At 63.1% G+C, this 42209-nt stretch carries 34 protein-coding genes, 3 tRNA genes and 1 riboswitch (1 of these 38 cut by a window edge); of the genes, 28 read left to right on the top strand and 9 right to left on the bottom strand.

Annotated elements, in window-relative coordinates; genetic code table 11:
* Positions 1 to 602, top strand: the 3' portion of a protein-coding gene (locus tag IGS61_RS14975; protein ID WP_230540283.1) for a tetratricopeptide repeat protein. Its footprint begins 904 nt before the window's first position; the window shows 602 of its 1506 coding nt (coding positions 905–1506); its start codon lies beyond the left edge, outside the window; it ends in the stop codon at positions 600 to 602.
* A gap of 8 nt (positions 603 to 610) precedes the next feature.
* Here the strand turns inward: IGS61_RS14975 and dapF are convergent, their stop codons facing one another.
* Genes dapF through IGS61_RS14990 form a run of 3 tightly spaced genes read right to left on the bottom strand, consistent with a single transcriptional unit; the run spans position 611 to position 3227 of the window.
* A complete protein-coding gene (dapF, locus tag IGS61_RS14980) occupies positions 611 to 1474 on the bottom strand; it encodes a diaminopimelate epimerase (protein ID WP_230540284.1) in 864 nt (287 codons plus the stop codon).
* An 11-nt stretch (positions 1475 to 1485) separates the two neighbouring features.
* A complete protein-coding gene (locus IGS61_RS14985; RefSeq protein WP_230540285.1) occupies positions 1486 to 2361 on the bottom strand; it encodes an LpxL/LpxP family acyltransferase in 876 nt (291 codons plus the stop codon).
* Positions 2358 to 3227, bottom strand: a complete 870-nt coding sequence (locus IGS61_RS14990) for a lysophospholipid acyltransferase family protein (RefSeq protein ID WP_230540286.1) — start codon at positions 3225 to 3227, stop codon at positions 2358 to 2360. Before IGS61_RS14990 ends, IGS61_RS14985 begins: the two co-directional genes overlap by 4 nt.
* Before the next feature lie 188 nt (positions 3228 to 3415).
* On the opposite strand from IGS61_RS14990, the gene metK reads away from it, so the two are divergent.
* The 4 genes from metK to metF all read left to right on the top strand — a co-directional run bounded on the left by metK (position 3416) and on the right by metF (position 7592).
* Complete coding sequence (metK, locus tag IGS61_RS14995; protein WP_099408029.1) at positions 3416 to 4582, top strand: methionine adenosyltransferase; 1167 nt, start codon at positions 3416 to 3418, stop codon at positions 4580 to 4582.
* A gap of 122 nt (positions 4583 to 4704) precedes the next feature.
* A riboswitch (S-adenosyl-L-homocysteine riboswitch) is annotated at positions 4705 to 4773 on the top strand.
* Between the two features lie 24 nt (positions 4774 to 4797).
* Positions 4798 to 6222, top strand: coding sequence for an adenosylhomocysteinase (gene ahcY / locus IGS61_RS15000; RefSeq protein ID WP_070258574.1), 1425 nt, complete (start codon positions 4798 to 4800; stop codon positions 6220 to 6222).
* A 196-nt stretch (positions 6223 to 6418) separates the two neighbouring features.
* Entirely contained in the window at positions 6419 to 6775 is a 357-nt protein-coding gene (locus IGS61_RS15005; RefSeq protein ID WP_034783534.1) for a phage holin family protein, read from the top strand.
* Positions 6762 to 7592, top strand: a complete 831-nt coding sequence (metF, locus tag IGS61_RS15010; protein WP_230540287.1) for a methylenetetrahydrofolate reductase [NAD(P)H] — start codon at positions 6762 to 6764, stop codon at positions 7590 to 7592. Before IGS61_RS15005 ends, metF begins: the two co-directional genes overlap by 14 nt.
* Before the next feature lie 14 nt (positions 7593 to 7606).
* On the opposite strand, the gene IGS61_RS15015 is transcribed toward metF, so the two are convergent.
* Positions 7607 to 8134, bottom strand: a complete 528-nt coding sequence (locus tag IGS61_RS15015; RefSeq protein WP_230540288.1) for a 5-formyltetrahydrofolate cyclo-ligase — start codon at positions 8132 to 8134, stop codon at positions 7607 to 7609.
* Between the two features lie 132 nt (positions 8135 to 8266).
* Here IGS61_RS15015 and IGS61_RS15020 point away from each other — a divergent pair, with 132 nt between their 5' ends.
* The 4 genes from IGS61_RS15020 to IGS61_RS15035 all read left to right on the top strand — a co-directional run bounded on the left by IGS61_RS15020 (position 8267) and on the right by IGS61_RS15035 (position 12869).
* A complete protein-coding gene (locus IGS61_RS15020) occupies positions 8267 to 10222 on the top strand; it encodes a lytic transglycosylase domain-containing protein (RefSeq protein ID WP_230540289.1) in 1956 nt (651 codons plus the stop codon).
* 22 nt (positions 10223 to 10244) lie between these two features.
* Positions 10245 to 10961: a glutathione S-transferase family protein gene (locus IGS61_RS15025; RefSeq protein ID WP_230540290.1), complete on the top strand. Its 717-nt coding sequence runs from the start codon at positions 10245 to 10247 to the stop codon at positions 10959 to 10961.
* Positions 10962 to 10973: 12 nt separating this feature from the next.
* Positions 10974 to 12071 carry a multifunctional CCA tRNA nucleotidyl transferase/2'3'-cyclic phosphodiesterase/2'nucleotidase/phosphatase gene (locus IGS61_RS15030; RefSeq protein WP_230540291.1) on the top strand — a complete coding sequence of 366 codons (1098 nt, stop codon included), beginning with the start codon at positions 10974 to 10976 and terminating at the stop codon, positions 12069 to 12071.
* A gap of 87 nt (positions 12072 to 12158) precedes the next feature.
* A complete protein-coding gene (locus IGS61_RS15035; RefSeq protein ID WP_230540292.1) occupies positions 12159 to 12869 on the top strand; it encodes a GNAT family N-acetyltransferase in 711 nt (236 codons plus the stop codon).
* On the opposite strand, the gene IGS61_RS15040 is transcribed toward IGS61_RS15035, so the two are convergent.
* A complete protein-coding gene (locus IGS61_RS15040) occupies positions 12870 to 13394 on the bottom strand; it encodes an Lrp/AsnC family transcriptional regulator (RefSeq protein ID WP_034753092.1) in 525 nt (174 codons plus the stop codon).
* A gap of 125 nt (positions 13395 to 13519) precedes the next feature.
* Between IGS61_RS15040 and hppD the strand changes: the two genes are divergently transcribed.
* The 11 genes from hppD to kefC all read left to right on the top strand — a co-directional run bounded on the left by hppD (position 13520) and on the right by kefC (position 30908).
* Complete coding sequence (gene hppD / locus IGS61_RS15045; RefSeq protein ID WP_230540293.1) at positions 13520 to 14647, top strand: 4-hydroxyphenylpyruvate dioxygenase; 1128 nt, start codon at positions 13520 to 13522, stop codon at positions 14645 to 14647.
* A gap of 195 nt (positions 14648 to 14842) precedes the next feature.
* On the top strand, positions 14843 to 18436 hold the full coding sequence (locus tag IGS61_RS15050; protein ID WP_230540294.1) for an indolepyruvate ferredoxin oxidoreductase family protein: 3594 nt from the start codon (positions 14843 to 14845) through the stop codon (positions 18434 to 18436).
* Positions 18437 to 18560: 124 nt separating this feature from the next.
* Positions 18561 to 20060: a S41 family peptidase gene (locus IGS61_RS15055; RefSeq protein ID WP_230540295.1), complete on the top strand. Its 1500-nt coding sequence runs from the start codon at positions 18561 to 18563 to the stop codon at positions 20058 to 20060.
* A gap of 163 nt (positions 20061 to 20223) precedes the next feature.
* A complete protein-coding gene (locus IGS61_RS15060) occupies positions 20224 to 22944 on the top strand; it encodes a TonB-dependent receptor plug domain-containing protein (protein WP_230540296.1) in 2721 nt (906 codons plus the stop codon).
* A gap of 127 nt (positions 22945 to 23071) precedes the next feature.
* Positions 23072 to 24892: a M14 family metallopeptidase gene (locus IGS61_RS15065; RefSeq protein ID WP_230540297.1), complete on the top strand. Its 1821-nt coding sequence runs from the start codon at positions 23072 to 23074 to the stop codon at positions 24890 to 24892.
* Between the two features lie 61 nt (positions 24893 to 24953).
* A complete protein-coding gene (locus IGS61_RS15070; RefSeq protein WP_230540298.1) occupies positions 24954 to 26096 on the top strand; it encodes an ankyrin repeat domain-containing protein in 1143 nt (380 codons plus the stop codon).
* Positions 26097 to 26207: 111 nt separating this feature from the next.
* Complete coding sequence (locus IGS61_RS15075; RefSeq protein ID WP_230540299.1) at positions 26208 to 27359, top strand: MGDG synthase family glycosyltransferase; 1152 nt, start codon at positions 26208 to 26210, stop codon at positions 27357 to 27359.
* 8 nt (positions 27360 to 27367) lie between these two features.
* A complete protein-coding gene (locus IGS61_RS15080; protein ID WP_230540300.1) occupies positions 27368 to 27838 on the top strand; it encodes a hypothetical protein in 471 nt (156 codons plus the stop codon).
* Positions 27835 to 28419, top strand: coding sequence for a dual specificity protein phosphatase family protein (locus tag IGS61_RS15085; RefSeq protein WP_230540301.1), 585 nt, complete (start codon positions 27835 to 27837; stop codon positions 28417 to 28419). Before IGS61_RS15080 ends, IGS61_RS15085 begins: the two co-directional genes overlap by 4 nt.
* Complete coding sequence (locus IGS61_RS15090) at positions 28416 to 29000, top strand: SRPBCC family protein (protein WP_230540302.1); 585 nt, start codon at positions 28416 to 28418, stop codon at positions 28998 to 29000. Before IGS61_RS15085 ends, IGS61_RS15090 begins: the two co-directional genes overlap by 4 nt.
* Before the next feature lie 84 nt (positions 29001 to 29084).
* Positions 29085 to 30908, top strand: a complete 1824-nt coding sequence (gene kefC, locus IGS61_RS15095; RefSeq protein WP_230540303.1) for a glutathione-regulated potassium-efflux system protein KefC — start codon at positions 29085 to 29087, stop codon at positions 30906 to 30908.
* A gap of 19 nt (positions 30909 to 30927) precedes the next feature.
* Here the strand turns inward: kefC and pepF are convergent, their stop codons facing one another.
* From pepF to IGS61_RS15115, 4 genes are all read right to left on the bottom strand, one after another.
* Positions 30928 to 32805, bottom strand: coding sequence for an oligoendopeptidase F (gene pepF / locus IGS61_RS15100; protein ID WP_230540304.1), 1878 nt, complete (start codon positions 32803 to 32805; stop codon positions 30928 to 30930).
* Positions 32806 to 32985: 180 nt separating this feature from the next.
* Positions 32986 to 33948, bottom strand: coding sequence for a tRNA 2-thiocytidine(32) synthetase TtcA (gene ttcA, locus IGS61_RS15105; RefSeq protein ID WP_230540305.1), 963 nt, complete (start codon positions 33946 to 33948; stop codon positions 32986 to 32988).
* A gap of 5 nt (positions 33949 to 33953) precedes the next feature.
* Positions 33954 to 34352, bottom strand: a complete 399-nt coding sequence (locus tag IGS61_RS15110; protein WP_230540306.1) for a dihydroneopterin aldolase — start codon at positions 34350 to 34352, stop codon at positions 33954 to 33956.
* Between the two features lie 53 nt (positions 34353 to 34405).
* Positions 34406 to 35194, bottom strand: a complete 789-nt coding sequence (locus IGS61_RS15115) for an SDR family oxidoreductase (protein WP_230540307.1) — start codon at positions 35192 to 35194, stop codon at positions 34406 to 34408.
* Positions 35195 to 35268: 74 nt separating this feature from the next.
* Between IGS61_RS15115 and IGS61_RS15120 the strand changes: the two genes are divergently transcribed.
* The 8 genes from IGS61_RS15120 to IGS61_RS15155 all read left to right on the top strand — a co-directional run.
* Entirely contained in the window at positions 35269 to 36420 is a 1152-nt protein-coding gene (locus IGS61_RS15120; protein WP_230540308.1) for a class I SAM-dependent methyltransferase, read from the top strand.
* Positions 36421 to 36569: 149 nt separating this feature from the next.
* The gene (locus IGS61_RS15125; protein ID WP_230540309.1) at positions 36570 to 37661 is read left to right on the top strand and encodes a J domain-containing protein; all 1092 of its coding nucleotides are present in this window, start codon (positions 36570 to 36572) and stop codon (positions 37659 to 37661) included.
* A gap of 63 nt (positions 37662 to 37724) precedes the next feature.
* Complete coding sequence (locus IGS61_RS15130; protein WP_230540310.1) at positions 37725 to 39320, top strand: DUF3369 domain-containing protein; 1596 nt, start codon at positions 37725 to 37727, stop codon at positions 39318 to 39320.
* 133 nt (positions 39321 to 39453) lie between these two features.
* A complete protein-coding gene (locus IGS61_RS15135; protein ID WP_230540311.1) occupies positions 39454 to 41100 on the top strand; it encodes a tetratricopeptide repeat-containing response regulator in 1647 nt (548 codons plus the stop codon).
* A 232-nt stretch (positions 41101 to 41332) separates the two neighbouring features.
* Positions 41333 to 41417: transfer RNA gene (locus IGS61_RS15140), tRNA-Tyr, on the top strand.
* A 60-nt stretch (positions 41418 to 41477) separates the two neighbouring features.
* A tRNA-Gly gene (locus tag IGS61_RS15145) sits at positions 41478 to 41551 on the top strand.
* Positions 41552 to 41594: 43 nt separating this feature from the next.
* Positions 41595 to 41669, top strand: a tRNA-Thr gene (locus IGS61_RS15150).
* Between the two features lie 88 nt (positions 41670 to 41757).
* A partial coding sequence (locus tag IGS61_RS15155; RefSeq protein WP_230540312.1) for a GTP-binding protein occupies positions 41758 to 42209 on the top strand: 452 nt, incomplete at its 3' end.

Consider the following 42209-nt stretch of genomic DNA (forward strand, 5'->3'; position numbering starts at 1 on the left):
GTAATGTGGTCGAAGCCCATTCCTGCCTGGAGCGTGCCGCCGACCTGGGGCATGGCCCGGCCCAGCTCGAGTGCGGCATGCATGCCTGGCGTAATCGCCGCGACGGCGTCAACAACGATGTGCGCGCCGCGTACTGGCTGCTGCAGGCGCAGGCGCAGGGCAGCCGTGAAGCGGAGGCGGCGCTGGCGCGCATTGCGCCGCGCGGTGAAGCGGGCGACTGGGGCCAGTGCGCCGCCGTGCAGGCCGATGGGCACTTGCGGCAATGGAGCCAGAGCCACCCCCTGCTGGCGGCGCGGCTGGCGCTGGCGCGCTGCTTTCACCTGTCGCGTGCCGAGGCGCTGCTGCTCGATCTCCATGCGGCCGACCAGGGGCATTGTCTGTTGATCGATATCAGCGCCACGCATGGGCGCGGCAAGCGGCGCCTGGTGTTGATCCGCACGGCGCAGGAGCGCCAGCTGCTCGATCAGGTGGTGCGCCTGTTCGAGCGCGTCGATTGCGGCGTGACGGGGCCGGAAGGCAATTACCGGCAGCGTTTGTACCGCCTGAAGTGCTACCTGGCGGAAATTGATGTCGCGCAGGAACAGCAGTTCCTGGCCGCCTGACTCATTCCTTACAGCTCGATCGTGCCTTCGAACACGGTCACTGCCGGGCCCGTCATCAGGACGGGATGGCCGGGGCCTTGCCAGGCGATCGACAGTTCACCGCCGCGCGCGCTGATGCGCACGGGGGAATCGAGCACGCCGCGCAGGATGCCGGCCACGGCGGCGGCGCAGGCGCCCGTGCCGCAAGCGAGCGTTTCGCCCGCGCCCCGTTCAAACACGCGCAGTTTCACGTGCTGGCGGTTGACGACCTGCATGTAGCCGGCGTTGACGCGGCGGGGAAAGCGCGGGTGGTGCTCGATGCGCGGGCCCGTCACTTCCAGGTCTTGCGCATCGACATCGTCGACCACTTGCACGGCATGCGGGTTGCCCATCGAAACGACGGACACCAGCACGGGGGCGTTGTCGCCCGGCAACGCCAGATCCAGCGGCCACAGGGTGTCAGTTCCCTGTGCCACGCCAGCCAAGCCGCTGGCGTCGAACGGCACCAGCGCAGGTTCGAGCACGGGCGCGCCCATGTCGACGGTGATGCTGCCATCGAGCTCCAGGCGCGGAGAAATGACACCGGCCATGGTTTCCACGCGGATGCTGGCCTTGCTTGACAAGCCTTTTTCGCTGACGAACTTGACGAAGGCGCGCGCGCCGTTGCCGCACTGTTCCACTTCGCCGCCGTCATTGTTATAGATGCGGTAGCGGAAGTCGCAGCCGGGCAGGCGCGGTTTTTCCACCACGAGGATCTGGTCGGCGCCGATGCCGAAACGGCGGTCGGCCAGGCGCTGCCACTGGGCCGGCGTGAAGTCGACATCCTGATTGATGGCGTCGATGACGATGAAATCGTTGCCCGCGCCATGCATTTTGGTAAATTGAAGTTTCATGGTCTGCCGTATCACTTGTGCTGGTTGTAGAACGATGCTTCGCCTTCCGGACGCGTCTTGAAGCGTTTATGCGTCCAGAAATACTCGGCTGGCGCTTCGCGCACGCGCTCTTCGATGAATTCGTTCATGCGGCGCGTTGCGGCCGTGATGTCGTCGCCCGGATAATCGTCCCACGCCGGGTAATAGGTCACCTTCCAGCCCTGGTAATTGGGCAAAAAGGTGGCGATGACGGGAATCACCTGCGCCTTGGCGGCCAGCGCCAGGCGCGCCGTGGCCGTCAGGGTGGCGGCGGGCACGCCGAAGAAGGGCACGAATTCCGCATCCTTCTCGCCGAAATCCATGTCCGGCAGCATAAAGTAGGGCAAGCCGTCGCGCAGGGCGCGCAGAATCGTCTTGATGCCGTCCTGGCGCGTAAACAGCTTGGGCGGCTTGAAGCGCGAGCGGCCGTTGCGCAGGGCCTGGTCGAAGGCGGCGTTCTTTTGCTGCACGTACATTGACGAGGCGGAAATTTCCATGGCCGTGGCGGCGCCGGCCACGTCGAGGCAGACGAAGTGCGGGCACAGCAAAATGGTCGGCTTGGCGGCGATCTGCTGGCCCGGGAAGGCGGGCACCTTTTTGATCAGGCGGTTCAGGCGCGCTTCCGGTGCCCACCACAGGATGCTGCGTTCCCACACGCTGCGCGAATACGCCTGGAAATGCTGGCGCGCCAGCGCCACGCGTTGTTTTTCCGTCAGTTCCGGCATGCACAGGCGCAGATTCGTCAGGGCGATCTTGCGCCGCGTGGGCATGGCGATGAACAGTACGCTGCCGACGGCCACGCCGAAGCGGCCGAGGATGGGCAGGGGCAGCCAGTGCAGCAGCCACATGAAGGCGATCAGCAGTCTCATGCCTGCTCCTTGGCGGCTTCGGGTGTCGCTGGCGTGGGCGGCGGCGCACCGCGCGGCACCTTGTAGCGATTGTAGCTCCACAGGTATTGCGCGGGGCTGCGCGCGATCAATTGTTCCATGGCCGCATTGATGGTGCGCGCCTGCTCGGCCGAGGTGCTGTCGAGCGACTCCGTGAACGGCACGAAATGCACGACGTAGCCGCGTCCGCCCGGCAGGCGTTCCGCGTAGGTGATGATGACTTCGGCGCCGCCCATCTGCGCCAGTTTGGCGGGCAGGGTCATGGTGTAGGCGGGGCGGCCGAAGAAATCGGCCCACACGCCTTCGCCCTCCTGCGGCACCTGGTCGGGCAGCAGGCCGATCGGTTGTCCCTTTTTCAGGCATTTGGCAAAGATGCGCACGCCCGACATATTGGCCGGCGCCAGCATCAGGTTTTCGCGCGCGCGCGCGCCTTCGATCAGCGGTTTTAATGCGGCGCGCTTGGGCGGGCGGTACATCACGGTAAGCGGCGTGCGCAGGGCGATTTGCTGGGCGACGATTTCAAAGCAGCCCAGGTGCGGTGTGAGGAAGACAATGCCGCGGCCGTGCTGCAGCGCTTTTTCCACCAGTTCCCAGTTTTCTACCGTGGCATGGCGCGCCACGCGCTCGGCCGGCGCGCACCAGATGAAGGGCAGTTCCAGCACGCTCTTGCCCGCTTCGGCCACGGCCGTGTGCAAGTGTTGCGAAAACCCCGCACCTTGCATGTTCTCGCGCATGCGGCGGCGATAGGACGGGGAAATGGCGTAAATCACCCAGCCGAGCGCAGCGCCAAGGCCATGTAGAACGGGCAGGGGAAAAATGGACAAGAAGCGGAAAATTGGGACTAACATGTGTAAGCTGTTTCCAGGAATGGCGTGTTGCCGTGCCAAAATTTTTTAAGAAGCGTAAAATACCACGTATGCAGTAACCGCTGAGTTAATAGACAACTTGCGATGCGGAATATAAATATCGCTAAAGCGTCGCAGGCAAAATCCTCTTTACTGCGACAGAACATTCACATAGTAAACAGGAGCTTGCAATGTCAAACGACTATCTCTTCACTTCCGAATCCGTCTCGGAAGGCCATCCCGACAAGGTTGCCGATCAAATTTCAGACGCCATCCTTGACGCCATCCTGGCCCAGGATCCAGCCGCCCGCGTGGCTGCCGAAACCCTGTGCAACACGGGTCTGGTCGTGCTGGCGGGCGAGATTACCACTCACGCCAATGTGGATTATATTCAAGTTGCGCGCGAAACCATCAAACGCATCGGCTACGACAACACGGAATACGGCATCGACTACAAGGGTTGCGCCGTGCTGGTGGCCTACGACAAGCAGTCGCCGGACATCGCGCAAGGCGTCGATGAAGGTGCGGGGATTGACCTGGATCAAGGCGCTGGCGATCAGGGCCTGATGTTCGGCTACGCCTGCGATGAAACGGCCGAGCTGATGCCTGCCGCCATCCACTACGCGCACCGCCTGGTCGAGCGCCAGTCGCAACTGCGCAAGGATGGCCGTTTGCCATGGCTGCGTCCGGATGCGAAATCGCAAGTGACGCTGCGCTACGTCGATGGCCGTCCCGTCGGCGTGCACACGGTCGTGCTGTCGACCCAGCATGCGCCGGAAATCTCGCACAAGCAGATCGAAGAAGCCGTTATCGAGGAAATCATCAAGCCGATTCTGCCGCGCGAATGGCTGACGGAGACCAAGTTCCTTGTCAACCCGACGGGCCGCTTCGTCATCGGCGGTCCGCAAGGCGATTGCGGCTTGACCGGGCGCAAGATCATTGTCGACACCTACGGTGGCGCAGCGCCGCACGGCGGCGGCGCGTTCTCGGGCAAGGACCCGTCGAAAGTCGACCGTTCGGCAGCCTACGCGGCCCGCTACGTGGCGAAAAACATCGTCGCCGCCGGCCTGGCGCGCCAATGCCAGGTGCAGGTCAGCTACGCCATCGGCGTGGCCAAGCCGATCAACATCACCGTCTACACGGAAGGCACGGGCGTGATTCCCGATGCGGAAATCGCCAAGCTGGTGCTGGCGCACTTTGATTTGCGTCCAAAAGGCATCGTGCAAATGCTCGACCTGCTGCGCCCGATCTACCAGAAGAGCGCCGCCTACGGCCATTTCGGCCGCGAAGAGCCGGAATTCACGTGGGAACGCACGGACAAGGTCGCCCTGCTGCGCGACGCCGCCGGCCTGAAATAATCGAGCCCGCTTGCTGAATGAGCGCCCCGGCCGCCAGGTTGCGGGCGCTTTTTTTATATGTTGTTAGTTGGCAATGCATGCCGAACAGGCTGGCGCGGCGGCCTTGACAATGATAAAATCCCGTGTCCGAGGAGCGTTGCGACGAAGAAATTCGCCAGGCTCGGAATATCCTGCAACCGCGCTCACGTACCTTTTTCAACTGAAAGGAGGGCGTGATGAACGCCGTACTCAAATCGCAACACGACTACACCATCGCCGATATCACTCTGGCCGCATGGGGCGACAAAGAAATCAAGATTGCTGAAACGGAAATGCCTGGCCTGATGGCCATCCGCGAAGAATTCGCGGCAGCGCAGCCTTTGAAGGGCGCGCGCATCACCGGTTCCATCCACATGACCATCCAGACCGCCGTGCTGATCCAGACCCTGGAAGCACTGGGCGCGCAAGTGCGTTGGGCATCGTGCAACATTTACTCCACGCAAGATCACGCCGCCGCCGCCATCGCTGCCGCCGGCACGCCCGTGTTCGCCGTCAAGGGCGAGTCGCTGGACGACTACTGGGAATACACGCACCGCATCTTCGAATGGCCGAACGTGGACGGCAAGGCTGTCTACTCGAACATGATCCTCGACGATGGCGGCGATGCTACCCTGCTGCTGCACCTGGGCGTGCGCGCGGAAACCGACCTGTCGGTGCTGGCGAACCCCGGTTCGGAAGAAGAAATCTGCCTGTTCAACTCGATCAAGAAGCACTTGCTGGCCGACCCGACCTGGTACTCGAAGCGTTTGCCGGAAATCCTGGGCGTCACGGAAGAAACGACGACCGGCGTGCACCGCCTGTATCAGATGCACAAGGAAGGCAAGCTGGCTTTCCCTGCGATCAACGTCAACGATTCCGTCACGAAATCGAAATTCGACAACCTGTACGGCTGCCGCGAATCCCTGGTCGATGGCATCAAGCGCGCCACCGACGTGATGATCGCCGGTAAAGTAGCCGTCATCGCCGGTTACGGTGACGTGGGCAAGGGTTCTGCCCAAGCCATGCGCGCCCTGTCGGCGCAAGTGTGGGTGACGGAAGTCGACCCGATCTGCGCACTGCAGGCGGCGATGGAGGGCTACCGTGTCGTGACCATGGATTACGCCTGCGAACACGGCGACATCTTTGTTACCTGCACCGGCAACTACCATATCCTCACGCACGACCACCTGACGCGCATGAAAGACCAGGCCATCGTCTGCAACATTGGTCACTTTGACAATGAAATCGACGTTGCTTCGTTGAAACAATACGAGTGGGAAAACATCAAGCCGCAAGTCGACCACATCATCTTCCCGTCGGGCCGCCGCATCATCCTGCTGGCCGAAGGCCGTCTGGTCAACCTCGGTTGCGGCACGGGCCACCCGTCGTACGTGATGAGCTCGTCGTTTGCCAACCAGACGATCGCCCAGATCGAGCTGTACGCGAACACGGCCAACTACCCGGTCGGCGTGTACACCCTGCCAAAACACCTGGATGAAAAAGTCGCTCGCCTGCAACTCAAAAAGTTGAATGCGCAACTGACGGAACTGACGCAAGAGCAAGCCGACTACATCGGCGTGCGCACGGAAGGTCCATACAAGCCAGAGCACTACCGCTATTAATTTGGCTGGTTGCTCCGCGAGCCTACTGCGCGACGCGGGGCGCGGCCGGCGATGCTCGCTGTACATAAAGTACAGCTGCGCTTCTCGGCCACGCCGCACGTCTGCTCGCTACGGCTCCCGAAGCAACGATACTTCGCGGACTACATTGAAAGCCGGCTGCGGCCGGCTTGCCCCTCTTTTTTGACAGGCTAGAGAAATGCGCTTGCTACTGATTTGGTTTATCAATGCGGCAGCCCTGTTTGCCGTCCCATACCTGATGCACTCGGTGACGATGAGCAGCGGCTGGACCGCGCTGCTGGCCGCTGCCGTGCTGGGGCTGGTCAATGCGCTGATCCGTCCTTTGCTGATCCTCTTGACCCTGCCCGTGACGTTCCTGTCGCTGGGCCTGTTCATTTTGATCATCAACGGTTTCCTGTTCTGGCTGGTGGCGCAGGTGATCGATGGTTTCCATGTCGCCAGTTTCTGGTCTGCCGTGGGCGGTGCCATTCTGTACAGCATCATTTCCTGGGCCCTGTCGACCTTACTTTTGAGTAACGACGATGGAAAAGCATAACTTCAGTATTGAGTTTTTCCCGCCGAAAACCCCGGAAGGGGCGGAAAAGCTGCGCGCCACGCGTGTCAAGTTGTCAGAATTGCATCCGAAGTATTTCTCGGTGACGTTTGGCGCGGGCGGCACGACGCAGCAGGGCACGCTGGACACCGTGCGCGAGATCCTGGCGGCCGGCGAACAAGCCGCGCCCCATTTATCTTGCGTGGGCGGCTCGCGCGAATCGATCCGCGCCGTGCTGGGTGAGTTCAAGGCGGCCGGCGTGAACCGCATCGTGGCCTTGCGCGGCGACTTGCCGAGCGGCTATGGCGCCTCGGGCGAGTTCCGCTACGCTAACGAGCTGGTGGAATTCATCCGCGCCGAGACGGGCGACCATTTTCATATCGAAGTGGCCGCCTATCCGGAAGTGCATCCGCAAGCCCGTTCGCCGCAGGATGACTTGAACGCGTTCGCGCGCAAGGTGCAGGCCGGCGCCAATGCCGCCATCACCCAGTACTTCTACAATGCCGACGCGTATTTCCAGTTTGTCGAGCAGACGCAGAAGATGGGCATCGACGTGCCTATCGTGGCCGGTATCATGCCGATCACGAACTACACGCAGCTGATGCGCTTTTCGGACATGTGCGGCGCGGAAATTCCACGCTGGGTGCGTCTGAAACTGGCCAGCTTCGGCGACGACAGCGCGTCCATCAAGGCGTTTGGCCTGGACGTGGTGACGGGCTTGTGCGAACGCCTGCTGGAAGGCGGCGCGCCAGGCTTGCATTTCTATAGCATGAACCAGGCGGCGCCCACGACGGCACTGTGGCAGCGCCTGGTGAAATAAACCGTCCTGACTTGTCAGAACAGATCGCCCTCGGTCACGATGTGATCGAGGGCGATGTCGTATGTGCCACTGGCAAATGATGCCTTCAGGCAGCCGTATGCCACGCCCACGGTCACTGGCCGCGGTGCGTGTTCCAGGGTGCGGTCGTAATAGCCGCCGCCATAGCCGAGGCGAAAGCGTTCCTGGTTAAAACCCAGGCAGGGCACGAGCAGGGCTGCCGGCGCCGGACGCAGGCGCAATTGCGCCGGCACGGCCACGCCCATGCCATCCTTGACCATGGGCTCGCCCGGCGTCCAGTCGGAAAATGCCAGCGGCGCATGTTTTTCCAGCACCACGGGCAAGCTCAATTGCACGCCGCGCGCGGCCAGCTGCGCATAGGCATCGTGCAAGTCCGGCTCGCCGTGCAGGGGCCAGTACACGCCCAGTTCCTTGACATTTTCTTGCGCGCACCAGTCCAGCAGGCGCTGCGCGATGGCCGCATCCCACCCGGCGCGCGTGGCGTCGGGCAGGGCGCGCCGGGCCGCCAGCAAGGCTTTGCGCAAGCCGGCTTTCTCCTGTGGCGCAATGGGTGGCCGTGTAGCCGGATCGCATGTTATTCTAGGGTCGCTATTCATATCACCATCAAGATTGAGAGTCGTACATTGATTTCCCCACTGAAATGGATTGCCGGTACGATGCTGTGTGCCGCATCGGCCTTGTCTCCCCTGGCCGCCCTGGCCCAGGTGTCCGCCACCGTCTCCCCTGCCGCCGCGCTGGCGTCCGACACGCGCAGCGAGGACGATGCCTTCCTGCTGCTGCGCGACGCCGCGCGCAAGGATGACGCCGAAAAAGCCGACTTTTATGCGGGACGGCTGACGAATTACCAGATTCCCTCGTATGTTGACTATTATCGGCTGAAACCGCGCATCAAACTGCTGACCGAGGCGCAATTTCGCGATTACCTGAACCGCTACAAGGGCAGCGCCATCGCCGACCGCTTCCGCAACGACTGGCTGCTGGAACTGGGCCGCAAGCGCGACTGGGTCGTGTTCGATGAACAATATCCGCAATTCGCCCTCGATGACGACACCCAGCTCAAGTGCTACGCGCTGATGTCGCGCGCCGCCAAGGGCCAGAACGTGGCGGCCGAGGCGCGCAAGCTGCTCGTCTCGCCGCCCGGCTATGGCGAAGCGTGCGGCAGCCTGATCGCCGCATTGGCGCAAAACGGCCAGTTCGACACGAACGACCTGTGGGCGCAGATCCGCCTGGCGGGCCAGACCAACGCCACGGGCCCGGCGCGCCGCATCGCGCTGCTGCTGGGCACCTCCGACGCGAAGATGGCGCAAGCGATCGACTTGCCGGCCTTGGTGCTGGCCAAGGGCGCGGGCGCCAGCCGTGCCGACCATGAAATGTACCTGGTGGCCGTGGGCCGCATGGCGAAAAGCACCTTGAAACTGGGCGTGGTGGCCCTGCAAAAGGCGAGTGCGCAGCTGACGCCGCAGGAACAGGCCATCGGCTGGGCAAGCCTGGCCTTGCAGGCGTCGTATGGGCTGGCGCCGGAAGCATTTGAATATTGGCAAAAAACCAATGGTGCACCGTTGACCCAGGAGCAGATGCAGTGGAAGGCGCGTATCGCCTTGCGTGAAGGCAACTGGCCCGAGGTGAAGGCCGCCATCCAGGCCATGCCGGCCTCCCTGCGCGCCGACCCTACCTGGGTCTACTGGCTGGCGCGCGCGCAGCAGGCGGAAACGCCGGGACGCCCGAACGCGCAGGCCGACGCCCTGTACCGCACGATTTCCGAGCAATCGAATTTCTACGGCTTGCTGGCCAATGAAGAGCTGGGCAACCATCTGGTCTTGCCGCCGCCGGGCCAGCCCGTCACGCCGGCGGAAATTGCCGCCATGGCCGCCAATCCGGGGCTGCAGCGGGCCTTGAAATTCTTCAACATGCGCCTGCGCTTCGAAGGCACGCGCGAGTGGAACTGGGAATTGCGTTCAATGACGGACAGGCAACATCTGGCGGCCGCGGAATTTGCGCGCCAGAACAATGTGCTCGACCGCATGGTCAACACGTCCGACCGCACGCGCCTGGAAGTGGACTATACGCAGCGCTATCCGACGCCGCACGACGACGTCATGCATCCGGCCACGCAAACCCTGGGTCTCGATAAAGCCTGGGTGTACGGCTTGATCCGCCAGGAATCGCGCTTCATCATGGATGCGCAGTCGCACGTGGGCGCGTCCGGTTTGATGCAGGTCATGCCATCGACGGCCCGTTATGTCGCCAAGAAGATCGGTTTGACTGATTTCGTCACGGAAACCTTGAGCGACGTGCGCACCAATGTCTTGCTGGGCACGAATTACCTGAACATGGTGCTTGGCGGCCTCGACGGTTCGCAAGTGCTGGCCAGCGCCGCCTACAACGCGGGGCCGGGGCGCTTGCGCATCTGGCGCGCCACCATGACGCGGCCGCTGGAAGGCGCCATCTTCGCCGAGATCATTCCGTACACGGAAACGCGCGGCTACGTGAAAAACGTGATGGCCAACGCCACGTATTACGCGGCCCTGTTCGAGAAGAGCCCGCAATCGCTGAAAGCGCGCCTGGGCACCGTGGGGCCGAAAAACAGCGCCATCGCGGCCGATTTGCCATAACTTAATGAATTGATACCCGACCATGCAAACGACCATCCTTGACCCCAGCCTGACGCAAGCCCTGGCCGCCGCCCGCGAGCCAGGTTTGACCCTGATCATCGGCAACAAGAATTACTCGTCGTGGTCGATGCGCCCGTGGGTGGCCATGACGGCCTTCGGCATCCCGTTCCAGGAAGTGCGCGTGCTGCTCGACCAGCAGGACACGGCGACGAAAATCGCTGAATATTCGGCCTGCGGCCGCGTGCCCGTGCTGCTGGCGGGCGAGATCACGATCTGGGACAGCCTGGCCATCTGCGAATACCTGGCCGAGCAGTTTCCCGATAAACACATGTGGCCGCAAGACGTGGCCGCGCGCGCCATGGCGCGTTGTATCTGCGCGGAAATGCACTCGGGCTTTACCGGCTTGCGCACGGACATGTCGATGAATATCAAGGCGAAGTTGCCGGGCCGTGGCCGCACGGCCGCCGCGCAGGCGGACATTGGCCGCATCAGTGAAATCTGGGAAGAGTGCCTGTCCCGCTTTGGCCACCACCAGTTCCTGTTTGGCGAGTTTTCCATCGCCGACGCGTATTTCGCCCCCGTCGTCATGCGTTTCCGCACGTATGGCGTGAGCCTGGCGCCGGCCCTGAACGCGTATTGCGAGCGCGTGCAGGCGCATCCGGCCGTGGCCCGCTGGATCGCGGAAGCGCTGGCGGAGACGGAAGTTGCAGCCAAGCATGACGCGGAACTGCCTGATTAAGAAAAGAGTGTTATGAAGATATACACGGTCGGTGGCGCGGTGCGCGACCAACTGCTGGGCTTGCCCGTGAAGGACCACGACCACGTCGTCGTCGGCGCCACGCCCGAAGACATGCTGCGCCAGGGCTTCCGGCCCGTCGGCAAGGATTTCCCCGTGTTTTTGCACCCGAAGACGCAGGAAGAATACGCCTTGGCCCGCACGGAACGCAAGACGGCCCCCGGCTACCGGGGCTTTGTTTTCCACACGGCGCCCGACGTCACCCTGGAAGACGACCTGGTGCGGCGCGATCTGACCATCAACGCCATCGCCCGGGCCGAGGATGGGACGTTGACCGACCCGTTCGGCGGCATTCAGGATATCCAGAGTAAAATCTTCCGCCATGTTTCCGATGCGTTCGGCGAAGACCCCGTGCGCATCTTGCGCCTGGCCCGCTTTGCCGCCCGTTTTCATACTTTCACTGTCGCGCCCGCCACCATGGAACTGATGCGCCGGATGGTGGCTGATGGCGAAGTCGACGCCCTGGTGGCCGAGCGCGTGTGGCAGGAAGTGGCCAAGGGGCTGATGGAAAGCCATCCTGCGCGCATGCTGACGGTGCTGCACGAGTGCGGTGCGCTGGCGCGCATCATGGGCGAAATCACCATCAGCGAGCGCTTGCTGCAGGTCATCGACCATGCGGCCGCGCAAGGTCTTGACTTGCCCGTGCGCTTCGCCGCCTTGATGCTGCATTTGAGCAAGGATGCCATCGAGCAGCTGAGCGAGCGCCTGCGCGTGCCCAACGAGTGCCGCGAACTGGCCGTCATGGCGGCGCGCGAGCTGGACCATATCAATGGCGCGCTGGACTTGGGCGCCGAAGCCGTGGTGAGCTTGTGCGAACGCTGTGACGGACTGCGCAAGCCGCAGCGCTTCGCGCAACTGCTGCAGGCAGTGGCTTGCGACGGACTGGTCGCCGGCGACTTTCTCCAGGCGGCGCGGCTGCAGGGCGGGCTGGACGCGGCGCGCGGCGTGAATGCGGGCGCGCTGGCGCAAGGCTGCACGGAGCCGAAACGCATCCCTGAAGTCATCCATGCGGCGCGGGTGGCGGCCGTGGCGGCCTTCCTGGCCCAGGCTTGAATGGCGGGAATAAGCTACAATGGCGCCATGATGTTGCACTGCACAATAACGGCCTGACGTGCCGCAGCACCGCCCCCAGGAGTCGACGTGACCTTACCCAAGCTGTTTCAAAACCCGTTTCGCCGCTGGCTCAGCCGTAGCGGCGGCGGGCGTCCGACCGTGCTCGTCAAGCAGTTGCATGAGCGCGACCGGCGCCGCATGATGAAGCATTTTTTGTCGCTCGAGAAAAGCGACCGCTTGCTGCGCTTCGGCAGCGCCTTGCCTGATGAGCTCGTGGCCCAGTACGTGCAAAAGATGGACTTCTCGCGCGACATGATTTATGGCGTCTACAACAGCTTGTTCAAGCTGGTGGGCGTGGGGCATCTGGCGTTCGCGCCGAAGGACCAGTCGCCGGCGAAAAGTATCGTCACGGACAAGGAGCAGGTGGCGGAGTTTGGCGTGTCCGTGTCGAAATCCATGCGCGGCATGGGCGTCGGCTCGAAACTGTTCGAGCGGGCGGCAATTCACTGCCGCAACAACGATGTCGATACCCTGTACATGCATTGTTTGTCGTCGAACAAGACGATGATGCATATCGCCAAGAAAGCGGGCATGGAAATCCAGCGCGACTATGGCGAAGCTGATGCTTATCTGAAACTATTGCCGCCGAACCCGACCAGCATGCTGCAGGAAGCCGTGCAGGAGCAGTTCGCCATGTTCGACTACACGTTCAAGGCGAATGCGCGCGCCGCGTACAAACTGTTCGAGCGCTTGCCGGGGCGCAAGAAGCCGGCGCCACCCCCGCCGCCGGCCGACTGATTACAGCAGGGGCAGGGCCGTCGTATCCTTGATGCGCTGCAAGGCGAAGCTCGATTTGACGTCCAGCACGGCCGGGTGGCGCAGCAGGGTCGCCATCATGAAGCGCGAGAAATGCTCCATGTCTTCCACGTGCACGCGCAACAGATAATCCATCTCGCCTGTCATCGCATAGCAAGCCACCACTTCCGGCCATTGCGCCACCGCCACGGCGAAGTCCGCGCGCGGCGACGTGTTCGTCACCAGATTCGGCGCCAGCACGCGCGCCGTGCTGTGCGCCGTGGCGTCGCTGTGCTTTTCCAGCCGCACGTTGACATAGGCGAGCAAGCCCAGGCCGATCTTTTCCGGATCCAGCAGGGCCACATACTGGCGGATCACGCCCGCTTCTTCCAGCCGTTTGACGCGGCGCAAGCATGGCGACGGCGACAGGCTGACCTGCTCGGCCACGTCCTGATTCGACAGGCGGCCATCGGCCTGCAGGACGGCGAGGATCTTGCGATCCGTTTTATCCAGCGTAATTTTGCTCATGCTACCTCCGGTGGTTCTTGTTTCACGCAATATTATTGCGCAAATCATGATTGTTCGGGAGATCTTTGGCATTTAATGCCCACAGACCGCGCCTATACTGTGCGCTACTTCTTGGAGGAGACATCATGCAATTTCAGCCTTGGGATAACCCGATGGGTACCGATGGTTTCGAGTTCGTCGAGTATGCAGCACCAGACCCAAAAGCATTGGGCAAGCTGTTCGAGAACATGGGATTCACGGCCATCGCGCGCCACCGCCACAAAGATGTGACCCTGTACCGTCAGGGCGACATCAATTTCATCATCAATGCCGAACAAGATTCGTTCGCGCAGCGTTTTGCCCGCCATCACGGCCCGTCCGTGTGCGCCATCGCCATCCGCGTCGACGACGCGGCTTTCGTGTATCGCCGCGCGCTGGAACTGGGCGCCTGGGGTTTCGACAATAAAACCGGTCCGATGGAGCTGAATATCCCCGCCATCAAGGGCGTGGGCGATTCCCTGCTGTACTTCGTCGACCGCTGGCGCGGCAAGGGCGCCGACAAGCCAAACGCAGCCGCACCGGGCGGCATCGGCGACATCAGCATCTATGACGTCGATTTCGTCGCCATTCCCGGCGCCGTCGCCAACCCCGTCGGCCATGGCCTGACCTACATCGACCACCTGACGCACAATGTGCACCGCGGCCGCATGAAGGAATGGGCGAGCTTCTATGAAAGCCTGTTCAACTTCCGCGAAGTGCGCTATTTCGACATCGAAGGCAAGTTGACGGGCCTCAAATCGAAAGCCATGACTTCGCCATGCGGCAAGATCCGCATCCCGATCAATGAATCGTCGGATGACAAGTCGCAGATCGCCGAATACCTGGACCAGTACCATGGCGAAGGCATCCAGCACATCGCCCTGGGCACGGACAATATCTACGCATCCGTGCAAGGCATGCGCGATACGGGTATCGATTTCCAGGACACGATTGAAACTTACTATGAGCTGGTCAACCGCCGCCTGCCGAACCACGGCGAGCAGCTGGAAGAACTGCGCCGCCTGCGCATCCTGATCGATGGCCACAGCACGGAAACGGAACGCGAACTGCTGCTGCAAATCTTCACGCAGACGGTGATCGGCCCGATCTTCTTCGAGATCATCCAGCGCAAGGGCGACCAGGGCTTCGGCGAAGGCAACTTCCGCGCCCTGTTCGAGTCGATCGAGCTGGACCAGATCAAGCGCGGCGTGCTGAAAGATACGAACGCGGCATAAGTATTGTGCTGTAGCAAATAGTAGTAAAAGAGTATCAGCCCGGGAGTGCAGCGCAGCAAAGAACTGCGCGCCTTCCTGTGGTAGTCTACGACAAACAAGTCATTTTTCCGCACCGGCATGCTCACAAAGCGCGGCCGGTACGTGTGAGTTCAACCGACTTTGCACGCGTAGCACAGAGAATAATGGAGACAAGTAATGAATGCACCAATCAAGGGCTCGAGTCTTGAGCCGGGCGCGCACGCGTCCGAAATTTCCCTGAACGACAAATACACGCTCGAGCGTGGCCGCGCCTTCATGACGGGCACGCAAGCGCTGATCCGCCTGCCCATGCTGCAGCGCGAGCGCGACCTGAAAGCTGGCCTGAATACGGCCGGCTACATCACCGGTTACCGCGGTTCGCCGGTGACGTCCGTCGACATGACGGCGATCAAGGCAAAAAAGTACCTCGATGAACACCACGTCAAGTTCCACCCGGGCCTGAACGAAGACCTGGCGGCCACGGCCGTCTGGGGCACGCAGCAGACGAATCTGTTCGAAGACGCGAAGTACGACGGCGTGTTCGGCATGTGGTACGGCAAGGGCCCCGGCGTCGACCGCTGCGGCGACGTCTTCAAGCACGCGAATAACGCCGGTTCCGCCAAGCACGGCGGCGTGCTGGTGCTGGCCGGCGACGACCATGCGGCGAAATCCTCGTCCACGGCGCACCAGTCCGACCATATCCTGAACGCTTGCGGCATCCCCGTGCTGTACCCGTCGTCGGTGCAGGAATACATCGATTACGGCTTGCACGCCTGGGCCATGAGCCGCTACACGGGGCTATGGGTGTCGATGAAATGCGTGACCGACATCATCGAGTCGGGCGCCGCCGTCGATTTCGACCCGGACCGCGTGCAGATCACCTTGCCGACGGACTTCGAGATGCCTGCCGGCGGCTTGAACATCCGCTGGCCCGACACGGTGCTGGAACAAGAAGTCCGCATGAACAGCTACAAATGGTATGCGGCGCTGGCATATGCGCGTGCCAACAAGCTCAATAAAATCATCTGGGACAGCCCGAAGGCGCGCATCGGCATCATCACGGCCGGCAAATCGTATCTGGACACGCGCCAGGCGCTGGCGGATCTCGGCATCGACGAGCAGACGGCGTCCGACATCGGCATCCGCCTGTACAAGATCGGCATGACCTGGCCGCTGGAAGCGGACGGCGTGCATGAATTCGCCAAAGGCCTCGACGAGATCCTCGTGGTGGAAGAGAAGCGGCAAATCCTTGAATATGCGCTGAAGGAAGAGCTGTACAACCTCAAGGACGGCGAGCGTCCGCGCGTGGTCGGGAAGTTCGACGACACGGGCGAGTGGAGCAACCAGAAGGGCACGGGACACGGCGACTGGCTGCTGCCGGCCACGTATGAACTGAACCCGGCGATGATCGCCCGCGCCATCGCCAGCCGCATTTCGCGCTACTACGCGGGCCACCCCGTCGAGCAGCGCGTGAAGGAACGCATCGCCTACCTGGAAGCGAAGGAAAACGTCCTCAAGGCCATCAGCGTGAAACCCGATCCGCAAAAGGACCGCACGCCGTTCTTCTGCTCGGGCTGCCCGCACAACAGCTCGACCAAGGTGCCGGAAGGCTCGCGCGCGCTGGCCGGCATCGGCTGCCACTACATGGTGCTGTGGATGGACCGCGAAACGTCGACCTTTACCCACATGGGCGCCGAAGGCGTCACCTGGGTGGGGCAGGCGCCGTTCACGAATGAAAAGCACGTGTTTACCAACCTCGGCGACGGCACATATTTCCACTCGGGCATCCTGGCCATCCGCGCAGCCGTCTCGGCCAAGGTCAACATCACTTATAAAATTCTGTTCAACGATGCGGTGGCCATGACGGGCGGCCAGGAATTCGATGGCCCCCTGTCGCCGGCCATCATTTCGCGCCAGATCGCCGCCGAAGGCGTCGGTCCCATCATCGTCGTCACGGACGAACCGGAAAAATACCCGGACGATTACGCCTGGGCGGAAGGCGTCACCGTGCGCCACCGTTCGGAACTGATGGATGTGCAGCGCGAACTGCGCGACATGCCCGGCGTGTCGGCCATGATCTACGACCAGACCTGCGCCTCGGAAAAACGCCGCCGCCGGAAACGCAATGAATACCCGGACCCGGCCAAGCGCGCCGTCATCAACGAAGCCGTCTGCGAAGGCTGCGGCGACTGCTCCGTGCAATCGAACTGCCTGTCGGTGGAACCGCTGGAAACGGAACTGGGGCGCAAGCGCCAGATCAACCAGTCGTCCTGCAACAAGGATTTCTCGTGCACGACGGGTTTCTGCCCGAGTTTCGTGACGGTGGAAGGCGGCGGCCTGAAAAAGCCGAAGAAGGCGGCTGCCGCCGACAAGGACGCGCCAGCCGCGCCGGCCTTGCCGACACCGCAGATTCCCTCGACGTCCGAACCGTTCGGCATCCTCGTCACCGGCATCGGCGGCACGGGCGTCGTCACCGTCGGCCAGATACTGGCCATGGCGGCGCACGTGGAAGGCAAGGGCTGTTCCGTGCTGGACATGAGCGGCCTGGCGCAAAAGGGCGGCCCGGTGATGTCGCACGTGCGCCTGGCGGACCGCCAGGAAGACATCCACTCGACGCGCGTCGGCACCGGTGCGGCCGACCTGGTGATCGGCTGCGATTTGATCGTCACGGCCAGCCGCGACGCCCTGTCGCGCATGGGAGAGGGACGCAGCTGGGCCATGATCAACTCGACCAGCTCGTCCACGGCCGCCTTCGTGAAGAACCCGGACTGGCAATTCCCCGGCGCCTCGGCGCGCATGGAAATCGAAAAGGCCTGCGGCAGCGACCACGTGGACTTCATCGACGCGGGCCAGATCGCCACGGCGCTGATGGGCGACTCCATCGCCACGAATATGTTCATGCTCGGTTATGCATGGCAAAAGGGCAAGGTGCCATTGAGCGAAGCGTCCATCATGAAGGCCATCGACCTGAACAACGTCTCGGTGGCGTTCAACAAGGCGGCCTTCAACTGGGGCCGCGCCGGCGCCCACGATACGGCCAGCCTGGTGCGCATGACGACGCCAGCCAAGGTGGTGGAATTCAAGCGCATCGACACGCTCGACGACATCATCGAAAAACGCGTGGCCCTGCTGACGGCTTACCAGGACCGCGCGTATGCGCAGCAATATCTGGACTTCATCAAACAGGTGCGCGCCGCCGAAAGCGCCCTGAACGGTCCGCACTTGCGCCTGACGGAAGCCGTGGCCCGCTACTTCTACAAGCTGATGGCCTACAAGGACGAGTACGAAGTGGCGCGCCTGTACACGGACGGCGCCTTCCAGGCGAAGATCGCGTCCATGTTCGAAGGCGACATCAAGCTCAAGTTCCACCTGGCGCCGCCGATCATGGCGAAAACGGATGCCCAGGGCCATCTGATCAAGAAGGAATATGGCCCGTGGATGCTGAAGGCGTTCGGCGTGCTGGCCAAAATGAAAGGCTTGCGCGGCACGGCCTTCGACGTGTTCGGCCATACGGCCGAGCGCAAGATGGAGCGCGCGCTGATTCTGGAGTACCGCGCGACGGTGGGTGGCTTGCTGCCGAAGCTGACGACGGCCAAGCTGGCGCAAGCCGTGGCCATTGCCAGCATTCCGGAAGATATCCGCGGCTATGGCCACGTGAAGGAGCGTCATTTGAAGGCGGCGAAAGAGAAGGAAGCGAGTCTCTTGATCGCCTTCAACGCACCGACGCCGCTGCCGCCCGTCGTGGCGGCACCCGTGGCGGCCACCGTGTGATGGGGTGAACGCCTCGCTGTAGCAATGGCGCCTGCGGGCGCCATTTTTTTCGTGTCAAAGAAAACAACGCCTGTTTGCAAAACGCATTATAATTTTCTGATAATTTCTTTTCGGAAAGTTTGTCATGCCTTCCCTGCGCTTTTCCGCCCTGGCGGTTCCTCTCGTATTGTTGTTGAGTGCCTGCGGCGGAGGAGGCGGCGGCAGCGATAGCGCGTCCGTTGTGCCGCCCGTGACGCAGACGGACCCGACGGCGCTGGTCGCTGCCTCCACGGTGGCGAACCGCTGCGCCGTGCCGCGCAGTGGCAGCGGCATCGATAAGCCGGGAACCTTGCTCAATGAACAGACGTGGGTGCGCAGCTGGATCGATGAAACGTATCTGTGGTACCGCGAAGTACCGACCACGTACTTGCCGCAAAGCTTTGCCACGCCCATCGCCTATTTCGACGTGCTGAAGACAACGGCCACGACGGCGTCCGGCAAGCCCAAGGACCAGTTCCATTTCACCTTGCCGACGGCAGAGTGGGAGGCGGCGCAGAATGGTATCGAACTGGGCTACGGCATGCTGCTGGCGGTAACGCGCACGACGCCGCCGCGCAAGGCCGTGATCTCGATCGTCGAGCCGGGCTCGCCGGCGGCGCTGGCGGGCTTGCAGCGCGGCGACGTGCTGCAAACCATCGATGGCGTCGATTTCGTCCATGCTCCCGACACGGCCAGCGTGCAGATCATCAACGCCGGCCTGTTCCCCAAGGCGCAAGGCACGCACGCGCTGGGATTCAGCCGCAACGGTGCGCCCATGTCCGTGAGCCTGACGGCGGTCGACGTGAGCACCAGCGCCGTGCAGAACGAGCGCATTATCGATACGCCCACGGGCAAGGTGGGCTATCTGACCTTCAATACGCACAACAACGTGGCCGAGCGCCAGTTGGTCGAGACCATGCGCCGCTTCCAGGCGGCCGGCGTCGGCGACCTGGTGCTTGACGTGCGCTACAACGGCGGCGGCTATCTCGATGTTGCCAGCGAACTCGCTTACATGATTGCCGGCCCGCAAGTTACTGCCGGCAAGACTTTCGAGCAGGTGCTGTTCAACGACAAGACGCGGCCGGAAGCGCCCGTGCCCTTCCATGCGCAAAGCCAGGGCTTTGCCGGGCCGAACCCCCTGCCCAAGGGCACGCCGCTGCCTACCCTGGGCCTCAAGCGGGTGACCTTGCTGACCACCAGCAATACCTGTTCCGCCAGCGAAGCCATCATCAACGGCTTGCGCGGCGTGGACGTGCAGGTCAACCTGATCGGCGGCACGACGTGCGGCAAGCCCTACGGTTTCTATCCCGCGCCGAATTGCGGCACCACGTATTTTGCCGTGCAGTTCCAGGGCGTCAACGCCAAGGGCTTTGGCGACTTTGCCGATGGCATGGCGCCGACCTGCGACGTGACGGACGATTACCAGCATCAGCTGGGCGACGCGGCGGAAGGCATGCTGGCGGCGGCGCTGCGCTACCGCAGCAGCGGCAGCTGCACGCCGGCCATGGGCGCGAGCAGGCTGTTGAGTGCGATGGAAAGTCCGGCCGATACCGTCACGCGCCTGCTGCGGCCATCCCACAAGGAAATTGCCATCATGCGTCGTTAGCGCGCATGTTTCTGCCATGAGCTAACTAGTTTGGCTGGCGGGTTCCTGCTCAAAAATATTTCTATATAACAATTTTGATATATAGAAAGATGAATCGATTCGTTCTGGAATGACTGGCATTTTGCTATCTTCCCGCTTTTCTCCCACCTTGAGAAGCGCAACGATGTCGAAACAGTTCAAGTTAACCCCGCTCAGCCTTGGCGTACTGGCCATCCTGGGCGGCACCGCATGGCAGGCGCACGCGCAAACGCACGCGCCCGCAGCGGATCAGCAGGCGGCGGCCACCCCGCCAGCCGTCGTGGTCACCGGTTCGCGCATTCCCCGCGCCAGCCTGGAAGGCCCGTCTTCCGTCACCATCCTGACCGGCGATGAAATCACCAAGCAGGGCTACAAGAACGTCTTCGACGCGCTGACCAGCCAGGTGCAGAACAGCGGCTTTACGCAGGGCGAGGATTACGGCAATACCTTTACGCCGTCGGCCAATACCATCAGCCTGCGCGGCCTGGGCCCGAACCACACCTTGATCCTGCTGAACGGCCGCCGCCTGGCCGACTTCCCCATCGCCTATGACGGCGCGGTCAACTTCACCAACCTGGCGAACATCCCGTCGAGCATCGTCGACCGCATCGAAATTCTCAACGGCGGCGCCTCGGCCATCTATGGCTCGGACGCGATTGCCGGCGTGGTCAACGTGATCCTGAAAAAACAGGCGGAAGGCTTCGATATCAACGTCAAGGTCGGCGGCACCTCGCGCGGCGGCGCCGGCAACCAGCGCGTGCAGCTGACGGGCGGCGGCAATTTCGACAAGCTGCATACCCTGTTCAGCGTGGAACTGAGCCAGCGCGACCCGCTGTGGAGCATGGACCGCGACTTCATGACCAGCCGCTCCGGCGTGCCGACGACGATCGCCGCGCGCCGCACCCTGGCGAAAGGCGGGGCCGGCAGCTATGTCGACCTGGGCGACACTTGCAGCCAGTTCGGCGACATGTTCGGCGGCAGCGTCAGCAAGTACACGGCGAAAAACGGCAGCTATTGCGCCAGCCCGAAAGCCCGCCCGACCTTCTGGACCACGCAGACCAAGAACAGCAGCCAGAACGTGTTCGGCAGTGCCAACTACGAGCTCGATGCCGACACCACCCTGTTTGCCGATGTCCTGATTGGCAAGAACAAGACCGTCAACAATACGCGCGGCCCGTCGTGGACCTCGGCTTCGTTGAACGGCAATTCCTTCCTGAACCAGAACAGCGGCGCCTACGAAGAGTGGACGCGCTTTATCTCGCCCGAGGAAATCGGCGGCGTGCAGCGCTACAACCGCAGCTGGGACGACCTGGCCACGGCCATTTCGCTGGGCGCCAAGGGCCGCATTCCGGGCAGCGCCTGGCAATATGAGGCCAACTACAATGCCTCGGTTTACACGAGCGAAGCCCACCGGCCGCAATTGCGCTCGAACATCGACAGCTTCTTCCTGGGACCGAAGCTGGGCACGGATGCGAAGGGCGTGGCCATCTACGCCCCCGATCCCGCGCGCCTGTCGCAGCGCCTGACGCCGGCCGAATTCGACAGCATCAGCGGCTACAGCGACAGCAAGGACAAGGCCTGGACGAATACCCTCAGCCTGGCCACGAATGGCGACCTGTTCCAGCTGCCTGCCGGTACGGTGAAAATCGCCACGATTGCCGAAGCGAGCAAGCAGGGCTTCAGCAATGAACCCGATGCGCGCATCGACCAGGGCTATTTCAACGTCGCCACCGGTTCGGGCGTCACGGCAGGCACCCGTTCGCGCTATGCGCTGGGCGCGGAGTTGAATGTGCCGCTGCATGAAAAGCTGACCGCTACCGTCGCCGGCCGCTACGACCGCTACAGCTTTGCGGGCCGCAAGGAAGGCAAGTTGACGTACAACGCCGGTCTGGAATTGCGCCCGGCACCGGACCTGCTGTTCCGCGCCAACTACGCCACCAGCTTCCGCGCGCCGGACATGAACTACATCTACCAGTCCCGCAGCAAAGGCTATTATGCGAGCACCACCGATTACTATCGTTGCGACGCCGCCGGACAAGCCATCGACGGCTGCGAATATGCCAACAAGTCGCCTGGCGCCGATTACGTGCAGAACGGCAGCCGCGACCTGCAGTCGGAAAAGGGCAAGTCCTTCGGCGTGGGCGCCGTCTGGTCGCCGAGTGCCAATTTCGACGTCTCAGTCGACTACTGGAACATCAAGATCGACGACCTGGTGACGAATCTGGACGCCGACAAGCTGCTGCGCGATGAATCCGATTGCCGCCTGGGCAAGGCCGACATCGGCTCGCCGACCTGTATCGATACCCTGGGCCGCATCGAACGCTATGCGGCCAATGCCTTGAACAAGGCCGGCGAGATCAAGACCATCACCGTCAACCCGATCAACGCGGCCAAGCAAAGCAGCAGCGGCATCGACGTCAGCCTGAAGTATTTGCTGCGCACGACGGACTATGGCCGCTTTGCCTTCAAGGCCAACTACGCCCGGGTGCTGAGCAAGAAATCGCAGCAATTCGCTGGCGATGCAGAGACCGACGAAACCAGGTCGATGACCAACAGGGATTGGCCCGACAAGCTGAACCTGAGCGTCAACTGGGCTGCGGGCGACTGGTCGAACACCTTGCTGGTGGCCCGCTACGGCAAGATACCGAACGGTGCAGGGAAAGCCTATCTGACGCCGACGGCGCTGGCCAACGTCAGCAGCGTGTACCGCATCAGCGACCGCGCCACCGTCTCGCTGATCGTCAACAACGTGTTCGACAAGATCAAGCGCGACACCAGCAACGGCTGGCCGTACTACCCGACCGGCAACTACAGCCCGCAAGGACGCCAGGGATGGATCGAATTTAACTACCATTTTGGTACATAAATCGCACTTGCCTGAGCACTGCCGGAGCAGCCAACGCTGTTCCGGCTTTTTTATTTTCCGGCGCGTTTTTTTACGTGACCGCCACTCTATAATTGCCCGCTTGTTCTCTCTCGATGGAGTTTGACCCATGCTACGCCACGCCCTGCTGTCTGCCGCCTTGTTGTCCCTGTTTTCTGCCCATGTACATGCCGCCCCGGTCCTGACGACGGTGGCCGAGCGCTCGGGCTTTTTGAATACGGGCCGCTATGCGGAAGTGGAAACCCTGTGCCGGCAGTTCCAGGCGCGCTATCCGAAGCAGGTGCGTTGTATCGAATTTGGCCGCACGCCGGAAAACCGCCCCATGCTGGCGCTGGCCGTCTCCAGTACGGGCGCCCTGACGCCGGCCGAAGCGGCGCGCCGCAAGCTGCCCGTGCTGCTGGTACAGGGCGGCATCCATGCGGGCGAAATCGATGGCAAGGATGCCGGCTTCCTGGCCTTGCGCGAAGTATTGGAGGGCAAGGCGGCGCCCGGCGCGCTGGATAAACAGGTGCTGCTGTTCGTCCCCGTCTTCAATGTCGACGGCCATGAGCGCTTCGGCCAGTGGAACCGTCCGAACCAGCGCGGCCCCGTGGAAATGGGCTGGCGCAGCACGGCGCAAAACTACAATCTGAACCGCGAATACATGAAGGCCGATACGCCCGAGATGCAGCATATGCTGGCGCTGGTGAACGCCTGGGATCCGCTGGCCTATGTCGACCTGCACGTCACCGATGGCGCCCAGTTCGAACCCGATATATCGATCCAGGTCGAACCCGTGCATGCGGGCGATGCGGCCCTGCGCGTGGCGGGAACGGCGCTGCGCGATCAGGTCCTGGCCGACCTGGCCAGGCAGGGCTCGGACCCGAAACCGTTTTATATTTCGTTTGCCGAGAACGACAATCCGCAATCGGGTTTTGTCGATTCGGCGCCGAATCCCCGCTTCTCGCATGGCTATTTCCAGCTGCGCAACCGCTTCGGCATGCTGGTGGAAACCCATTCGTGGAAGGATTATCCGACCCGCGTGCGCATCACGCGCAACACCATCGTCTCGCTGCTGTCGCAAGTGGCGCAGCATGGCGCGCAGTGGCGGCAAACGGCGCTCGAGGCGGACGCGCGCGCCGCGCAGCTGGCCGGCGCCACCTTGCCGCTCACGTATAAAACGACGGACAAGAGCCGCATGATCGCGTTTCGCGGCTACGCCTACACGCGCACGCCGTCCGAGGTGTCGGGCGCGCTGATGACGCGCTACGATGAGACCACGCCGCAGATCTGGAACGTGCCGCTGCGCGACGAGGTCGTGCCCGACTTGCAATTGGCCGCGCCGCAGGCCGGCTACCTGGTGCCGGCAGCGCAGGCGCAGATGGTGGCGGCCAAGCTGCGCCAGCATGGCGTGTCGTACCAGGTGCTGGCCACCGCGCCCGGCAAGCTGCCGGTCGAAACCTTCCGCGCCACGCAGGTGAAATTCGGCGCGCAGTCGTTCGAAGGGCGCCAGACGGCGGCCGTGCAGGGCGCGTGGCAGAAAGAGGCGCGCGTGGTCGAGGCGGGCGCGCTGTACGTGCCCGTCAACCAGGCCAAGGCGCGCCTGGTGGTGGCCCTGCTCGAGCCGCGCGCGCCCGATTCCCTGCTGGCCTGGGGCAGTTTCAATACGGCCTTCGAGCGCAAGGAATACATGGAAGAATACGTGGCCGAAGACGTGGCCCGTGCGCAGCTGGCGGCCGATCCGGCGCTGGCGGCGCAGTTCCACGAAAAGCTGGCCAGCGACCCCGCGTTTGCAAAAAGCCCGGCCGCGCGCCTGGAATTCTTCGCCCGGCGCCACGCCTCGTGGGATGAGCGGCTGAACCTGTATCCGGTGCTGCGCACGGATGCCGTGCCGGCCGGCCTGGCATCGCCGCCTGCGCGCGCACTGCAGTTGTCAAATCGCGCAGATTAATCGAAAGAAAATGCTATTCTCCGCACGATGAGGGCGCCGCCACCACGAGCAGAGACGAGAGATGGGTAACAACACACTGTACAAGCAGCACCGGGAAGCGTTTTTTCGTCTCTGCGACGCCGTGGGCGAGAATCAGGTGGAGCAGGTGCGCAGCCTGCTCCAGGCCACGCCGCTGCTCTCGACCTTGCGCCGCTACAACATGGATGACGGCGAATCGCTGCTGCATCTGGCCGCGGCCAGCGGCAGCCGCGAGGTTTGCGCCCTGCTCGTGTCGCTGGGCATGGATATCGATTTGCCGTTGCCCGGTTACCGCAACCATACGCCGCTGGGCGAGGCGGCCGGCCATGGCCATGTCGATACCTGCCGCTGGCTGCTCGAGCATGGCGCCGCCGTCGACGGCTTGCCGGACAATATACTGTCGCCGCTGGACAGCGCCTGCGTGGACGGCCATCAGGACGTGGTTGCCTTGCTGCTGCAGCGGGGCGCCAATCCGAACCGCCTGCATACGCGCTGGAATCAGGCGCCGGTCGATATCGCCGCCGGCTGGGGCTTTCCCGCAATCGTCCAGATGCTCGCTGCCGCCGGCGGCGTCAGCATATTCGATGTGCCGCGGCAAGCGGCCGCCTCGCCGCAGGATGCCATCCGCACCTTCATGCACAACAGCGCCGGCTGGGTACTGCCGGCCGTGTTCAGCCCGGACAGCGGCGACGCGCGCTTTTCGCTGGGGATCAGCTGCATCGATGGCAAGCGCGAGTTCAAGCTGCTGTTTACGGCCGGCCTGTTCCAGCAAGCGCCGATGACCGAACTGGCCGTCTGCCTGCCGACGCGCTGGCCGCTGACCGTCCACGGCTTTGCGGCGTGCAGCCCATGGCGCTTTCCCGTCGACCTGCTGGCGCGCCTGGGAAGGCGCACCCTCGACCAGGCCAGTCTCGTGGCGGGCGACTTGCTGCGGCGCGACGATCCGCACCTGGCGGACCTGGCGTGGCCGGACGGCGTCGATGCGCTGCTGGCCATCGACAAGCGCTGGAACCCGGAACCGGAAGAAGACATCGCCGACGATGACAAGGTCACCATCTATCTGCTGGTACCCGTCACGTTCACGAAAAAAGGCGCACCCGGCGCCAGCGCCTTGCCGGCCTTGATGGAGCGCAAGCTCAAAGGCAGCTGGAAAGTGTCGGCCTCGCCGTTTGCCGTCCCGCGCTAGCGCGCGCACGATAGTGACGGGATGCGCACGATCAATCGGATTCAACTGCGGAAATGTTATTCTTTTAATCTTCCGCACCAGCGGCCAGCTGTTCCATTCACCGGTTTCCCCATGACAGAAAAAAAACAGAAAAGAATTCTCCTGTTGAGCGTTTCGGCCGGCGCCGGCCATCTACGCGCGGCGCAAGCCATCGAGGCATATGCCGGCCTGGAGCAGCACGCCATCGCCAGCCATCTCGATGTGATGGATTTTGTGCCCCCCGCGTTCCGCAAGCTGTACACGGATTTCTATATCAAGCTGGTCAACAAGGCGCCCGCGCTGTGGGGCTATCTGTACCATGCCAGCCACGACGCGCCGCGCGACAGCTCGATGCAGCGATTGCGCCGCGCCGTCGAGCGCCTCAACACGCGCGCGCTGATGGCGCAAATCGCCGCCTTCCAGCCCGACGCCATCATCTGCACGCATTTCCTGCCGGCCGAACTGCTGTCGCGCGCATTGCGCCAGCACCAGCTGTCCTGCCCCGTGTGGGTGCAGGTCACGGATTTTGATTTGCACCGCATGTGGGTGCATGAACAGATGCAGGGCTATTTCGCCGCCACCGACGAAGTGGCGTTCCGCATGCGCCACGAAGGCATTCCCGCCGACCGCATCCACGTGACGGGCATCCCCATCATGCCCGCCTTTGCGCAGGCGCCCGACCGCGCGCGGTGCGCGCAGGCGTTTGGCCTCGACCCGCGGCGCACGACGATCCTGCTGATGGGCGGCGGGGCGGGACTGGGCAGCCTCGATACCATCGCCGCGCGCCTGCTGGCGCTGGATGGCGACTTTCAGCTGATCGTGCTGGCGGGGAAAAACGCCGCCGCGCTGGCGGCGCTGCAGGCACTGGCCGGCCGCTATCCGGGCCGCTTGCTGGCGCAAGGCTTTACCAGCGAAGTCGAGCGCCTGATGGCGTGCGCCGACCTGGTGATCACCAAGCCGGGCGGGCTGACCACCTCGGAATGCCTGGCCCTGGGCTTGCCCATGATCGTCAACTCGCCGATTCCCGGGCAGGAGGAGCGCAATGCCGACTATCTGCTGGAGCAGGGCGTGGCCCTGAAGGCATTCGATGCCGTCACCCTGGAATACCGCGTGCGCCTGTTGCTCGATCATCCGGAGCAGTTGCAAGCGATGCGCGCGAAAGCGCTGGCGCTGGGCCGTCCGCGCGCCGCCAGCGACGTGCTGGCGCAGGTGCTGGCGCCGAGCGTGACGCCGGAGCCGGCGTGACGGGCGCCGTGGCAAAACCCTGGCAGATCGCCCTGACGCTGGCCTGGGTGGCTCTGCTGGGACTGTTTTTTGCGCAGGTGGAAATCCAGATCGAAGGCGCGGCCGGCTGGGCCGCCAACCTGCCCACCTGGCGCATCGAAAGCCATTGGCTGCTCGATATCTTCTGGGGCGGGCGGCCGATGACCGGCTACCATGCCTGGGTGTTTCCCTTCATTGCCCTGTTCTTCCATTTCCCCATGATCTTCCTGGCGCAATGGTCGCTGCGCCTCGAGTGCCGCGCCATCGGCTGCATCATGCTGTTCTGGATCATCGAGGATTATCTGTGGTTCGTGCTCAATCCCGCCTATGGCGTGGCGCACTTCAATCCGGCCCACATCGCCTGGCACAAGCACTGGCTGTGGTGGGCGCCGACCGACTACTGGGTATCGCTGCTGCTGGCTGGCGTGCTGCTGTGGTTTTCATATAAGAGGAAGTCATGATCTTGCCGTGCTTGTCGCATCTCCTGCTGTTATTCCTGACCCTGGCGGCCGGTTCCGCCGGTGCGCAGGCGCCCGTGGCGCCCGAGCGCAATGCCGAGTGGGCGACGCCGCTGCCGCACGTGTCCAACCTGCACCAGGTCACCCCCGTCCTGTTCCGCAGCGCAAAGCTCGACAGCGCCGACGTGGCGCAATTGCAGGCGCTGGGCGTGAAGACGGTGATCAGCCTGCGTTCCTTCCACTCCGACACGCAGGTGCTCGATGGCAGCGGCATCCGCGCCGTCCGCATTCCCATCAATACCTGGGCCATCCGCGACAAGCATGTGATCGAGACCATGCGCAGCATCCGCGCCGCCGAACAGCAGGGCCCCGTGCTGCTGCATTGCCTGCACGGCGCCGACCGCACGGGCATGATGGCCGCCATGTACCGCATGCTGTACCAGGGCTGGCCGCGCGAGAAGGCGATCGACGAGTTGAAAAATGGCGGCTACGGCTATCACGCCGTGTGGAAGAATATCGAAAGCTACCTCAAGCGCGTTGACGTGGCGGCGCTGCGCGCGCAGATCGACGGGGAAAAACCATGAAGACCCTGCTGTGCGCGCTGGCCGCCTGTTCCGCCTGCTATCCGCTGGCCGTCCTGGCGGCCACGCCTGCGCTCGATCTGCGCGATGTCAGCAAGGCGGGCATGCCCGGCAAGACCTTTGCCGCCACGACCAGCATGCCGGCCAGCGTGGCCACCGTCTGCGCGGCCATCCAGGATTTCGCCGGCTATCCGCAGTTCATGCCGAACGTGGACAAGATCAAGGTGACGGCCGGCGGCGGCGGCGCCTCGCTGGTCGACGTCACGCTCAAGCTGCCGATGGGAAAAATCAAGCAATACCGCCTGAGAATGACGCCCAAGGTGCTCGACGCCAGTTGCAGCCTGGCCTGGAAGCTGGTGCCGATGGAGGGACTGAAGGTGGAGGACACCATCGCCGACACCAGCGGCTACTGGCAGCTGTCGCCGGATCCGCTCGATGCGGGCGCTGCCGCCGTCAAGTATCAGGTGTACACGGATCCAGGCCCGGTGCCGATGGGCCTGGGCTGGATCGTCGACAGCATGAGCCGCGACAGCATCCCGAAAATGTTCGACGCGCTGCGGGCGCGGGTGGCCGCGCGCAAATAGCCGGCGTGGCGGAGCAGCCGCTTCACGCCGGCGCGCCACTTCAGGCATGATGTCGTTTCATCCACACATCCGCCCGGAATCCGCATGGAACACCACAGCTTTCTCATCAACATACTGTTTTACCTGGTCGCCGCCATCATCATGGTGCCGCTGGCCAAGCGCCTGGGCATGGGCGCCGTGCTGGGCTACCTGGTGGCCGGCGTCGTCATCGGACCGTGGGGCCTGGGCCTGATCAAGAATGTCGAGGTGATCCTCAGCTTTTCCGAATTCGGCGTGGTGCTGCTGCTGTTTTTGATCGGCCTGGAGCTCGAGCCCAAGCGTCTGTGGCTGCTGCGCCGTCCGATTTTCGGCTGGGGCGGGGCGCAGGTGGGCGTCGTCAGCGCGGGACTGTGCGCCGTGGCCATGGCGTTCGGCGTGGACTGGCGCACGGCGCTGGTCGGTGCGCTGGGGCTGTCGCTGTCGTCGACGGCCATTGTGCTGGCCACCCTGGGCGAACGCAAATTAATGAGCACGCCGGCCGGTTCCGCCGGTTTTTCCATCTTGCTGTTCCAGGATATCGCCGCCATTCCCATGATCGCGCTGGTGCCGCTGCTCGGTGGCCTGGTCACGCATAGCGGCGAACCGGGCTGGCTGCGCGTGGCCAAGCTGGCCGCCGTGCTGGCCGCTCTGGTGATCGGCGGACGTTTTCTGGTCAACCCCATCCTGCGCTTCATCGCCAAGACGGGCTTGCGCGAAATCTTCACGGCGTTTGCCCTGCTGCTGGTGATCGCCATCTGCGTGCTGATGGAATCGGTGGGCTTGTCGATGGCGCTGGGCACCTTCATGGCGGGCGTGCTGCTGGCCGACTCTGAATACCGCCATGAGCTCATTTCCGACCTGGAACCGTTCAAGGGGCTGTTATTGGGCCTGTTCTTCATCGCTGTCGGCATGTCCGTCGATTTCGGCGTGCTGCGCGCCCAGCCGCTGCTGATCCTGGCCCTGGTGGCGGGGCTGCTGGTGGTGAAAATCGGCTTGCTGTACCTGCTGTCGAAGTTTGTCGACATTCCCCGCGGCCAGCAGCTGTTTTTTGCGCTGTTGCTGTCGCAGGGTGGCGAATTCGCTTTCGTCGTGTTTGCCGCCGCCGAGGCTGCGCATGTGTTTGCGCCGCAGACGGCAGCGCTGCTGGTCGTGGTGGTGACCCTGTCGATGGTGGCCACGCCCTTGCTGCTGCTGGCGCACGACAAATTCGTCGCGCCGCGCCTGCAGGGCGACAAGAAGCGCCGTCCCGACGACCATATCGAGGCGCAGGACAACCCCATCGTCATTGCCGGCTTCGGCCGTTTCGGCCAGATCATCGGCCGCCTGCTGGCGGCCAACAAGATCGGCGTGACGGTGCTCGATCACGACCCGGACCAGATCGAGCTGCTGCGCAAGTTCGGTTTTAAAGTGTTTTATGGCGACGCCACGCGCGTCGATTTGCTGGTGGCGGCCGGCATCGAGAAGGCCAGGGCGCTGGTGATCGCCATCGACAATGTGGACGACAGCCTGGCCCTGGTCGACGCCGTGCGCCTGCGCCTGCCCGAGCTGACGATCCTGGCGCGCGCGCGCAACGTCACGCATTACTATGAATTGATGAAGCGCGGCGTGACCCTGATCGAGCGCGAGACGTTTGCCGCAGCCTTGCTGCTGGGCGAGCAGACCTTGCAGCAGGTGGGCTTCAGCGCCGAGCGGGCGCAGCGCGCGGCCGGCATCTTCGGTCGGCATAACCTGAAAACTTTGCTGGAAGTGGCGCCGCACTTCCAGGACCAGCAAAAAGTCATGTCGCTCACGCGCCAGGCGCGCGAGGAGCTGGAAGACATGTTCGAGAGCGATGCGGCGGCGTTTGCGGCAGCGGAGACGGAAAAGCCGGCATCGGACACTCTGGCCTGACGCCGGCCTGCGCAGGCGCTTATTTCCCCCGTCGGCTCTCAATCGCCTCGATCTGGTCCATGATGCCGTTCATGCGCGCCGCCAGCGCCTGGTACGGTTTCGGCGAGGCCAGGTCGACGCCGGCCGCCTTCACCAGATCATACGGATAGGCCGAGCCGCCTGCGCTGAGCATCTTCAGGTAGGCGGCCAGGGCGCCCGGTTCCTTGTCGAGGATGCGCTGCGCGAAATCCTGCGCTGCCGCGATCGAGGTGGCGTACTGGAACACATAGTAGCCGTGATAAAAATGCGGCACATACGCCCATTCCAGCGCGTAGGCGGGATCGATGCTCATGACGCCCTGCGCTTCGCCGTGGTAGCGCTTGAGGATGCCGGCATAGATGGCCGTAATCTCTTCGCCCGTCAGCGACTCGCCCTTGTCCACCTTGCCGTGGATGGCCGCCTCGAATTCGGCGAACATGGCCTGGCGGAAGAAGGTGCCGCGCAGGTTTTCCAGCGCCGCGCCCAGGTACAGCAGGCGCTCGTCGTCATCCCTGGCCTGCTTCAGGCGCGCGTCGAGCAGCAGTGCTTCGTTCGTCGTGGAGGCGATTTCCGCGACAAAGATGCTGTACGGCGCATAGATCGACGGCTGCGCCTTGTTGGCCAGCACCGAGTGCATGGCGTGGCCCCATTCGTGCGTCAGCGTGCCGACGGCTTCGTAATTGTCCGTGTAGTTGAGCAGCACGAACGGGTGCACGTCGTACGCGTCGCCATTCATGTAGGCGCCCGCCACCTTGCGCGGGCGCGGGTACACATCCATCCAGCGCGCCTCCACGGCGGCGCCCAGCGCTTTCACATACTCGGGGCCCAGCGGCGCGACGGAATCGAGCATCATCTGCTTGCCTTCGGCCAGCGGGAAGCTGCGTTCGCTTTTCAGCAGCGGCGCATACACGTCGTAGTACGCCAGGTCCTTGACACCCAGCATGCGCGCGCGCAGCTTGAAGTAGCGGTGCAGGGTGGGCAGGTTGGCGTTGGTTTGCGCGATCAGGGTCTGGTAGACGGCCGGCGGCAGATGGTCGGCGTCGAGCGCGGCGCTTTGCGAATCGGGGTAATGGCGCACCTTCGCATACGCGGCATCCGTTTTGAGCTGGCCGTACAGGGTTTCGCCGAACGTGCGTTCGTACTCTTTCCACTTGCCGAAGAAGGCGTCGAACACCCGCTTGCGGTCGGCGCGGTTGTCGTCGCCCCGGTATTTCGTGTAGGCCGCCTGGTCGAGGCGCACTTCCTTGCCATCCGATAGTTTGATGGTCGGCCACGGGATTTCCGCATTGGCCAGGGTGCGGTAGACGCTGGCGGCCGAGCTTGTTGCCAGGCCGAACTGCGCCACCAGCTGTTCGCCGGCCGCGTCGAGCGTGTGCGGCGCGCTGCGCAGCATGTTACTCAATTGAAAGCGGTACAACTGCAGCCCCTTGTCCTTTGCCAGCATGGCATCGATGCGTTTGGCGCCCAGGGCGAGGATTTCCGGCTGCAGGAAGGTGCTTGCCTGGCTGAAATCGTTGCCCAGCAGGGCGGCGCGCTGGTTCAGCTGGTTGCCCTTGCTGTCGCCCGTATCCTGGTCGTAGTACTGCGCCGCATAGGTGGTGAGCGTGTTGACGCGCTTGCGTGCCTCGGCGTACAGGTCCAGGCAGCTTTTCAGGCGGGCCGGCGAGGTTTTCAACTGCCCCTTGCAGGCGCCCAGTTGCTGCAACTGGGCTGACAGCTTTTTCGCGTCGGCGTCGAACGCGGCATCGTTCTGATACAGCGCCGTCAAATCCCAGCGGTCGGCCTGGCGGTCGGCGGGTGCGGGAGCGGCGAAGGCGGTGGCAAGGCTGAGGGCCAGCAGGGAGAACAGCAGGGGGCGCTTGAGCGCGGATGGCGTCATGGTTCATTCCAGTGAGGTTGTCGGAAGAATGCGTGCTGACCGCCGGGCAGGATTGCGCGCGTGACACATCGCGTACCGGCAGAGCTGACTACGGTACATCAAATGGAGGCAGGGGGAAAGAGGGCGGATGCCGCCACCTGGGCGGTGGCGGCGAAAACAACACGGGCTTGCAACAGCGGATTACAGTGCTTGCAGCGCGATCGTGCCGAACGTGGTCGGCGTCGAGCATGGCTCTTCGTCGAAGGCGATGTCGCCCATGGGGTTGGCCACGCCGTCCGCCTTCAAATCCTTGAAGCCGAACAGTTTCGGGTCCATCAAATGCGATGGCGCCACGTTCGACAGGGCCGAGAAGATGCTTTCCACGCGACCGGGGAACTTCTTGTCCCATTCGCGCATCAAGCCCTTGATCTGCTTGCGCTGCAGGTTTTCCTGCGAACCGCACAGGTCGCACGGGATGATGGGGAAGCCCTTGACTTCCGCATAGCGCTGCGTGTCCTCTTCCTTCACGTACGCCATCGGGCGGATGACGATGTGCTTGCCGTCGTCCGATTGCAGCTTGGCCGGCATACCTTTCAGTTTGCCGCCGAAGAACATATTCAGGAAGAATGTTTCCAAAATGTCATCGCGGTGGTGGCCGAGGGCGATCTTGTTGGCGCCCAGCTCGTCTGCCACGCGGTACAGGATGCCGCGGCGCAGGCGCGAGCACAGCGAGCAAGTCGTCTTGCCTTCCGGGATCAGGCGCTTGACGATACTGTAGGTATCCTGGTTTTCGATGTGGAAGGCCACGCCCAGTTCTGTCAGGTAGGCGGGCAGGATTTCCGGCGGGAAGTTCGGCTGCTTCTGGTCCAGGTTGACGGCGACGATATCAAAATGAATCGGCGCGCGTTCGCGCAAGGTCATCAAAATGTCCAGCAGCGCGTAGCTGTCCTTGCCGCCCGACAGGCAGACCATCACCTTGTCGCCGTCTTCGATCATATTGAAGTCGCCGATGGCTTGCCCCACCAGGCGGCACAGGCGCTTGTGCAGCTTGTTGTTTTCCAGGGCGATCTTTTCCGCCTTCTTGCGTGCCAGTTTCTGCGCTTCCGCGTTGGCCGGGAATTCCACAGCCGTCGTCGCCGTTTCCAGCACGGCGGTGTTGCTCATGTTGTTCATACTTCATCCTTGATCTTGAATACTTCCACGCCCACGCCTTCGCAGTCGGGGTACACGTCCGGTTTCATCGACGAAACGCGCGCGGCGCGCACGCGCGGGTGGGCCAGCATGGCGGCGAGCACATCGTCGACCAGGCTTTCCTGCAGCTGCACGTGGCCTTGGGCCATGCGTTTGGCGATGGTTTCACGCATGAAGTCGTAGTCGACCACTTCTTCCAGCTGGTCATCCTTGGGCGTCGACAGGGCCAGGGGAATGTACAGGTCGACGTTGATGAGGACGCGCTGCTCGCCCTTTTTTTCGAAGTCGTAGACGCCGATGTTGATGAGGACTTCGTAATTGCGCAGGAACAGCCGGCGGCAGTCAAGCAGGCGAGGGTGGGACAGGGCGGACGACATAGTTTTACCTTTTAGGGAATGCTGGAATGCTGGTTGTTTGGCAGGGCTGCTGATTATTTGGTCAAAAACATGACGTCGCGCGGCAAACCGATCAAATGCTGGCCGCCATCGACCAGCAAGGTCGTGCCCGTCAGCGCGCGCGCGCCGGCCACGTAACAGACGCTGTCGGCCACATCCTCGGGCGTGCTGGAGCGTCCTAGCGGCGTGTTTTCATGCGCCTTGGCAAAGTTCGCTTCCGTCTGCTCGCCGGAGACCATGGTGATGCCAGGGGCAATGCCGACCACGCGCACTTTCGGCGCCAGCGCCTGGGCCAGCATGGTGGTCGCCGACAGCAGCGCCGCCTTGGACAGGGTGTACGACAAAAAATCAGGATTGAGATTGTACAGTTTTTGGTCCAGCAAGTTGATGACCACGGCTTGCCCGCCGCTTGGGGTGGCCTGGTACAGCGCTTGCGCCAGCAGGATGGGGGCGGCCAGATTGGCGTGCATGTGGGCGTCCAGGGCGGCGACGGAAAAATCGCCCGCATTGTCGTATTCAAACAACGATGCGTTGTTGACCACGCAAGTGACGGGCCCCAGCGCCGCTTGTGCCTGCGGCAACAGCTGGCGCACGGCGTCTTCCTGCGCCAGGTCGCAGGCGAATGCTTGCGCGCGGCGGCCCAGCGCCGTGATGTCCGCCACCAGGCTGTGCGCTTCCTCGCGCGAGTCGCGGTAATGGACGGCGATATCCCACCCGTCGCGTGCCAGGCCCAGCGCGATGGCGCGGCCGATGCGGCGCGCGGCGCCCGTGACGAGGGCGACGCGGGGTGTGCTGTCGAAGGGCGTTGTCGTTGCTTCTGTCATGTCTTTGCTATGGTTGAGATATTCGGTGGACGCCGCACTGGCGGCATGCGCCGCCGATTCGCTACAATGCGGATATGTCTCTTCCCGCACCCGATAGCGACGCGCTGGCCGCGTCCCATGCCTTGCAGCACCAGATTGCCGCCGAAATCGCGCGCAATGACGGCGCCATTCCCTTTGTCCGCTTCATGGAGCTGGCGCTGTATGCGCCTGACCTCGGCTATTACAGCGGCGGCGCCGCCAAGCTGGGCAAAGATGGCGATTTTACAACCGCGCCGGAGATATCTCCCCTGTTCGGCGCCACCCTGGCCCATGTGGCAGCCGCTATTATGGCGCAAACGGCCCCGCGCATCCTCGAATTCGGCGCCGGCACGGGCAAGCTGGCCGTTGACATCCTGACGGAAGCGGCGAATGCCGGCATTCACGTGGAACAGTATGCGATCGTCGAATTGTCCGGCGAATTGCGCGCGCGCCAGGAGCTGGCGCTGGCCGCCTTCCCGCAAGTGGTGTGGCTCGACGGTTTCCCCGACAGTTTTGACGGCGCCGTGTTCGGCAATGAAGTGCTGGACGCCATGCCCGTCAACCTGATCAGCAAGACGCCCGCCGGCTGGTGCGAGCTCGACGTCAGCATCGCCGACGGCCAGTTCGTCTTTGTCGAACGCCCGGCCAGTGCCGAGGTGGCCGCGCAGATCGCCGCCCAGGTGCCGGAGGCCGATGCCTTGCCGGTCGGCTATGTCACGGAAATTCACGGCGTCGCCTGCGGCTTCATGCGTTCGCTGGCGCGCATGCTGACCGCTGGCCAGGGCGGCGCGGCCGTGCTGTTCGACTATGGCTTCCCTGCGCACGAGTATTACCTGGATTTGCGCGCCACGGGTACCCTGATGTGCCATTACCGCCATCATGCCCACGCGGAACCGTTTTATTTGCCCGGCTTGCAGGACATCACGGCCCACGTCGATTTCACGGCCATGGCGGTGGCGGCGCAGGATGCGGGCCTTGATGTGCTCGCGTATATGAACCAGGCGTCCTTCCTGCTGGGCGCCGGGCTTGGCGACTTGCTGCTGCGCACCGATCCGCAGCAGGTCAAGACCTATTTGCCGCAAGCCAGCGCCGTGCAAAAGCTGGTCTCGCCGGCCGAGATGGGGGAATTGTTCAAGGTGCTGGTGGTGGGGCACCGCGTGGAGTTGCCGGAAGCGCTGTTGTCCAGCGACCGCAGTCACCGCCTGTAAGCGCCTGCAATATCAAGGCAGGGCAGTGCCGCCCTGCAATTTCCTGTCCGCCGGTGGTTATTATCTTGTCATATCGTATATGATGACCGACACAGCACGGTTCCATCCTGCAAGAACCCGTCGCCGCGCACCGATTTCAAGATAGAACGATGGGAAAGATACATACACACTATGACAACCTGAAGGTGGCGCGCCTGGCGCCGCAGGAAGTCATACGTGCCGCGTACAAAGCCCTCAGCCAGAAATACCATCCCGACAAGAATCCCGGCGACGAAAAGGCCGCCCGCATCATGGCCATCCTCAACAGCGCCTATGGCACCTTGTCCGATCCACAACGCCGCAAGGAACACGACGAGTGGATCGCCGCCGAGGAGTGGGAAATCGAATGGCTGGAAAGCACCCACCAGGAAGAAGGCAAGAGCCGCGATGGCCGCGCGAAAGGCCATGCCCAGCCGCATGAGCAGGCCTGGGCGCAGGATGTGCCGCCGACGAGGGGCAAGCCGCGGCGCGGCCAGCAGCCCGTCTGGCGCAACTGGCGCTGGTGGCTGAGTCTGTTTGTCTGCCTGCTGCTGGGCTGGCTGGGGGCCTTGCTGATGCTCGATACGTCTCAGCCCGTGCCTGCCGCGCTGGCGTCGGCCTGGAGCGGCCTGGCCCGCGATGGCGCCAAGCCCCATGCGGAAGCGGCCACGCCAGCGGCCAGTGCCGCGTCGTCGTCGAAAGGCGAGGTCGTGGCAGTCGATAGCTGGGCGGTGGGCAAGCCGTATGCGCCCGAGCCTCAGCAAGCGAAGACGCCCGAGATCCGCGTGCTGGCCCTGTCCCAGCTGAGCCTGAAAGCCATCCAGCCTCCCTGCGATGGCGCAAGCAAGGCCGAGTCTGCATCGCTGGTGGCGCCGAATGGCGAGCCCTGGCCGGCGCATTCCGGCTATGTCGATGGATTCCCGATCGGTAACAAGGGCGAGGAACTGGCCGTGAGCATCGATAACGGCGGCAATGCGGCGCCCGTGTTCGTCAAGCTGTATGACATGGAGCGGCGCTCGAACGTGCGCTACCTGTACATCCTCGCGTACGACAAGCTGCTGGTGGAGCAGCTCAGCGCGGGCAAGTATGAAGTGCGCTACCAGGCCGTCGGGCCAGGCCAGGACAATTGTGGCGGCACGACGCGCGGCGGTGCGTCGGCAACAGCGCCGGCGCCGGCCGCCGGCGAAGGCGGTACGCAGAATCCTGTTGTAAGCAGCATCTAATCTGATTATGCTTGATATGCGTCAACGCAGCGTCCACATCGACCTTATCCCTTAGGAGTACTCATGACCGACCTCAAAGCCGATGCAGATGATAACTGGCTGCTCGACGAGGATGAGCCGGTGGCCAGTCCTGCCGGGCTGGCCGCGCCCGAGCAGCGCCTGTGGCGTGTCCTGATCGTCGATGACGACGTCGATGTGCATGCGGTCACGCGGCTGGCGCTGCGCAATGTCAGTTTCAAGGGGCGCGAACTGGAACTGTTTTCCGCCTACAGCGGCCGCGAAGCGTATGACATCCTGCGCGACACGCCCGATATCGCGCTGGTGCTGCTCGACGTGGTGATGGAAACGGATGACGCGGGCCTGATCCTGGCCAAGCGCATCCGCGCCGACCTGAACAACTCCATCGTGCGCGTCGTGCTGCGCACGGGCCAGCCGGGCCAGGCGCCCGAGCAGCGCGTCATCATCGAATACGACATCAACGATTACAAGGCCAAGACGGAGCTGACAACGCAAAAGTTGTTTACCACCGTCATCTCGGCCCTGCGCGCCTACGAGAGCCTGATGATGCTCGAGCGTAGCCGCATCGGCCTGGGCAAGATCCTGGCCGGCGCCACCAATCTGTACCAGATTCATTCGCTGCGCGAATTCGCTTCCGGCGTGCTGAACCAGGTCAGCGCCATTCTCGATGTGGGCGCCGACGGCGTGCTGTGCCTGATGCAGGGCGGCGCCGGGCGGCCCGAAGTGGTGGCTGCCACGGGCACGTATGCCGTGCTGGCCGAGGCCGAAGCCATGCCGGCCGACCACGCGCTCACGCCCACGATCGACAAGGCGTTCGCGGAAAAGCGCAGCCAGTTCGAGCATCCAGCCAATGTGCTGTTCATTCATACGGAAGGCAACCGCGAGCTGGCCATCTCCGTCACGCCGCCGTGGCCGCTGGCGCAGATCCAGCGCGATTTGCTGGAAGTGTTTTGCCAGCGCATCGCGGCCGCCTTCGACAATCTGTACATGTTCGGCCAGCTGCGCAAGGCGCAGGAAGCGACCGTGGTGGCGCTGGCCGACCTGGCCGAGTTCCGCGACAGCGACACGGGCGGCCACGTGCGGCGCGTGCAGCTCTTGTCCGACGCCATCGCCCGCCGCATGCAGCAGCGCGGCGTGTATGCCGACGAGCTGACGCCGCAACTGCTCGACATGATCGGCCTGGCCAGCATCCTGCACGACGTGGGCAAGGTGGCCACGCCGGACGCCGTGCTGTTGAAGCCGGGCAAGCATACGGATGAGGAGCGGGCGCAGATGCAGCAGCATGCCGGCGTCGGGCGCACCATCCTCGAGCGGGCCGCCAACATGGTCGACGGCGTCAGCTACCTGACGTATGGCGCGCAGATCGCCGGCGGCCACCACGAGCATTTCGACGGCGCCGGTTATCCGAACGGCCTGAAAGGCCGCGATATACCGATCTCTGCGCGCATCGTTGCCGTGGTCGACGTGTTCGACGCCTTACTGCACGAGCGGCCGTACAAGGAACCGTGGCCGTATCCGCAGGTGCGCGAATACATCGAGCAGCGCAGCGGCAGCCAGTTCGATCCGGAAGTGGTGACGGCGTTGCTGGACCTGATCGACCATGAGCCGCAACTGTGGCATCCGGAGCGCGCCACCGCGTGAGCTGCCGCTTCGTTGGCGTTTTTCGGCGCGGCCCCATTCCCTTGCGCGCTGCGCCGTCATATACTCGGCTGCCTCATGCTGGCCGGCGCCACGCACCAGTGTGGCGCGCCGCGGAGTTTTCGGACATCACGACATGAAAGAACTCAAGGGACTCAGCGCACTGATCATCGAGCCGCATCCGGGCATGCGCGCCAGCCTGCACAATATGCTCAACCTGTGCGGCCTGGCGAAGATCGATGACGCAGCCAGTTCGGGCCAGGCGATCCGCATGCTGGGCAGCAAATCGTATGACCTGATCCTGTGCGAATACGACCTCGACGGCGGGCAGGATGGCCAGCAGATGCTGGAAGACTTGCGCCACCACAAATTGATGCACGCATCGACCATGTTCTTCATGGTCACGGGCGAAGGCAGCTTCGCCAAGGTGGTCAGCGCCGTCGAGCTGTTGCCCACCGATTACATCCTTAAGCCTTTCACCGCTGACAACATGCTCGAACGTATCGGCCGCGCGCTGGACAAGCGCAATGCCTTCGTGCCCGTGTATGAACTGATCGACGTGGGCAATGAGCGCGCGGCGATTGCCGCCTGCGCCGAGGGCGCCAGCCTGTATCCCCGTTATGCCACGGATTTCCTGCGCCTGCGCGCGGAACTGCATCTGCTGCTGGGCGAGGCGGCCGACGCCGAGCCGATCTATGCCGCCCTGTATGAGGCCAAGTCGATTGGCTGGGCGCGCCTGGGGCAGGCGAAGACGCAATTCCTGCTGGGTGAATACGCGGCGGCGCAGGGCACGCTGGAGGGGCTGCTGGAAAACAACAAGCGTTTTCTCGACGCGTATGACTGGCTGGCGCGCACGCATCTGGCGCAAGGCAAGCCGCAACTGGCGCAAGCGGCCCTGAGCGAGGCGGTGGCGCTGTCGCCGCATGCCGTGCGCCGCTTGCGCCGCCTGGGCGAGGCGGCCCTGGCGGCCGATGATATCGACATGGCGGAAAAATCCCTCAAACTGGTGGTCAGCAAGGCCAAATATTCGGAATTCCGCGATCCGGAAGACCATGTGCGCCTGGTGCAGACCCTCGTGCGCAAGGGCGACCCGTTGCAGGCGGGCGCCGTGATCCGCGACCTCGACAAGTCGATGGGCGGGCAAAAGAATGCGGAACTGTGCAGCGCCCTGTGCAGCGCCATGCTGCATGCGCATACGGGTAACGCCGAGCGTCTGCAGCAATCGCTGGACGCTGCCCTGGCCGCCAACCGCCACAGCGTGGGCGGCTCGAATACGCTGAAAACCGAACTGGCGCGCCACTGCCTGGCGCATGGGCGCGAGGATGGCGCCGCCGAGGTGATGCGCGAAGTCATGCGCAATGCGCCCGACAGCGCCGCCATGACGCGTGCCATGGCCGTGTTCGAGCAGGCGGGGCGCGACGAGCTGGCCAAGGCATTGGCGCGGCAAAGCCGCCAGGAAGTGGCCGACATGGTGGCGGCCGGGGCAGCCCGGGCGGGCGAGGGCGATTTCCGCGGCGCCGTCGATCTGATGGGCGAGGCCGTCACGCGCCTGCCCGACAATCCGCAGGTGGTCTTCAATGCGGCCGTGGCCGTGCTGAAATGCCTGGAGCACGAGGGCTGGGATGAGCGCATGGGGCAGCAGGCGCTGACGTTTATCGCCGGCGTGCGCCGCCTGGACCCGCGCAATCCCAAATTGCCCGTGCTGTCGGGCCTGCATCAGCAGTTGTTGCGTAAATACAAGCCCTTGGGCAATGCCTGGATGCATCCGCCTGACGCAAGGTAAGCGGGGAAATGCGGGGCAAATGACGGAAAAATGCGGCTTGGCGGTAGGGGCGATAAAAAAAATGCGAAAAAAGTCGACTTTTTCGCGCCAACCCTTGCACTTTCTCAAATCGGGAGCTTATAATCACGCCCCGAAGCAGCCAACTTCTTCTTTATACGCAAATGCAGCAGTCAGGCATCAGTAAATAAGGTTGACAGTTGTGAGTAGATGCTTCATACTCTGCGGTTCCCGCGGAGGGGTGGCCGAGTGGTTAAAGGCGACAGACTGTAAATCTGTTCTCTATGAGTACGCTGGTTCGAATCCAGCCCCCTCCACCAAGTTTTTGCAAGGAAAACTGGGTAGTAGCAAGTAAGTGAAGATAAAGTGAACGATACCTCGCGGGTGTAGCTCAATGGTAGAGCAGAAGCCTTCCAAGCTTACGACGAGGGTTCGATTCCCTTCACCCGCTCCAGTTTCCGTTCAGATGCTTGATGCATCGCATGCAACAAATTACAGCCCTTGTAGCTCAGTGGTAGAGCACTCCCTTGGTAAGGGAGAGGCCACGTGTTCGATCCACGTCAAGGGCACCAGAATTCGCAGCAGGCAGCACAGAAGCAATTCAAACCAGACCGTCGGGCGTGTGCCTGAGCAATCTAATCAAATCATTAGGAGTTCAAAATGGCAAAAGGTAAATTCGAACGGACCAAGCCGCACGTCAACGTCGGCACCATCGGCCACGTCGACCACGGTAAAACCACGCTGACCGCTGCAATCGCAACGGTTCTGTCGAAGAAATTCGGCGGCGAAGCTAAAGCATACGACCAGATCGATGCGGCTCCAGAAGAAAAAGCGCGCGGCATCACGATTAACACCGCCCACGTCGAGTACGAAACGGAAACCCGTCACTACGCACACGTTGACTGCCCAGGCCACGCCGATTACATCAAAAACATGATTACCGGTGCCGCGCAGATGGATGGTGCGATCCTGGTGTGCTCCGCAGCTGACGGCCCAATGCCACAGACCCGCGAACACATCCTGCTGGCCCGCCAAGTTGGCGTTCCATACATCATCGTGTTCCTGAACAAGTGCGACCTGGTCGACGACGCAGAGCTGCTGGAACTGGTAGA

The sequence above is a fragment of the Janthinobacterium sp. FW305-129 genome, assembly GCF_020858115.1.
Lineage (GTDB): Bacteria > Pseudomonadota > Gammaproteobacteria > Burkholderiales > Burkholderiaceae_D > Janthinobacterium.

Coding starts and splice junctions, on each gene's coding strand:
- IGS61_RS15115 (WP_230540307.1), bottom strand. CDS start 35,194: ATGACAGAAGCAACGACAACGCCCTTCGACAGCACACCCCGCGTCGCC.
- metF (WP_230540287.1), top strand. CDS start 6,762: ATGGAAAAGCATAACTTCAGTATTGAGTTTTTCCCGCCGAAAACCCCG.
- kefC (WP_230540303.1), top strand. CDS start 29,085: ATGGAACACCACAGCTTTCTCATCAACATACTGTTTTACCTGGTCGCC.
- IGS61_RS14985 (WP_230540285.1), bottom strand. CDS start 2,361: ATGAGACTGCTGATCGCCTTCATGTGGCTGCTGCACTGGCTGCCCCTG.
- IGS61_RS15075 (WP_230540299.1), top strand. CDS start 26,208: ATGACAGAAAAAAAACAGAAAAGAATTCTCCTGTTGAGCGTTTCGGCC.
- IGS61_RS15110 (WP_230540306.1), bottom strand. CDS start 34,352: ATGTCGTCCGCCCTGTCCCACCCTCGCCTGCTTGACTGCCGCCGGCTG.
- IGS61_RS15040 (WP_034753092.1), bottom strand. CDS start 13,394: ATGAGCAAAATTACGCTGGATAAAACGGATCGCAAGATCCTCGCCGTC.
- metK (WP_099408029.1), top strand. CDS start 3,416: ATGTCAAACGACTATCTCTTCACTTCCGAATCCGTCTCGGAAGGCCAT.
- IGS61_RS15135 (WP_230540311.1), top strand. CDS start 39,454: ATGAAAGAACTCAAGGGACTCAGCGCACTGATCATCGAGCCGCATCCG.
- IGS61_RS15025 (WP_230540290.1), top strand. CDS start 10,245: ATGCAAACGACCATCCTTGACCCCAGCCTGACGCAAGCCCTGGCCGCC.
- hppD (WP_230540293.1), top strand. CDS start 13,520: ATGCAATTTCAGCCTTGGGATAACCCGATGGGTACCGATGGTTTCGAG.
- IGS61_RS15055 (WP_230540295.1), top strand. CDS start 18,561: ATGCCTTCCCTGCGCTTTTCCGCCCTGGCGGTTCCTCTCGTATTGTTG.
- ahcY (WP_070258574.1), top strand. CDS start 4,798: ATGAACGCCGTACTCAAATCGCAACACGACTACACCATCGCCGATATC.
- IGS61_RS15070 (WP_230540298.1), top strand. CDS start 24,954: ATGGGTAACAACACACTGTACAAGCAGCACCGGGAAGCGTTTTTTCGT.
- IGS61_RS15125 (WP_230540309.1), top strand. CDS start 36,570: ATGGGAAAGATACATACACACTATGACAACCTGAAGGTGGCGCGCCTG.
- IGS61_RS15085 (WP_230540301.1), top strand. CDS start 27,835: ATGATCTTGCCGTGCTTGTCGCATCTCCTGCTGTTATTCCTGACCCTG.
- dapF (WP_230540284.1), bottom strand. CDS start 1,474: ATGAAACTTCAATTTACCAAAATGCATGGCGCGGGCAACGATTTCATC.
- IGS61_RS15020 (WP_230540289.1), top strand. CDS start 8,267: ATGCTGTGTGCCGCATCGGCCTTGTCTCCCCTGGCCGCCCTGGCCCAG.
- IGS61_RS14990 (WP_230540286.1), bottom strand. CDS start 3,227: ATGTTAGTCCCAATTTTCCGCTTCTTGTCCATTTTTCCCCTGCCCGTT.
- IGS61_RS15030 (WP_230540291.1), top strand. CDS start 10,974: ATGAAGATATACACGGTCGGTGGCGCGGTGCGCGACCAACTGCTGGGC.
- IGS61_RS15130 (WP_230540310.1), top strand. CDS start 37,725: ATGACCGACCTCAAAGCCGATGCAGATGATAACTGGCTGCTCGACGAG.
- IGS61_RS15090 (WP_230540302.1), top strand. CDS start 28,416: ATGAAGACCCTGCTGTGCGCGCTGGCCGCCTGTTCCGCCTGCTATCCG.
- IGS61_RS15065 (WP_230540297.1), top strand. CDS start 23,072: ATGCTACGCCACGCCCTGCTGTCTGCCGCCTTGTTGTCCCTGTTTTCT.
- ttcA (WP_230540305.1), bottom strand. CDS start 33,948: ATGAGCAACACCGCCGTGCTGGAAACGGCGACGACGGCTGTGGAATTC.
- IGS61_RS15120 (WP_230540308.1), top strand. CDS start 35,269: ATGTCTCTTCCCGCACCCGATAGCGACGCGCTGGCCGCGTCCCATGCC.
- IGS61_RS15060 (WP_230540296.1), top strand. CDS start 20,224: ATGTCGAAACAGTTCAAGTTAACCCCGCTCAGCCTTGGCGTACTGGCC.
- pepF (WP_230540304.1), bottom strand. CDS start 32,805: ATGACGCCATCCGCGCTCAAGCGCCCCCTGCTGTTCTCCCTGCTGGCC.
- IGS61_RS15050 (WP_230540294.1), top strand. CDS start 14,843: ATGAATGCACCAATCAAGGGCTCGAGTCTTGAGCCGGGCGCGCACGCG.
- IGS61_RS15005 (WP_034783534.1), top strand. CDS start 6,419: ATGCGCTTGCTACTGATTTGGTTTATCAATGCGGCAGCCCTGTTTGCC.